Genomic DNA, 57,671 nt, shown 5'->3' on the forward strand with positions numbered 1-57,671 from the left:
CAGCATTGAGCTGATAGACCAGGGTCAGATACTTGTGGCCCTTGAAGACGGAAATCTCATCAACGCCGATCTCGGTGACGCCCTCAAGGCTCCGATGGGTGAGGCCGTAGTCGACGACAAACTGGACAGCCCGGAACACCGTATCCCAACTGGTCTCGAAGATGGCAGCCGTTTCCTTCCAGGACAACCGTTTCGCCCAGCGGGCCAGGTAGACCTGATACGAGAAAGTCATCCGCTCCTTGCCAAAGCCCCACGGCAGAGCCTCGACCTTGACGCCGTGCTCTGGGCAATTGACCCGGCGAGGAGCGTAACGAAAGTAGGCCTTGAACGACCAGACCGGCAGGTACTCGAATAATCGCTGAGGCTGCCGATCATACGTACTGCGTTTCTTGCCGCATTCCGGGCAAATCGGCCGACTGTTGCGCCGTGGTTCGATGTCAATGACCAGGGCTTCCACACCGTCAATGATCCTGACGGCAATGGAACCGTAAACGAACGACTTGAATCGTTCGACCTTGTTCAGTAGAGTCTTTATCAGCATTGCCTTTTGCGGTTTTGGGTTAGATAGTTTCGGCAAAAACCATCCTACCCGCCCGGAAAGGGCAATGCTCTAATTTTTACATCCGCCTACCCACAGATTCTGCGGAGGAGGCGAAAAAAGATGGTGTGTCCGTGGGTTATCAAGGTTTGCCTTTCGCTCTTTTTTAATTTTATTGGAGCTTTTTGAAAAGCAAGGTGTTGAGCCAATGATTTTGTTCCGTCCACCCGGCGATGCAAGTGAAGCTGGATATGCAGGTTTTGTAACAGATAGAGACTTGTTGGTTAAAGAATACTATTCTGAAGAGTTACCGAGAGTTATCGGCAACACCGTTTAACCCTTATCAGGCCCCCGGCCGTCAAGAGTAAAAAAGTCCGTTAACGTAGAAAAATAGCTCTTCCCATTCTTTGACAAGCGACTGATCTTCGAGAACCGCCGGTTTCCGGCTTGGGATTCTCTCGGGTTGCGGACTCAGTTTCGCTCCAAACACCTATCGAGGCTCTGAAATGCAGGGGCCGGTCTTTGCGACCTGGGTCACCCTGCCGCCTGGAATCACGCGCGTACCCTTGTGCCGGCCCATTCAAGACAGGCGGGATAAGAGAGGAAGGGGATGTGTGGCAGTTAGTATCGGGCTCGGGTAAGGGGCGGAACCGTTCCCCCTACGGGAAAGAAGAGTTTAGCTCTTTCTCGGCCAAGGTCGTCGTAACGGGTGTTGAAAAAATTGGCTGGGGTCTGGCAATGGGGCTGATTTTCCTGGGTGGGTTCTGGGTGTTGGTGGCTTGATGCCTTTTTCAGGAAGCCTCAGCCAAACAGGTACTATAAGCTCAGTTGGCTATGACTCCCCAGGCGGACGAGCTGAAGAGTTTGTTTGTCGGGCTTTCGATAGATCAGGACAAGATCCGGCTTGACGTGACAATCCCTATGGTCCACCACTCACCCGACAATGGATGGTCGCAGTATTTCTGCGGCAAAGGTCTGTCGGCCACGAGATATTGCAAGACCACACCTAGCTTATCAGCGATATCGTGATGCTTGGGTGTGGCCTTGACGTGCTTGTAGTCCTTTTTGAAGGCACCGGTGCGTTCAATCGTCCGCATCTAAATCCGCCATCAGGTCTTCGACAGAGTTAAAGGACTCGAGTTTTCCGTTGCGAGCTTCCCTCATTGCCGCAACAGTTTCGGCATTGGGCACTAAAGGCTCAAACGGAAGCGCACCCTCACGCGCAACCCTGGTAAGGAGCATGCGGATTGCGTCAGACGGAGTCAGTCCCATTGCCGCAAGAACGGCGGCAGAGTCAGACTTGACTTTCTTGTCAATGCGGGCAGTTACTAATGCATTGGTAGCCATGGTACAACCTCCAAACTTCATATTGTGATTAACATTGTGAATCACATGTAAGCAAAAAGCAAGTGCTTTGCGCAGAACCCTATCTCGTGAAGCGTCAGGCACCTATACGGTCTGATTCATTGGGCTGGGGACGCCGGGCATGGCGCACCTCGCCCGTAAAGACCTCTCGACAGTGATCAAGCTTCAGGTCACGTTCTTCATTTTGGACCTCACTTGGGATTAGCCGATCATTGACCATGTATAGAATATTGGTTATGATGAATACGAATTCAGGAGGTCCAATATGGCTCAGACAACAATGACAGTTCGGATCAGCGGCGAGTTAAGTGATTTTGTTGCGGCAAACGTGGGGGAAAAAGGCTCTTATGAGAACGTGAGTGAGTATATTCGCGATCTCATTCGCCGCGATAAGGAGCGTATGGAACAACAGGCCTTTGAGCGTCTTAAGGGAGAACTCTCTCTTGCTTTTGCTGCTCCGGAGAGTTCTTATGCCCCGTTAACTGCCCAGGAAGTGATCGATCGCAACAGGGCCGGACAGGACTGATGGCGCGTTATTTAATCCAGTCCGCCGCGTCACACCGGATTGATGAAATTTATCAATATACTTTGAGCCAATGGGGAGTAGCGCAGGCCGACAACTACATTATCGGCATGTTTGATACATTTTCAAAGATAGAGACACATGAGGTTCTTTCCCGTTCGATCCCTGCCGACTTTGGAGTGGATGGTTTTTTCTGCCGATATGAAAAACACTTTATTTATTGGCGATATCTTAGTAGCGGTGATATTGGTATCGTTACGATCCTTCGTGAGCGCATGCACCAAGTTGGACGATTGAAGGAAGATTTTGGAACCCTGTGATCGAGTTTTTAAACTCAGTCACGGGTTCTTGAATTATTTCAGGGGGGGCCTTGTCAGTGGATCAATGTCGATGGATGATATTGAGTTCTGGAGCGGTCCTCTGACCTGCTTGGATGTGTTGACGCAACGGGTGTGGCAGTCGGATGAAAACACCCGTAAACCTGTCCGACCCGGTTCTCAAAATCGATAACCGGAAAAAATATCCCTGTGCTATAGTGGCCCTGAATCAGTGAGTTTGTCACCGGCGAATAGCGCGAGTCATTGACCCGCCTGCGCTTCCCAAAAATCACCGGCGAACCTGTGGGTGCGCCTTACGATTTTTGGAAACCGCATTCAGGCCAAGCACTTACACTCTTCATCCGGCCCAAACCCACGGATTCAGGGTAGCGCCATCCCCGTTCTTCCGGAGGTTTCATGCAATTATTTATTTTCTGGCTTGTCTTTCCCGCCGCCGCGGCCTCGCTGGCCAAAAGCAAGGGCAAAAGTGTTCCCCTCTGGGTCGTGCTCGGCCTGCTGCTCGGTCCCTTCGCCATCCTGGCGGTGGCCCTGACCAAGTCAGGAGAGGGCGCCGACAAGAGCTATCAGTAACCTGAATCAGTGAGCTTGTCACCGGCGAATAGCGCAAGTCATTGACCTGCCTGCGCTTCCCAAAAATCACCGGCGAACCTATGGGTGCGCCTCAGATTTTTGGAAACCACATTCAGGCCAAGCACTTACACTCTTCATTCGGAACAAACCCACGGATTCAGGGTTGGCTGTTTTTTATCCCCCTCTCCCATCTCTCGGAAATTGATTATGGATACCAGACAGTTGCTGAAGCAGAATTTCCTCTTTGCCGGTGTCAGCGAAGAGGACCTGGACGAATTGCTGGCGATCTGCCGGCAAAAAAAACACACCCGCGGCGACCTGCTGTTTTCCGATGGTGATGAAGCCGAAGGATTCTTCATCGTCGGCAGCGGCAAGGTCAAGGTCTTCAAGCTCTCGCCGGAGGGCAAGGAGCGCATCCTGCACATTGTCCATCCCGGTTCCAGTTTCGCCGAGGCGGCCATTTTCGGCAACGGTCTCTATCCCGCCTATGCCGAACCGCTGGAAAAATCCCTCCTCCTCTTCTTTCCCCGCGACGAGTTTCTCGGTCTACTGCATCGTCGCAGCCAGCTTGCCATCAACATGATCGGCGGTCTCTCCCGCTTTCTGCGCCAGTTCGCCTCACAGATCGAGGAGTTGACCTTCAAGGATGTGCCGGCCCGCCTGGCGCGCTACCTGCTCGATCTGGCCGGGGATCAGTCATCCTTCGATCTGCCGATTTCCAAGACCCAGCTCGCCTCCAACCTCGGCACCGTCAGCGAAACCCTTTCGCGCACCCTGCGCAAGTGCTCCGATGAAGGCTGTATCAAGGTCGAAGGCAAAAAAATCACCATTCTCGACGCCGACCGGCTCGAAGACCTGGCGGAGAGTTACAAAGAATAGTCCCTCCTGATCCATCCACATTTAAGTTTCATCCGCATTCCGCCGAAGAGAGACTGAAACCTGAATCCGTGAGTCCCTTGTCGGCGGACAGCACACGTCATTGATCTGCCTGAGCTTCCCAAAAATCACCAGCGAACCTATGGGTGCGCTTCAGATTTTTGGAAACCTCATTCAGACCAGGCACTTGCACTCTCCATCCAACAGGAACCCACTGATTCAGGTGAAAGCTCTGTGACGTTTTTGTTCGTATGCCGTATCCCTGCGTCACCAGGGCAACCGGGAAAACTGGCTGGAGGTCGGGGTGCGAAACTGGATCAGGGCGCGTCTGCCGCGCAAAATCATCTTTTCTGTCACCGGCGCCGTCTGTCTGCTGATGGGGCTGTTCGCCGTGGTCATCGTCAGCGAACGGTCACGGGCGCTCGAAAAACTGATGTTCGACAAGGTCCGCACCGACGCCCTGGTCGGCGCCCGCGCGGCTCAGGACATCCTTGAAGGGCTGGTGACCGACGGTCAGCTGTCGATCGATGATCTTTTCGATACCGACTACCGGCACATTGAATCGGGACCGTTGGCCGGCAGCGCGATCCCCAAATACCACACCCGCTACGATACCCTGCTTGATTTACGCCTCCGCGCCCTTGAAGATTCCTTTCTCAACGATGCCAGTGTCGTTTTTGCCGTACTGGTTGATCGCAACGGTTACCTGCCGACCCACAACAGCACTTATTCCAGACCTCTGACCGGAGATGACGCGATTGACATCACCGGCAATCGCACCAAGCGGCTTTTCAACGACCCGGTCGGCCTGCGGGCGGCACGCTTCACCGGAGAGAATGGTGATGTCGTGCTTCGTCAGGTCTACCATCGTGATACCGGCGTCACCATGTGGGATGTCAGTGCCCCGGTTTTCGTCTTCGGCGAACACTGGGGCGGGTTCCGCATCGGCCTGTCGATGCAGAATGTTGAGGCGCAGGTGGCGGCCCTGGTCCGGTTCGTGGTCGGTTCCTTTTGTATCCTTTCCATTGTCGCCGCCCTGACCATCTGGTGGACGGTCAAGGGTGGGACAAAGCGGCTTGATCGCCTGACCCGGCAAATCGAGGCCTTTTCTCGTGATGGCAACTTCGGGCGATTGAAAATCACGGCTCCGGATGAAATCGGCACCCTGACGGCCGCTTTCAACCATATGCTCGACTCCCTTGACGCGGTTACCGTCAGTCGCGACTACCTCGACCGCATCCTCGATTCAATGAACGATTCGCTGATGGTGGTGGTTGCCGACGGCACCATCCGCAAGGCGAATCGCGCCAGCTGCAGGATGCTCGAGTATCAACCGGAGGAACTGCTCGGCATGAGCATTGAAAAGATTTTCGCCGAGCGCAGCGATACGGCGGATTCCTGGTTCGATCATTTCATCGACAGCCGCGACGGCGAACAGGTCGAACTCGAATACCGGACCCGTTCCGGCAACCTGGTTCCGGTCCTCTTTTCCAGCGCCCCTTTGACCGGAGAGGACGGAGAGGGCGATGCCCTGATCTGCCTCGCCCAGGATATCACCGAGCGCAAGATCGCCGAGGAGAAAATCCGCAGCGGCAAGCGTTTCCTGGAAACGGTACTCGACAGTCTTCAGGAAGAGATGATGATCCTTGACGCGAACAGCCTGACCATTCTCAAGGCCAATAAGGCCTTTGTGGAGTCCTGTGGGGAAAACTACGAGTCGGTTGTCGGACAACCCTGCTACAAGCTCACCCATGGTCTGGATCAGCCCTGTGACGGTATCGATCATCTCTGTCCGGTCATGGAGGTGTTTGAATTCGGCAAGGTCGAAATCTGTGAACATCTGCATCGCACCCCGGATGGAAATATCCAGTATGTCGAAATTCAGCTGACCCCGGTGATGGATGAAGCGGGTGAACCCCGCTACCTGATTCACATGGCCCGGGATATCACCCAGCGCAAGAGAGCCGAAATGGAGCTGCAGCATTTCGCTGCCGAACTGGAGAACAACAACCTGGCTCTGGCCGAGAAGACGGCCGCGCTGGAAGAGGCCCATTCCGAGTTGAAAGCCAGCCAGTCGCGTATCCTGCAGCAGGAGAAGATGGCCTCCATCGGCCAGCTCAGTGCCGGGGTTGCCCACGAGATCAACAACCCGATCGGTTTCATCAGCAGCAACCTGACCACCCTCGGCAAGTATGCCGGCCGCATCATTGGCTACCTCGATGAGCAGGAGCGATTGTGGCGTGAAAAGAGCAGGAATGAAATCGGTGATGAGCTGGCGGCGCTGCGGAAAAAGCTGAAAATCGACTATATCGTCCATGATCTGAAAGACCTGATCGACGAATCCCTGGAGGGGGCCGACCGGGTCAAGAAGATTGTCCTCGACCTCAAGGGGTTCTCGCGGGTCGATGATGCCGACTGCAAGGAAGTCGATCTGCATGAATGTCTCGAAAGTACCATCAATATCGCCTGGAACGAGATTAAGTACAAGGCGACGCTGAAAAAGGAATTCGGTGATATCCCACTGCTGCGCTGCTACCCGCAGCAGCTCAACCAGGTGTTCATGAACCTGCTGGTCAACGCCGCTCACGCGATTGAGGACCAGGGAGAAATAACGGTTCGGACCTGGCGGGATGGAGAGGGGATCCGGGTGGCGATTTCCGACACCGGCCGCGGTATTTCAGAGCAGGCCCGCGAGCGGATTTTCGAGCCTTTCTTCACCACCAAGGAGGTCGGCAAGGGAACCGGACTCGGGTTGTCGATCAGTTATGACATCATCAAGAAACACCATGGCGAAATCAGTGTTGAAAGCCGACTCGGGGAAGGAACGACCTTCACGATCTTCCTGCCTCTGCAGAGCAAGGAGGTGCTCGCATGCTGATACCACGAAGCCTGGGGGGGCGAAATTTTTGTTCAGCCATCAAAAGAGTATCTGCGAAAGCATCAAAGTCCGGTGAAGATGATTTTCCGACCCTTCACCGTCAGGCTGTCGTTGCGGGCCGGGGAGAGGAAATATGAATCTGCGGCATAAGACATCGTTGTTGTTGGGGGTTGTTGTCTCCCTGGCTTTGACAGTCAGCGGCTTCTGCATGCACTTCCTGTATGAAAAGGCCCTGCGCGCGTCGGTCTACAGCAGTGTTGACATGGTAGCCCAGAGCACCGCCGCCACCATCGCCAATTATCTCGCCAGCGGTTTCCGCGAGGCCCGGGCGATCGCCTTGACGCTGCCGCTTGACGCCCTGAAAAACAACCATATCGCAGTACTGGAAAAGCAGCTCCGGGTGATGGCCGACTCTTTTCCGAATTTCCGCAACGGTCTGTTTATTCTGAATGCTGAAGGCGATCTGCTGGTCGACTGGCCGCCTCATCCGAAAAAGCGCGGCCGTAATTTCTCTTTTCGTCCCTATTTCCAACGCACCCGCGAAGCCCGCCACGGAATCATCGGTGATCCCTATCGCTCCGCCCGTACCGGGCAGCCGGTGCTGACCTTCACCGCCTACCTTCAGGATCGTCAGGGCAATTTTCTCGGGGTCCTGGGCTGCTCGGCGCAACTGCTCGACCCCGCCGGACTCGGCGCACTGCGGCAGAAAAGACTCGGACAGTCCGGATATATCTACGTGTTCGATGTCTCGCGAAAAATCATCCTGCACCCGGATGAGAAAAGGATTCTGGTCAGCGATGTGCCCCTCGGCGCCAACCCGATGTTCGATCGGGCCATCGAGGGAGTTGACGGAGTCGGAGAAACCGTCAACTCCCGTGGTATTTCGATGCTGCTGGCACTGCGCAAGGTGGCTGGTTCGACCTGGATCGTGGGCGCCCAGGAACCGCGAATCGAGGCCCTGGGGTATATCCATCTTGCCGAATTGCAGATCGCTCTGGCCAGCCTCGCCTGCGCCCTGCTGGCGGCAGTTATCGGCTGGATCGCCGTCGGTCGGCTGATGCGGCCGCTGCATGAACTGGAGGATATTGTCGAGCAACTGCCGTTGCCCGACGCAGATGTAGCCAGCCGGCCAGGCAAGGGGAAAATCCTGGAGCGGCTGCTGCCGCTGCAGAAAAACCCTGAGGTCGGAGGGCTGGCGCGGGTTGTCTACGCTCTCTATGACAAGCTGTCTGAGGCGCTGGCTGATTCCCGGAAGGGTAATGCGGAACTGCAGTCGGCCCAGGATGACCTGACCCAAGCGCTGGATGCTTCCTGGCAGCTGACCGAACAGCTGGAATCGAATCACCGCATCCTGTCCGAACAGGCGGCTGCTCTCGAAGAAGCCAATCGTCAACTCAAGAACACCCAGTCACAGATGCTGCAGCAGGAAAAGATGGCCTCCATCGGTCAGCTGGCGGCCGGGGTGGCCCATGAGATCAACAACCCGATGGGGTTCATCACCAGCAACCTCAACACCCTGGGCAAGTATCTCGCCAAGCTGCGTGCCGCCGACAAGGAACAGACCACCCTGCTGACTGAGCTGATGGACGAAGAACAGGCCGAAGCCTACCGGCGACTGCGCCGCAAGTCCAAGGTCGATATTGTTTTCGAGGATATTCCCGAACTGCTCGATGAATCCCTCGACGGAGCGAAGCGGGTGCGCGATATCGTCCAGAACCTGAAGACCTTTTCGCGCGTTGACCAGGCTGAAGAGACTGAGGTCAACATCAACGATTGTCTCGACAGCACCCTGAAGATCGTCTGGAACGAACTCAAGTACAAGGCCGAGGTGAAAAAAGATTTCGGTGAACTGCCGCCGCTCAAATGTCATCCGCAGCAGCTCAATCAGGTGTTCATGAATATCCTCGTCAATGCCGCCAACGCCATCGAAGAACGCGGCGAAATCCGCATCCGCACCTGGTGTGAGCAGCGGCAGGTCAAGGTTGCCATTACCGACAATGGCTGCGGTATTCCCGACGAGGTGCGGGAACGGATCTTTGAACCCTTCTTCACCACCAAGGAGGTCGGCAAAGGGACCGGTCTCGGAATGAGTATTGCCTACGAAATTATCCAGAAGCACGGCGGGCGGATAGAGATCGACAGCCGGGTCGGTGAGGGAACAACCTTCACCATCATTCTTCCCCTTGATGAAACGGCGGTCGATGATGCTGCAGCGGATGATCAGCCTGCTGATCATGGACAGGGAGAGGTCAGGACATGGGAGAAGTTGTTGGAAGAATCACGGACTCAGGAGACCGGATGACCCTCGACTGGAAAACCCTGGCGCGGCTGAATGTGCCTCTGGTCGAGGTGACCGGGGATCACCGTATCGCCCGTTGCACGGCGCACATGGCTGAGATGCTCGGGAAGACACCGGACGAGCTGATCGGGCAGCCCTGCAACCGGTACTTTTGTCATGGGGCCGATGTCGGTGACGACTGTTTCTGTCTGCAGCCGCTGTCCGCGGAGGGGGAATTGCCGAGCAGGCGATTTGTTATTCGTAATCGCGACGGTCATTCCAGCCTGCTGTTCGGTCAGGCTCTGCCCCATGCCGAAGGCGCGTTTCTGATCCTGCAGGATATGACCGCGCAGCTACAGGTCCGGCGTCAGCTGCAGCACCATGAGCAGCAGAGCGAATTCCTGTCCCGCGTCTCCAACCGCATGATCACCCTGCCGGCGGATCGGGCCGACGATGGGATCAACTTCGCCCTGGAAGAACTCGGCCGGTTCCTCCAGGCGGACCGTTGTTACCTGTTTCGTTTCAACAGCGAACGGCAGACCATCAGCAATTGTCACGAATGGGTGTCGAATCGCTGCCGACCTGATTTGGAGAACCTGCAGGATATTCCGGTGGCCGAACTGCCCTGGTTCTGGGAGGCCATGGCCTCCCATCAGCCGCTGGTGGTGAATGATACCGCCGACCTTCCGCCGGAAGCGGGTGCTGAACAGCAGTACTGGCAGGAGAAACAAATCGGGGCCCTGCTGGTGGTGCCGCTGGTTGACAATGGTCAGATCTGCGGTTTTCTCGGTGTCGATGCGGTCGCGCAGTGTCGAAGATGGCAGAAATCGGATCATGAACTGCTGTCGCTGGTCGGCGACCTGGTGCGTGGCCTGGTTTCCAGGAAACAGGGTATCGAGGCACTGGAGAACAGTTCCCGTCGTTTTGCCACCCTGGCCGACGCGGTGCCGGCGTTGATCTGGGAAACCGGAGTGGATGGACGGCTCTGTTACGGCAACCGGCACTGGCAGCAGTTCACCGGCTGGACGGCTGAGCGGAGAGACCAGGGCTGGGATGCGTTCGTCCATGTCGATGACCTGGCAAAAATGGTGATCAAGACCGATGCCTGTCTGCAGAAAGGGCGTCTTTTCAGTCAGGAGTTGCGACTGAGACGAGCCGACGGTGAATACCGCTGGATGGAGATCAATGGCGCGCCGATAACGGCCGGCGACCGGATCTGCGGCATGATCGGTTCCGCCTTCGATATCACCGACCACAAGATGGTCGAGGAACAGTTGCTGGCCCTGAACGATTCGCTGGAACAGCGGGTTGAAGAACGGACCGCCGCGCTGCAGAAACTCAACAATGAAATGCGCACCCTGTCGCTGGCGGTGGAGCAGTCTCCCTGTTCGATTATCATTACTGACCTTGACGGCTGTATCGAATATGTCAATCCCAAGTTCAGTGAAGTGACCGGGTACACTGAGAAGGAGGCTCGGGAGAAGAATCTGCGGGTCCTCAAGGGGGAGGACGGCTGTTCTGACGACAGTCTACTTTGGAAGACCCTGACCGCCGGAGAGGAATGGCGCGGCGAATTTCACAATCAGCGCAAGAACGGTGAGTTTTTCTGGGAGATGGCCAGTATCTCGCCGATCGCCGACAGTGATGGCAATATCCGCCATTACCTGGCGGTGAAGGAGGACATCACCGAACGCAAAGAACTTGAACAGGCCGTTCTGCACGAGCGGGATGAGCTGCAGGAAGCCCAGCGGGAACTGCAGCGGGCCTACAACGAGCTGAAGGCGACCCAGTCGCAGATGCTGCAGCAGGAGAAGATGGCCTCCATCGGCCAGCTGGCGGCCGGAGTGGCGCATGAAATCAATAACCCGGTCGGATTCATCAAGAGCAACCTGGCGACCCTCGGCAAGTACGTCGACAAGCTGCGCCAGTTCATCGAGTTGCAGGCTGAGATCCTGGCGGAGCAGGTTCCCGCGGAGAAGCGCGAGGCGCTGAAGGCCGAGGAGAAGAAACTCAAGATCCGCTACCTGCTCGACGACATTCCCGACCTGATCGCCGAATCCCTCGACGGTGCCGAACGGGTCAAGACCATTGTCCAGAACCTGAAGAGCTTCTCCCGCGTCGACCAGAGTGAATACAGTGAGGCCGATATCAACGAATGCCTGGAAAGTACGATCAATATTGTCTGGAACGAGCTGAAGTACAAGGTCACGCTGGAGCGGGACCTGGCCGAACTGCCGCGCGTCAAATGCTACCCGCAGCAGCTCAACCAGGTGTTCATGAATATTCTCGTCAATGCTGCCCAGGCGATTGAAACCAAAGGGGAAATTGTCGTTCAGACGGCTGTCGAGGACGCCTCTGTCGTGGTCCGTATCAGCGACGACGGCTGCGGTATCCCGGAAGAAAACCTGACGCGGATTTTCGAACCTTTCTTTACCACCAAGGAGGTCGGCAAGGGCACCGGGCTGGGGATGAGCATCTCGTATGAAATCATCAAGAAACATGGTGGTGATATCGAGGTGGACAGTCGGGTCGGCGAGGGGACGACCTTCCGTATCAGCCTGCCGCTTGAGGGTGCTCCGGCGCCGGACACAGATGACGATCAGGTCAGCAACTGACTCGCAGAGAGGATCAGACCATGGAACAGCAGATCAATTTGCAGGAACAACAGGTTCGTATCCTTTGCGTTGACGATGAACGCAATGTCCTGCGGGCTCTGCAGCGGATATTTCTCGATGATGACTATGAGATCTTCACGGCCGAGTCGGCCGAAGAGGGATTGACAATTCTGGAGGAGGAAGAGGACTTTCAGCTGGTCATCTCCGATTACCGGATGCCGGGACAGAACGGAGTCGATTTTCTGCGCGAGGTTTGTCGCCGGCGTCCGGAAACGGTTCGTATCGTCCTCTCCGGTTACGCCGATGCCGGGGCGATCGTTTCGGCCATCAACGAGGGTCAGATCTACAAGTTCATTCCCAAGCCATGGAACGACGACGAACTGAAAAATACTCTCGACGCCGCCCTGCAGCTCTATTTTCTGCAGCAGCGGAACCGGCAGTTGATGACCGAACTGCAGGAGAGCAACGATAAATTGCAGGAGATGAATGAAAACCTTGAAGAACTGGTGGCTGAGCGAACCCAGAGTCTCGAATTCAAGAACCAGGCCCTCGGCATTTCCCAGAATATTCTCGACGCTCTGCCGGTCGCGGTGATCGGTTTCGATGTCGATGGCACCATCGTCAAGACCAACCAGGCGTTAAGTGAAATTCTCGACATGCCCGACCAGCACCTGGTGGGATTGCCGCGGGAAGATTTTCTGCCGGATTGTCTCAACCGGTTCGTCGATGAATCCGGTGATGAGGGGGCAGGCTGCCGAAGGATCGAGATCAGCGGCCGGAAACTTCTGGCCTGGGTTTCCCGTATGGCTTCGGGAGATCAGGAGGGGATCATACTGACCCTGGCGAACGGGGATTGCGGCAGTTGACGCGGAGTGAAAACCATGAGTGATGCGAATACCCCCGTAGAGATCAAGGTCCTGTTCGTCGATGACGAGAAGAATATCCTCTCTTCGTTGCGCCGGCTGACCATGGATGAGGATTTCGAAACCCTGGTCGCCGGTTCGGGCGCCGAAGGGCTGGAGATCCTGGCGCGGGAAGAGAATATCGGGCTGGTGGTTTCCGACCAGCGCATGCCGGAAATGACCGGTGCCGAGTTCCTCGCCCGAGCGCGGGAGCTGCATCCCGATATCCCCCGGATCGTGCTGACCGGCTACGCTGATGTCAGTGCCGCCATAGACGCCATCAACAAGGGCGGGGCCTGTCGTTACATCAAGAAGCCCTGGGAGGATCAGGAACTGCTGCAGATTATCCGCAGTGAAGTCGACCGTTTTCGCCTGCAGCAGGAGAATAAACGTCTGCAGGCGATTATCCGGGCCAAGAACGAGGAACTGGAAGACTGGAACCGGCGACTCAAGGGCCGGGTGCTGGAACAGACCGGCGAGATCCGCAAGAAAAACGAAAAACTCTATGCCCATAACACGAGACTCAAAAAGACCCTGCGCGGCATTATCGAGGCGCTGTCAAACCTGATTGAACTGCGCGACAAGTCGCTCAACAGCCATGCCGAAAATGTCGCGGCTCTGGCCCGGGAGATGGCGACCGGCATGAACCTTCCCGAGGCGGAAAGAGACTGCATCTATGAAGCCGCGCTGCTGCATGATATCGGCAAGATCGGCATTCCCGACGAATTGCTGCACGGCAGGATAGAAGATATGTCGGCTCCTGATGTCGAACGTTACATGCAGCACGCCATCCTCGGGCAGACGGCGATCGACGGCATCATCGATCTGCGTCCTGCCGGGGTGCTGATCCGGCATCACCATGAATGGTATGACGGCAGCGGTTATCCCGAGGGCCGCAAGGGGGATGATATCCCGCTCGGGGCGCGCATCATCGCCATGGCGGATTATGCCGACCGCCTGCTCGGCCCGAACCCGAGCCAGGCGGCGGTGAAGAAGGCCATCGGTTCGGTCCGGGAGTTGTGCCGCAGCCGTTTCGATCCCGGATTGCTGCCATATCTGGAAAAACCGCTGCTGGAACTTTACGGTCAGGTCGTCTATGCCGACGGCAAGATCGGCATGATTCTCGATCCCAATGAGCTGCGTCCAGGGATGCTGCTGGCCGAGGATCTCTACAGCGGAACCGGTCTGATGCTGCTGAAAAAAGGCACCAACCTGCAGGAGCCGCAGATCGAATCGATTCATCGTTACCACCTGCTCGACCCTTTCCCCGGAGGGGTGACGGTGCTGGTGGCAGAGGAACAGAAAGCCGAGGATGCGTGATCGAGTACGATGACATAGAGCGAAAGATGGTTCTCAAGCTGGTCTATTACGGGCCGGCCATGTCAGGAAAGACAACCAATCTGCTGCAGCTTCACGAGCAGTTGCAGCGGAATGGCCGTGGGGATCTGATGGTGCTCGACACCCGGGATGACCGCACCATCTTCTTTGACCTGCTGCCCTTCTTCCTGGTTGCGCCCAGCGGTCTGAAGATCAAGGTCAAGGTCTATACCGTGCCCGGCCAGGTCAAGCATGACGCCACCCGCAAGGCGGTGCTGCAGCGAGCCGACGGGGTCGCTTTCATCGCCGATTCACAGCATCGTGAACGGGCCAGCAACGTCAACAGTTTCAGTAACCTGGAGGACAATCTGGCGCTGGTCGGTCTCGATATCGACACCCTGCCGCTGGTGGTGCAGTATAACAAACGCGACCTTCCCGATATCGTCAGTGAAGAGGAGATTCACAACAGCTGGCAGTCGACCGGCATCCCGGTCTTCTGTGCTTCGGCCCTCAAGGGCTGGGGAGTGGTGGAGACTTTCCGCCGGCTGGTGGCCCTGACCTACGCGCGGTTGGACAGCCGTTTTCTCCTGGAGGAGAGACATGGTCTCGATCGGGACGCTTTTGTCGCCGGGCTGGTCAGGCCACGGGCTGCGACCGGTGTCGGCGAACGGGGAGGGGAGGTGTGAATGAGTGAACGGGAAAATATCGACTATGTCGTCGGCGAAGAGAAGCGGCTGATCGACCTGTTGACCGGTGACGATGTCATGCCGCTGCTGCAGGCCGCATGTCGGGCCGGAGCCAGCCGGGTTGAAGTCCGGGATGAGGCTCAGGGTATCTTGTGGGATCATGGTCTTTCGACAGGTTCTGTCGGCAGCGGTACGCTACCCGGGTTTGTCAGTGCCGCTGAGGAACTGATGGTCGAAGGTGAGCCGGTTGGAGACATCCGTCTGCTGGCACCCGAGAGTTGCGCCGGGGTTCTCAAAACTATTTTGGCATTGGTCGGCGGCGCGCTGAATACGGTGATCACCAGCAACCTTAAGCGGATGCTGACAACGGAAATTCATACCCGGGTCATCAACCAGAGTTACGATGAACTGCTGGCCATCAACGCCCGGCTGACTGAATCGGAACGAAACTATCGTGAGCTGGCGGAAAACCTTGAAACCAGGGTGCAGCAGCGGACCGCTGAACTGAAGCAGGCCTATGCCGGTCTGGTTGCTCAGCAGCAGATGGCCTCGGTAGGTCGGCTTGCCGCCGGCGTGGCCCATGAAATCAACAACCCGCTCGGTTTTGTTCACAGCAACCTGCACTCGTTGCAGACCTACCTGCAGCGCCTGGTCGAGATGCTGCAGTTCTACCGTGCTCGGCACTCCGCTGATGGTGAAGCGGCTGCCGAGGGCGATGCGCTGTGGCGGAAACTCAAGCTGGATTTCATCCTGGAGGATCTGGATGATCTTTTCCGGGAGAGCATCGACGGCGCCGAACGCGTCAAATCGATTGTCTCCGATCTGAAGAGTTTTTCGCATATCGACGCCCTCGGGACGGAAAAGATCGAACTGGATGTCGAAGTCGACCGGGCCCTTGGTCTGCTGGCTCACGAAACCCCGCCTGGAACCAGGATTGTCCGCGACTATAGGACTATTACCCCGGTCACCTGTGTCGGTGGGCAGTTGAGCCAGGTTCTGCTCAACCTGTTGCGCAACGCGCTGCAGAGTCGCAGTGAAGGCCTTCTGCTGGAAGTCGCCACCGGTTTTTCCGGCGATCAGGTCTGGTTGTCGATCGCCGATAACGGCAGCGGTATTCCGGAGGAGCTTCGGAGCCGGGTGTTCGAGCCTTTTTTCACCACCCGCGAGGTCGGCGGCGGCATCGGGCTGGGTTTGACGGTGGTCCACAATATTCTTGAACAGTGGGGGGGCCGGGTCGATATTGTCGGCCGCCCCGAAGGTGGAACCCGGGTCGAGGTTCGCTGGCCGCGGGGAGCTGATGATGGCTAGGTATGCCGGACTGTTCAACGGTACTCCGTTGTCGACCACCCTTCCTGTTGAAGATCAGGGACGTCGTTCTCCGCAGGAAACCGACTCCGCCCCCACAAACCGGGACGAGAAGGTCTTCAGGCTGCTGTTTGTCGATGACGAAGAGCCGGTTCTCAAGTCCCTGCAGCGTATCTTTCTTGATGAAAACTATCAGATTGTCACCGCGGCCAGTGCCGGGCAGGCTCTCGAACTGCTCGCTTCCCAGTCTTTTCAGCTGATCATTTCCGACCACCGCATGCCGGGAATGAACGGCGCCGACCTGCTCAAGGAGGTCAAGCGGCAGTGGCCCGAGATCATCCGCATCATGCTGACCGGACACGCCGATGTGCAGTCCATCATGGGAGCCGTCAACGAGGGGGCGGTCTACAAGTTCATCACCAAGCCCTGGAATGACGAGGATCTGCGGTTGACTGTCAGCCTGGCCCTGCAGCAGTACCTGCTGATCCAGGAAAATCGCAACCTGCGGCATGTCACCCGCGAACAAAAAGAGAAGCTGAAAAAGGTCACTCAGCTGCTGGGAGAAAATCATGCTTTCCTCGGCAACCTGCTGGTTCGCTCCGGCCTGATCGAGGAGGCCGATTTCCAGCGGGCGCTGCATGATCGCAGACCGGATGAATTTATCACCGAGACCCTGGCGCGTCTCGGCCTGGCGAGCGAGAACCGCATTTTCAGAACACTGCAGGAACGGCTTCACCTGGAAGGTCTCGACCTGCGGGAGGTCAGTCTCAGTCGCGAAGTGGTCTGCCTGCTGCCGCGGGAGCTGTGTGAAAAACACTGCATGCTGCCGATTCAGCTTGAAGGTCGGGAGATGGCGCTGGCGCTGGCCGATCCGAGCGATATCTACAAGCTTGACGACCTCTCGCGGATGACCGGATTTAAAATCAGACCGATCGTGGCGCGGGCCAGTGAAGTACGTCAGCAGCTGCTGGCGGTCTATGGCAGTGCTGACGAGCGTGGTGTTGATTTTGACGGCATTCCCGATCTGGAACCGATCGACGAGGTCGATATCGTCATCGAAGAGGAGGACTTCGACGAGAATGTCCAGGAGCTGCTCAACTCCTCCGAGGTTCCGCCGATCATTCGTATTGTCAACGCCATCATCTCCGAGGCGATCCGTTACCGGGCCAGCGACATTCATATCGAGCCGAAAACCAAGTACACGGTGGTGCGGATGCGCATTGACGGCATGCTGCATGACAAGATCAGAATTCCAGCCGACCTGCATCCGGCGACGGTTTCCCGGGTCAAGATCCTCGCCAGACTCGATATTTCAGAGCGCCGCGTCCCGCAGGACGGCAGGATTACCGTCAAGTCGGGGACGCGGATGGTCGATCTGCGGGTCTCGACCATGCCGTCGATCAACGGCGAAAAAGTGGTCATGCGCATCCTCGACAAAAGCTCGTCGGTGAAATCTCTCGATGAGCTGGGGCTGCTCGACAGCGATCTGAAAGATATCCGCGGGCTGACCCGCAAGCCGCAGGGCATCATCATTGCCACCGGCCCGACCGGCAGCGGCAAGACCACGCTGCTCTACTCGCTGCTCGGCGAGATGCTGGACCGCACGCGGAATTTTGAAACCATCGAGGATCCTGTCGAATATTTTCTCGAAGAGGCCAACCAGGTCTATGTCAGGGAAAAAACCGGTCTCAACTTCGCTTCGGTGCTGCGCGCCACCCTGCGCCAGGACCCCGATGTCATCCTGGTCGGCGAGGTTCGTGACCTGGAAACCGCTGATGTCGCCTTCAAGGCGGCCCTGACCGGGCACATGGTTCTCACCACGCTGCACACCAACAGCTCCATCGCCTCCATCACCCGGTTGATCGATATCGGCATCAAACCCTACCTGATCGGTTCCGCCCTCGAAGGCGTCATCGCTCAGCGGTTGGTCAGAACCCTCTGCCCCCACTGCCGGCGCCCCGGTGTCCCCGATCCGGAGGTCAGTGAGATGCTGAGGATTTCGGCGCAACTGTTTCCAAACGGCATCTGGACGGCGGAAGGATGCCGGCGTTGCAATGACACCGGTTATCTCGGGCGGACCGGGATCTATGAAATCTTCATGATGAATGATGATTACCGTCACCTGGTCAGTGAAGGCTGCCGTGAATCCCAGTTGCTCGAAATGGCGCGAACCAACGGTTTCAAAACCCTGCTCGAAGACGGATTGGAAAAGGTTCGGCGGGGGGTAACCACGCTGGAGGAACTGCTGCGGGTCGTCGGTCCGCAGGTGCGCCATGAACGAACCTGTGAAAACTGTCGGCGGGTGATCGATGTCAAATATCTCTATTGTCCCTATTGCGGTAATTTCAAGCACAACGTTTGTATGCAGTGCAGAATGCCTCTTGAAGACGATTGGAAGATCTGCGTCTCCTGTGGAGCGGAACGGACACTGTCACCCCTGCCGGTGAAGTCACAGCGAAAGGAAAAGTCATGAACGAAGACAGGATCCTGCTGGTCGATGACGAGCCCCATGTTCTCAAGGCCCTGACGCGCTGTCTGCTGGATGACGGTTACCGGATCGAAACGGCGCAGAGCGGTGATGCCGCCCTTGAGCTGGCCGCCCGCCGGACCTTCAAGGTCGTCATCTCCGACGAACGGATGCCGGGCATGTGCGGTTCCGAATTTCTCACCCTGCTCAGCCTGCGGGCGCCGCAGACGGTGCGTATCCTGCTGACCGGGCATGCCAGCATCGAGGCGGCGATGACCGCTGTCAACGATGGTCAGATCTACCGTTTCCTGGTCAAGCCCTGGGATGATCTCACTCTGCGGCTGGCGGTACGCAGTGGGATCGAAAAATTTGATCTTGAGATGGAAAACAGGCGATTGCTGGCGATTGTCCGCACTCAGGGCCGACAGCTGGTTGACCTGGAGGAGCGGCATCCCGGTGCCGTCCAGGTCGAACGGGGCCGGGACGGCAGTTACCGGGTGCCGGAGTTGAACGAGGATGAAATCGAGGAAATTCTGCGCGAGTGTGCCGTTGAGACGCGGGGACCGGGATCTGCCGGTTGACTTTGACGACAGATCATCGAAAATGATCAGAGCAGGTTCCCGAACAACCGCAGCGGAGGGGCACCCTTGGTTCAGGCGTTTCGTTTCATGCTGTTATTGTTTGTCGGCTGCGCTGTCGCGGGGCATGCCGGCACCGCCGCAGGCGAAATCATTTTCATCCCCGGCACCGGGGACTGTCAGAAACTGCTGCGTGATCTCGGGGAGCTCTACGGCGCGCAACATTCCGACCTGGTTATTATCCCGGAAAGCATCGGCAGCAGCGGAGGGATCAGGCAGGTGCTGCGCGGCAAGGCGGTTCTGGCGCGGGTGGCCCGCCGTCTGACCGATACTGAACGGGCCGCCGGTCTGCGCTGGAAACAGTTCGCTTTTTCACCGGTGGTCTTTGCCACCCATGTTGATCAGAAGGGTGTCAGTAACCTGACCACCGCCCAGGTGGAAGCGGTTTTTTCCGGTGCGATCAGAGACTGGAGCGAACTGGGAGGGGCTGCGGGCAAGATCTACCTTGCAGAAAGGGAAGCCGGCGACTCCTCCCGCCTGGTGCTGGCGGAATTTTCTCCGGTCTTCAACTTTGGACGTCCTCCCGTCGGTAAGATTCTCTATTCGACTTCGGAAATGATTCGTGTTCTCATCCGTCATCGACAGACGCTTGGTTACCTGCCCCTCTCAGCCACGCACGGCACATCCATCCGCAGCCTGTCATTGAATGGCGTGAAGCCCACCGACGAGAGCCTGCGGGATGGCAGCTACCCTCTCTGGCTGCCGCTGGCAGTGACCTGGAAGGGAGAGTTGAAAGGTCCGGCGCGTCGTTTTGTCGATTTCCTGTTCTCCCCCGCGGCACGCAGCCGGATCAAGGCTTTCGGGCTGGTGCCGGGGAGGCCGTGACCATGCTGGTCTCGATCCGATCCCGGATGATCGCCTCCCATTTCGGGATGATGCTGCTGGCGATGCTGATCCTCGGACCCTCCAGTTATGTGTTGATGAAATACTACCTGCAGCAGCAGCGCAGCGCCGACCTGCAGTTTATCGCCAGGCACGTGGCCGGGATGCTGGACCAGCGACTGCTCGACAGCGGCCAGCGTCTCCGGCAGATTGCCGAGGGGAGGGTGGTCAGAGAGTTCCCGGAAACGGCCCGCCTGGCCGCGGCCGGAGAATATTTCAGCCGCTTCCGGCAGCGTTTTCCGATGATCGCCTACCTCGACGAAAATGGTTGGGAAGAGGTCAAGGTTGTTGAGGGAAAACGTCTCCCCTATCTTGAGGATCAGTCGTCCAACCCGCTTTTCAAGCTGGCCAGAAAACACCCCAACCGGGCCTTGCTCGGACCGTTGGCACCGTCTCCTGAAAACGGGCAGCCGATGTTGACCCTGATTTACGGGATTCAGCGCTATTTCGGCGATGAATTCGTCGGTGCCCTGTTGGCCCGCATGCCGTTGAGTGAGCTTACCCGCATCCTGGATGACATTGAAGTCGGCAAGAGTGGTTACCTGGTGCTGATCGAGAACAGCGGCCGAATCCTTGCCTACCCCGATCCGCAACGTATTATGCAGCAGCTTCCCAAGACGGCGTTGAAGGAAAAAGCGGTTCGGTCGGCCCTGAACGGGGATGTCGGCGGCCGGGAAGGGACGGTTCTCGGCGTCCACGGTCTGGTGGCCTATGCTCCCCTGCGTCAGCTTGACGCCAGCCTGATGGTGGTTCTGCCCTACGGTGAGTTTATTGCCGGACCGGTTGAGGTTCGGAATACCATTTTTCTGATCCTGCTCGGCATCTCCCTGCTCGGGGTGCTGGTCGCTATCCTGCTCGCCAACCGGTTGACCCGTCCGATTCTTGATCTGACCGCGGCGGCCCTGCGTATTTCCCAGGGGGATTTTTCCGCCCGGCTCAAAGATGGCGGAGAAGGGGAAATCAGCGCCCTGGTCAAGGCCTTCAACCGCATGGTGCGGGAGTTGCGCAATTCGACCGTGTCGCGACAGTATTTCGATCGTATTGTCGGACATATGCAGCAGGGACTTCTGCTGGTTGGCCTCGACGGCAAGGTTCGCAATGTCAACCGCGCGGCCTGCCGCCTGTTCGGGAAGGAGGAGGATGACCTGCTCGGCGTGCCTTTGGAACAGCTGATCGCCGAACCGGGGGCCGACCGGACCGACTGGCTGCAGACCCTGCTGTCGAACCCCGGTGTCAGGGAGAGTGAAAAAGTTCTGCTGACCCCTGAAGGTCGGGTGCGCGTCAGGCTGAGCTGGACGGTTCTCGAGGATGGCTCGGGTACTGTCAGGGAAATTGCCTGTCTCTTCTCCCCCGAAGCGGGTCAACCCGCGAAAGGGAATTCCTGAATCAGTGAGCACCTTGTCGGCGGATAGCACAAGTCATTGATCTGCCTGAGTTTCCCAAAAATCACCAGTGAACCTATGGGTGCGCTTCAGATTTTTGGAAATCTCGTTCAGATCAAGCACTTGCACTCTCCATCCAACAGGTACTCACTGATTCAGGGAATTGACTTTCATCAAGGAGTATCGGTCGCGAGCCGGTTATGCTGCATGGTGCCGATGACTCTTCATTTGAGTTCATCACTGAACTGATTTTATGGGATCCGGATGATTCGAAATTGTCGAAGCCTGTTGTCTGTCGCCGTCGTTCTGCTGCTGAGTGCCGCCTGCACTACACCACTGCCGCCTCCGGAACTTCCGGCCGGCGTTGACCTGCGGCTCCTCGGCCGGTCGCCGGGGGCGATGCTGCTCCGCTGGTCTCCGGATGGTCGCCTGCTGGCTGTCGCTGGAAATGGACTCGATATCTATGAACCCGCCGGGTCCATTCGTCGGCACCTGCTGGACGAGCAGGTTTCCGCCATCGTCTGGACGTCCGACAGCAGAACATTGCTGGTCGCGGTCGGGACGGCGATGAACAGCCGTCTGGAAACCTGGAGCCGTGACGGCCGCAAACTGTCCGACCGCGACCTGGAAGGATACGCGGCCGACCTGTTGCGGACGAAGAATGGTCTGCTGCTGATCGAGGGACGGTTGAAAAACTATCGCTTCGGCAGCAATCTTCGGGTCGTGTTGATGGAGATTTCCGCCCGGGGGGAAGGACCGGCCCGGGTTCTCTACGAAAACACCCTGCCTCCCGATACGGCAACCTGGCTTGCGCAACATCCCCGGGCGTTGAGCGGAGCGGTTCTCAATCCGACCGGCGATATGATGGCCTATCTGCAGTTTCGTGACCCGCCGGCTTTTCCTCCCGCCCAGCAACTGATGGTTCGTCATCTGCCGAGCCGGCGGCAATGGAGCGTGGCGGCGCTGTCTCCACCGACCGGCAGGCCGGTGTTTACGCCTGATGGAGAACGCCTCCTGGTGGTTGATGGCAAAGGACGTCTGCTTTCGCTGGATATCTGGGACGGGCAGGCCGAGCCTGTTCCGAACGGACCGGGCAGGGCGGTTGCCATCGCCCGTACCGGCAATGCGTCGTTGCTGGCCGGCCGCCTGTCGGTGGCCGGGAACGCCACCGGGGTGGCGGCCAAGGTCGAGGTGGCCGCGTTTGATCCCGCCGGGCGACAGCTTGCCTGGCTGCGGTCTTCGCAACTGGAAGTCCTTGCCGTCGCGGCGGGAAAGGAGTCGCGGAGCGGGTTCGGGTTGCCGACCGAACGCCTTGAGTCCCTCCATGACTGGCGCGCCCGCGGCCTGATCGATGCCGATGACTACCGTACCCAGCGCCGGAGGATGATGAATCAATGAGAATACTGCTGACCCTGGCGCTGCTGTTGTCGGCGGTGCCGATTTTTGCCGCCGACCGGGACTGCCTCGACTGTCATCGCAAGGAAACCCCCGCGGCCGTGCGCCAATGGCAGCAGAGCGCCCACGCATCGTCCGGAGTCGGTTGCGCCGATTGCCATGGAAAGGACCATGACCTGATTCTGCGGGGCAAGGCCGTTGTCGGCGCCGAGGTCTGTGGTACCTGCCACCGGCAGGCGCTGGCGGAGCATCGGCGCAGTCGGCATGGCAAGGGACTCCATTCCGGGTGGGGCTGCACCCGCAACATGCCCGACCGCAACAGGACCGAGTGCGGTTTCTGCCACCAGGAGGGGAGCAGTCTGCCGGTCAGCACCGTTCACTGCGCCCGATTTCTTGAACAGAGCGGGGAGATGCGGCAGAACGGTTGCAACCGCTGTCACAGCGTCGAAAACAGCTGCGGCAGCTGCCATGGCAATCACCTGACCGATCTTGCCCTGGTGCGTGATCCGCAGGTCTGCGCCAAGTGTCACATGGGTCCCGATCATCCGCAGTGGGAGATGTGGACCACCAGCCAGCATGGTCAGATCAATAAAGTTCGCGGCCGCGTCGACGGACCCGATTGTCAGAGCTGTCACCTGGCCGCCGGGGGACACGATGTGTCGCGGGGGATTACCGTCTCACCGGGCGGGAAGCCGTATTCCGCGCAAGCGGTCAAGGCTGAGCGCAAGGCGATGCTCGCCGTCTGCGTCAGCTGTCACGCGCGCGGTTTTGCCATGCGGGAGCTGCAGCGCGGTGACCGCATTCGGGAACAGGCGCGGGCTCTCGTTGACCAGGCCCGGTCCATCATCGAGGATCTCAACGATCGCGGCCTGCTGCGGCCGGGACCGGAAGATCGTCCGGCCCATCCCCTGCGCGGCAGGACGCTGGTTCTGGATGGGCAGATGCTCTACGAGAACATCTCCCACATTGAACGATTGTTCTTCAAGATGCAGAAATATGATTTTGCCCGGACCTGGAAAGGGGCATATCATCAGAACCCCGACTACACCCACTGGTACGGCAACGCCGAACTGAAAATGGACCTGGTCGATATCCGCAGTGAGGCGGACCGCCTGTTGAATTTCGCGGTGACGAAAAGGGATTCGGCTGAATCGGCTGTCGGGCCGGTTCCGGGTGACCCGACGAAAGAACTGGAACGGCTCAGGAAACGTTTTGATCGCGGTGGTATGAGTGCAGAGGCGTATCGGGCCGAGAAACAACGCCTGCTTGACACCTGGAGCAGGAATCCGTGAATGTGTGCCGTCTCCGGGGTCTGGGATTTGATATGGGTCAAAGTCATGCCGGGTTGCGGGGTTGTATAGTGCCACTATGAATGCTGCTGCCGGTCAAACGACATCATTGAGCCGCCGGGAAATCAACGATCTGCTGGTCCTGGTCCGTTTCACCGAAGTCTATTGCGCCGCCAAACATGCTGAACAGCGGCAGCCGTTGCCGGCCGATCTCGAACTGCCCGGCATCGCCGACCTGCAGCGTTACCGGTTTTGTGCCGACTGCGGCGATTTTCTTCAGTACGCCATTGAACGCCGGCTGCGTTGTCCGCTTGATCCGAAACCGGCCTGCAAGCATTGCCAGGTTCACTGTTACAGGGCGGAGATGCGCGAGAAGGTTCGCGAGGTGATGCGGTTTTCCGGTCCCGCCCTGATCAAGCGCGGGCGGCTGGATCTGCTCTGGCATTATTTTTTCTGAACCCACAGTTTCAGTTTAACCCAGTTCAAGGAGTTTCTACGATGATTCGAGAAGTTGTGAAAATTGATGAAGAAAAATGCAACGGCTGTGGTGAATGCGTGCCCGCCTGCGCCGAGGGGGCCATCCAGATCATCGACGGCAAGGCGAAGCTGCTGGCCGACAATCTCTGTGACGGCCTCGGCGCCTGCCTCGGAGAGTGCCCGATGGACGCTATCAGCATCGAGCAGCGCGAAGCCGACGAGTTTGATGAGGAAGCCGTTGAGGCCCACCTTGGCAAGACCGCTCCCGAGGCCCACGCTCCGACCGGCGGTTGCTCGTCGGCGGCGGTGAAAAGTTTTGCGTCGTCCGCGGGGCAGGTGACCGCTGAGGCTCCGAGCCGTCCGTCACAGTTGCGCCAATGGCCGGTCGAACTGCAGCTGGTTCCGCCGACCGCGCCCTTCCTGCAGGGGGCGGATGTTCTGCTGGTCGCCGATTGCGTCCCTTTTGCCTACGCCGACTTTCACAAGGATTTTCTCGCCGGTAAAGCTCTGCTGGTGGCCTGCCCGAAGCTGGATGACACCGGTCCCTACCTCGACAAGCTGACCACCATGCTGCAGCAGAGCCATCTCCGCCGCCTGACGGTTATTCACATGGAGGTTCCCTGTTGCGGGGGCCTGGTTGCCCTGGCCCGCCAGGCGATTGCCGCGAGTGGTGTCGAGGTACCGTTCGAGACCATCAAAATCGGCATCCAGGGAGACCGTCTTGACTGAAACCTGATTCCGGTGAAAGGGTTGTGGTGATGAACCGGAATTTTCCGACCTGGAAAATCTCCGCTTCACGAAAGGGGCGCTGATCGGGTAATATTCTGAAGCGGTGAGTTCATCACTGCTTCAGAATATGGTCGCAGATGGAGAGAACATGGATCAGCTTGACCAGATCGCCGCCCTGATCGCCCTGACCATGGGCGCCGCCTGGGCCAGCGGCATCAACCTGTATGCCGCCATCCTGATGCTCGGCCTTCTCGGTTCATCCGGCAACCTGGCCCTGCCGCCCAATCTTGAAATTCTGACCAACCCGCTGGTGATTTTTGCCGCCGGCGCCATGTACCTGGTCGAGTTTTTCGCGGACAAGGTGCCCGGAGTCGACAACACCTGGGATGCCCTGCATACCTTTATCCGCATCCCCGCCGGGGCCGCCCTGGCGGCCGGCGCGGTCGGCAATCTCGATCCGGCGGTCGGTCTGGCCGCCGCTATCGTCGGAGGTGGACTGGCCGCGGGAACCCATGCGGCCAAGGCCGGAACCAGAGTGCTGATCAATACTTCGCCCGAGCCTTTTTCCAACTGGGCGGCTTCAATCGGTGAAGATGTCGTCGTGGTGACCGGTCTGTGGACGGCGCTGCATTATCCGTGGCTCTTTATCGGTCTGCTGATCGTTTTTATTCTGCTGCTGATCTGGCTGCTGCCGAAACTCTGGCTCGGCATCCGGATGGTTTTATCCCGGCTGGCCAGCCTGTTCCGGGGCGGTGACAGCAATCCGCCCGCTCCCGGTGCGGGCCCCCCGGTCACGCCTCCTCAATCGTCCTGAGATCATGTCGTTGCCTCTTTTTGACCCCGCCGTGGTGCCTCCTGGAGTGCCTGTTCGCGGCAACCGTTTTTCGCGCTGGCTCGGACGACTGCTGCTGCGTCTCGGCGGCTGGCGCATCGAGGGCCGTTTTCCCGACGCACCGAAAATGCAGATTATCGTCGTGCCGCATACCTCCAACTGGGATTTCGTTATCGGCATCCAGGCGGTTATCGCGCTCGGCATTGATGCCCACTGGCTGGCCAAGCACACCCTGTTCGAATCCTGTCTCGGCCCGGTGCTGCGCCGGCTCGGCGGTATCCCCGTCAATCGGCAGGCTCCCCGGGGGGCGGTTGAGCAGATCGTTGAGCGGTTCAACGCCCGCCCCGCCCTGATGCTGGCCATCACTCCCGAAGGAACACGTCGCAAGGTTCAGCACTGGAAGAGTGGTTTCTACCGCATTGCCTGGCAGGCCCGGGTGCCCCTGGTGCCGGTTTTCATCGATTATCGCCGCAAGGTCATCGGTATTCTGCCGCCCCATCCGCTCAGCGGGGACTACGATGCCGACCTTCCCGCTATCCGCAAGCTGTTCGCCGACGTCACCCCGAAACGCCCTTCCTGTTTTCAGAATCCGGGTTGATACCGTCATCCCGATAAAGCTTTCTCAGTCGGCCGCCGATAAGGTCTATACCTGAATCTGTGAGTACTTTGTCAGTGGATGGCACATGTTATTGTTCTGTCCGAGTTCTCCCGAAATCACCAGTGAACCTGTGGGTGTGCTTCAGATTTCTGGAATTTCGTTCAGATCAAGTATTTGCACTCTGTATCCAACAAAAACTCACTGATTCAGGCTATGCAGACCTGTCAGGGGGCATTATGGAGATTGTCAAGTGGCGCGCTGAGTACGCGACCCTGGTGGCGGAGTTTGATGAAGAGCACAAGCAGATCGTGCGCTTGATTAACGAGCTTTACAACGGCCTCAAACAGGAACAGGCAGAGGAGGTTGTGAAGGATGCTCTGCGGGAACTGGTCGAATACACGCATTTTCACTTTGATCATGAAGAGCGGCTGATGAGGCGTTTTCTCTATCCCGGCTATACAGAACAGAAACGTCAGCACGATTCCTTCCGCAGCACCATCAATGATATCAACGCCATGGTCGAGCAGGGGGTGACCGGGATGGGGCTTCCCCTGCTGCAGATGTTGCGTGAGTGGCTTGTGACGCACATCCTTGAAGTTGACAAGAAGTACGGAACCTTTTTTCGGGACAAGGGCTTCGGCTGAGTTCTGATGCGGGGCGGACTGATGGTTTCCAGAATTTATCCCGGGGACAGACCGTGAAGCAGCGCCAGCTGGTCATGCTGGTCGATGAAAGCCGATTTTTTATCGACGTCATGCGACAATTTCTGCGTTATTCACACGTCAAGGTTCTTCCCCTCGCGGATCCGCAGATGTTTCCCGAGGTGGTCGGCGAGAAGCGTCCGGACCTGATCTATCTGGACCGGGGAGCGCCCGGACTGGAAGGCATTCAACTCTGTGCGCGGATGAAGTCGAAGCGTGGACTGGCAGAGATTCCGCTGGTCATGCTCGCTGAAAACGGGAACGCGCGAGAACGGGATCTCTGTCTCAAGGCCGGCTGCGACGGCTTGTTGACCAAGCCCATCGACCGCAAGGCTTTTCTGGCCATGGGCCGACGCTTTCTGCCGGGGATCGAGCGCCGCCAGGAGCGGGTTCTGTGCCACACCACGGTCTTTTATCGGACCCTCAGTCATCAACATTACGGCCACACGGTCGACATCAGTACCGGCGGCATGTTTATCGAGAGTCCTGTCCTGCCGGCTGTCGATGAGCGGCTTCGACTCTCCTTCAATATTCCCGGCGTTGCCGATATGACAGTGGATTTTGAAGCCCGCGTGGTCTGGCTCAACCGCTCGGAAAAACCGGCCCGGATCAGTTTTCCGACCGGATTCGGGGTTGAATTCATCGATCCCAGCCCCCACGCCCGGAGTCTGATTCGTCAATTTGTCGAGGAACACAGTCCCCGCCAGACGCAGATCCGGGAAAATCAGTGGACTCAGTCCCGGCCGCATCTCCCGCCACGCGGGGAAACTCACCGATGCTGAAACCGGTTGATTCTCCTTTCCGGGTGCTGTTGCACGGTGCCCGCCGCGAACAATTCTGAAGCTTCGGGTCCATTGCGTCGGCCGTCTGCTCCGTCGCCTGTCCTTGCCCTTTCTCGCCGGCTGTCGGAAAAATTGACACTTTACGGCTGATCCTGTTTTTCCCGGAAAATCCCCCCGTTTCAACGTCGAAAAATTTTACAAGCCTGCCGTCCTTCTGCCCTGGTTTTAAAAAAATAACCTGAAAACAGCTAGTTGTGTCCTGGTATGACACTTGCTTTTTATTGTTGACAATAGGATGTAGCTCTATTTGCGTCTTGCCGTTTTTAAAGTGTTTTAGTTGCTCAACAGTGTAGTAAATACGCATAATTATTAATGTCTATTCTGATATTGGTTGATTATGCGTAACATAATTTATTGTAAAAAAAGACCCATAATGATCTTGTTGTGTTTGTAAAAATGACAAGTATTATGGGTCTTTGCGTCAAGTATTTATTGTGGTCTATAAAATACTCAATGTTGAGGTTGCATAATCGATATTAGTCGTTATAATTCAATTCCATTTGACATTAAAAGGTTTTGCGAAAAAGGTTTCCGGGATCAGAGTTCAACTTGAGTTTCTGGAATATTCAGTTCGGTTGTGGCGGCATTTGCCGTCGGGGTCAGACAGACTCCGTTTTCAATGATGGTTTGTCTGTATTTTCGGTTGTTGTGTCGGGTTGTAAAGAAGTTCAGGCCAGGTGAATTGCCGATCCCGGAGCACGTTGACTGATCGGTTGTTCCTACAGGTCCAAAGGGGGGAGCATGGCCTTTCGGAAACCTTTCATTTTGACGCTGGTGGTCTTTCTGCTGCTTGCCTGCGGGCAGCAGAGCAAGGAACAGTTGCTGCAGACCGGCGTTGCGCAGATGGCGCAGGGCAATGTGCGTGGTGCCATTGTTCTGTTCAGAAATGCTCTTGAAAAAGACGCCAACTTTTGTGCCGCCCGCTACCAGTTGGCTTCCGCCTACCTGAAAATCGGGAAATTCGATAAGGCCGAGAAGGAACTCGGCAAGGTTGACCGGCAAAATCCGAATTTTCCCGACCTGCCCCTCAAGTTCGCCAGTCTCTACAACCAGACCCGTCGGCCGAAACTTGCCATCAAGGCATTGAAGGATTTTCACGCCGACCATCCGCAGACGTCGGAAAGTCTCGACCTGCTCGGCCGCGCTCACGCGGTGGCGGGAGATTATACGCGCGCGGAAAACTATTTCCGCCAGGCTCTGACCCTTGATCCGAACAACAATTCAGCCGCTCTTCACCTCGCCGGAAGTTTATGGAAAATGCGGCAGCCGGAACGTGCCCGGCAGCTGTTGCAGGATCTTTCCGCCCGTTCTCCGGACTTCGAACCTGCCTGGCAGATGCTCGGCGACCTTGAAATCCGGACCGGCCATCCCGCCCGGGCCCTCGAGGTTTATCGCCAGTACGCAACCACCCTGAAAGCGGATGCCGGCAGCCTTTTCATGCTCGGCATCCTGGAACTGCAGGCGGGTGAACGGGGGGCGGCAAAAAAAGTGATCGGCGAATTGTCAAAACGGTTTTCCCGGGATTATCGTGCCCCGCTGCTGAACGGGTTGTTGCTCTACCGGCAGGAGAGGTACGGTGATGCCGCTCTCGATTTTTCCCGTTCACTACAACAACGAAAAACCCCGTTGGCCACCTGTTTTCTCGGACTCAGCCAGTTGCAGCAGGGCAAGCTTGAGCAGGCCGTCAGCAGCTTTCAGCAGGTTCTGAACCTGACACCGGAATCGCAGCAGGCCCGCATTCTTCTGGCCATGACGTTTCTGCGCCAGAAGCGGGTTGACGATGCGATCGATCAACTGCGTGCCACCCTTAAGAAATCTCCGGACAACGCCTGGGCCTACAATATCCTCGGCAGCGCGCTGATCGCCAGGGGAGAATTTCAGGCCGGGCTGGAGGCATTGGATGCTGCCCTGAGGATCGATCCGGAATTGGCCGAGGCTCATTTGAAAAAAGGTCTGTTCATGGTGGCCCGAGGTCAGGAAGACGAGGGTGGGGCAGAGCTTGTCAGGGCGGTTGCGGTGTCGCCCGATACCCTCGACAGTCGTCTGCTGCTGGGACAGTATTATCTGCGCCAGGAGAATTTTTCCGAGGCGGAAAAGGTTCTCGCTGCCGGCCTGCGGCAGAATCCCCGGGACGCGCTGATTTACAACGCGCTTTCCGCTGTGGCTTTCGCGCGCGGGGACAGTGGGCAGGGCGTAGACCTGCTGCGGAAGGCGATCGCCTCCAACCCTGACTTCACCACCCCCTATCTCAATCTGGCCCGCTACTATTTTTCCTCCCGCCTGAACGGAAAAGCCGAACAGGTTCTTCGTCGGCTGCTCGAAAAAGTTCCCCGGCAGCGCCAGGGGACCATGCAGCTCGGCCTGCTGCTGGAGATGCGCGGTGATGAAGAGGCGGCACGGGATCTTTATCAGACGGTTGCCGATGACGGTTGGCCGGAAGGATTTGTCGCCCTGGCGCAACTCCGTGTCGGTCACCGGGGCCGGGCCGGCGCGATCCGGATTCTTGCCAAGGCCCCCCTGCGGGGGCGTGCCGATCTTCCCGGGCAGGCGATGCTCGCGCGGCTCTACCTGGAGATCGGCCAACCCGATTCCGCGATTCAGGTGTTTCACGCGATGGAGGCCCTGGTTCCCGGAAGCGGTTATCCGCAGATTGTCAGGTTGTGGCTGGCGGATGGTCAGAAGGGGCGGGCGTTTGACCTCGCTGATCGGGTTGTTCGCGACAATCCTGACAGCCCCTACGGCTATGTTCTGAAAAGTCGCATCCATCTGTTCCTTGGTGACGCGAAGGCTGCCGGGCGGGATATTGCCGCCGGGCTGGAGGCTGTTCCCGGCAACCTGGTCTTGCGGATGAAGGCGGCGGAGATGCTTGGACGGGACGGGGATGAGCCCGCGGCATTTCGCGAATATGAGGCCCTCTGGAAACAGCAGCCCGATTTCATCCCGGCCGGATTTGCCGTCGCCTCCTACAACGATCAGCACGGCCGCAAGAAAAGCGCCCTGGAACTCTATCGTAAAATTCTGGAACGGTCTCCGAACTATACCCCTGTGCTCAATAACCTCGCCTACCTGCTGGTCAACAATTATGACAATGATCGCGAGGCGTTCGACCTGGTGCTGCGTGCTTATCGGAATGAGCCGCAGAACCCGGCGGTGCTGGACACGCTTGGTTACGTTCTGCTGAAAAAGGGGCAGGTGAAAGAGTCGATTGCCGTTCTTGAGAAAGCGTATCGCATCGATGCGGAGAACAAAACCATCGGTCTGCATCTGGCGGACGCCTACCGTACTGCCGGGAATTACGGTCAGGCACGAAATATTCTGCGGCCGCTGGCCGCGGATGAAAAATTCGCCGAGGTCGGCGAGGTGAGGAAAATGCTGGCGCAGCTTGAGAAGGCTCAATAATTCAATGAGGGTTATCAGCGCGGATTCCCGCGGTTGGCGGTGATATTCCGCGGCGGAAGGTACGGGGGCACTATGAAAAAGCCGAATCTTATTCTGGCAGGTGGAGATTTTCTTCTGGCGGCACTTATCCCGGCATTGGTGGGGATGTTTCTCGCCATGCTGTCCGGAAGAAGCATGCCGACTTCCTTTTCGCACGGCCTGGGACAGAGCCTGGTTTTCGGGCTGACGGTCGTTTTTTCCACCTACTTTGCCGAACTCTACCGGGGGGACCGTCGGTTCAGGTGGAAAGAGACCTGTGTCCGGATTCTGATCGCCGGTCTGATGGCGTTTCTGATCCTGCTGCTCTTCTATGCCGTGACTCCCCAGTCGCAGTGGCTGCCGGGGCAACTGGTCCTGGTGCTGGCCGGTGTCGGCCTGGCCCAGCTTCTGTGGCACTACCGGTACCCGATTCTTCTGCGTTTCCCCTGGATATCCCAGAACGTGATGGTTCTCGGAACCGGGGCCCGCGCCCGTGAAGTGGCCGGCCTGATCGACAGTGAGCAGAACCCGTTTGTTTTCAAGGGCTATATTCACCCGGAAAATGTTGTTGATGAGAGCACTGAAGAAAGTGTCTGCTGCAAGATGGAGAAGCTGAAGGAGCTGATTCGCCGCAACCAGGTGAAAAAGCTGGTTCTTGCCCTGACCGAAAGACGGGGCGTGCTGCCGGTCGGCGATATTCTCTGGTGTAAATTGCACGGCGTCGAGGTTATCGACTCGGTCACCTTCTATGAGAAGGTGACCGGTAAGTTGAAACTTGAGGATATCACCCCGAGCTGGTTCATCTTCTCCGACGGGTTTTGCGTCACCCGCTACGTGTTGTGGCAGAAACGCGTGTTTTCGATCCTGCTTTCAGGGGTCGGGATCCTGCTGGCACTGCCGATCTTCCCCCTGGTGGCGCTCCTGATCAAGCTCGAATCCCCGGGGCCGGTCTTCTTCTGCCAGGAGCGGGTCGGATTCGGCGGCAGGGTTTTCCGAACCTACAAGTTCCGCACCATGCGCCAGGATGCCGAACAGGAGACCGGAGCGGTCTGGGCGCAGAGCAATGACCCGAGAATTACCCGCGTCGGCCGCTTCCTGCGGAAATCCCGTATCGATGAAATTCCCCAGTTGTTCAATGTCTTCAAGGGGGACATGAGCTTTGTCGGGCCCCGTCCGGAGCGGCCCGAGTTCGTCGCCATGCTCACCCGCAAGATTCCCTACTATGGCAGCCGGCATGCCGTCAAACCGGGCCTGACCGGCTGGGCCCAGGTCAGGTATCCCTACGGGGCATCGGTCGAAGACGCCCTGGAAAAGCTTCGCTACGATCTTTATTACATCAAGAATTATTCGCCGTTTCTTGACATCGTCATCGTTCTGGAGACGGTCAAGGTGGTCCTTTTCGCCCGTGGGAGCCGATAATCATGAAACGATTCACATTCATATCCCGCATCTTGCTGACGTTCCTCGTCGTCGCCGCGCCGGCCTTTGCGGGAGACTACCTCATCGGCGACGGGGATGTGCTGTCCATCTCGGTCTGGGGAGTTGAAAACCTCAGCAGTGACGTGGTGGTGCGTCCGGACGGGAAAATATCGATTCCGGCCGCGGGTGATGTCGAAGCGACAGGGCTCTCTCCCCGCGAACTGGGAGAAAAACTGGAAAAGAAGCTTTCGGCACTGGTGAAGAAGCCGCTGGTGACGGTGACCGTCAACAAGGTGACCAACAACCGGATCTATGTTTCCGGAGGAGGGGTGCCGGCCGAGGTGGTCCAGCTTCCGGGACGGACCTCGCTCTTCAAGTTTCTCTGTCGTTTCGGCGATCTGACCGGCGCGGATCTGAAACGTGCCTGGCTGATGCGTGACGGAAAACGGGTGCCGGTGGCGATGGACGCTCTGTTTGTCGACGGGGATCTGTCCCAGGATCTGGTCCTGCAGCCCGAAGATATCCTGTTTATCCCTCCCAACGAGCGGAACAAGGTTTATGTCGTCGGCGCGGTCAAGGAGCCGAAGTTCATCATTTACCGGCCCGGACTCAAAGTGCTCGACGCCATCCTTGAGGCAGGTGGATTTTCGGACTATGCCGACCGCAGCAGGGTGGATGTGCTGCGCAGCAATTCGGCCCGACTGGGAGACAAGGCCAATGCCATCGAGGTCAATATCAAAGATCTTATCGACAACCGTCGTTTCGATCTGAACCTGGCCCTTAAACCGGGTGACTATGTCACGGTCAAGGAAAGCATGTTCTGAGCTATGAAAGAACTTTTTCGCTATCTTGAAATGATTTATGAACGCCGGACGCTGTTTGTCCTGACGACGATCCTCGCCACCGTTGTTTTCATCTGCGGCAGTTATCTTCTGCCCCGTAAGTACGAGGCAGACAGCACTGTTTTTATCGAGAAAAGTGTGATCAACAACCTGGTTAAGGGATTGGCGATCACGCCGGATATGGATGACCGGATCCGGGTCCTCAAATACGCGCTGCTGAGTCGCGGTCTGATCACCCGGGTCCTGAAAGACCTGGATATGGACACGCTCCATCCGGATGTCGAGGATTTTCAGGAACTGGTTTCAAATCTGCAGGGGCGGACCAAGATCGAGGTGAAGGGAAAAGACCTGTTTACCGTGTCACTGGTCGACCGGAACCCGAAATTCGCCCAGCAGTATGTCAATCGTCTTGTCAGCGCCTATGTCGAGGAGAACCTCTCGGGAAAACGAGAGGAAACCTACGGCGCCAACCGTTTTCTGCAGGATCAGCTGACCCATTTCAAGAAAAAACTGGATACCGCGGAGGACGCGATTATCGCCTTCCGGAAAAAACAGGGGATCTTTCTCTCCCAGGATGAAGCCGGCAGCCTTGCCGATCTCAAGGATTATCAGAAACAGATCGAGCAGATCGGCATTCAGCTCAATACTCTCAAGGCCAGGAAAACCAAACTGGGGGGACAGATGCGGAGCCTGGAGCCGACCATCGCGGTCTTCAGCGAAAAACAGCGGGATGACCGGATCAGTTTTCTGGAGGCACGGCTGCAGCAGCTGTTGTTGACCTATACCGAAAATTACCCGGATGTCGTGCGCTTGAAGGCGGAGATGGAAGATCTGAAAGCCCGGAACGCGAACGGGGTCGCCAGCAAACCGGTCAAGTCGGAAATGATGGTCAGCAACCCGGTCTACCAGGATGTTCAGCAGAAAATGCTGGCCATTGAGGCTGAAATCGGCGCCTTGACCAGCCATCGAAAAAGCCTGCGGAAGATTATCGCCGACCGCAAGGCCGCCCTGCAGAATGTCCCGGTGAGCAGGAAAAAACTGGCGGTCTTGACCCAGGAACGGGATTCCTACCGGAAAATCTACCAGGAGCTGCTGCTGCGGCTCGGCCAGGCCGAGGTTTCGAAGCAGATGGAAATCGGTGACAAGGCCACCACGTTCAGGATTGTCGATCCGGCCTATCTGCCGACCCGACCGATTTTCCCCAATCGGATCAAGATGATCTTTCTGGCGGTATGCGCCGCAATCGGCGTCGGTGCCGGGCTGGTGATTCTGCTTGAGAGCCTGAAAGGAGCGGTTCGCTCCGCCGATGAACTGACCCTCGCCGGGCTGTCGATCATCGGCGTGATCCCGGTCATTGTCGACAGTGAGTCGCAGGCGGCCCTGGTCCGCGGCAACAGGATGCTGGGCATGGTGGTCGTTCTTTATTCTGCCGGAATCGCGACCGTCCTGGCCTGTGAAATGTTTCTTCCCCGGGGTTGAAGAAAGGCACAGATGTATGAGTCGAATCGACAGGGCCATCGAGATTGCCGCCGACATCCAGGCACGCAGGGTTCCCGAGTCCGCCGGCAGCAGGGTCGCTGCGGAACGGACCGCGGATCGGGCGGGCTGCTATCCGGCGGTTGCTCCGATTCAGGTTGAATCCGAGTGGCTGGTCGCGCTGCATCAGCCGAACGGGGTCGTTGCCGAAGAATACAAGAAGTTGATGACCCAGATCCTGCAGACGATGAGCGAGGGAGCGTGCCGGAACAGCCTGCTGATCACCAGTTCCGTGACCGGCGAAGGGAAATCCCTGACCGCGGCCAACCTGGCGCTTTCCCTGGCGCGGCAACTCGATCACAGCGTGCTGCTGATTGATGCCGACCTGCGGCGGCCTCACCTGCATGAAGTCTTCGCTATCGGGCAGAGCCCGGGACTGGTGGAATGTCTCGCCGGGGAGGCCGATCTTGCCGAGGCTATGGTCCACACCGGGCTCGGCAAACTGGCCATTCTGCCGGCCGGTACCTCCTCCACCAATCCCCAGGAACTTATTTCCTCCCACCAGATGAGAGCATTCGTCGAAGATGTCAAACAGCGCTACCGGGACCGTTACGTGGTGTTCGACAGCCCGCCGGTGCTTCCCTTCGCCGACGCGACGATTCTCGGACCGCTGGTGGACGGCGTTCTCTACGTGGTGCGGGAGAAAGTGGCCAATATTGTCGAGGTTCGGGAGGGACTGGAGCAGCTGCGGGGGAGTTATGTCCTGGGAACGGTCTACAACTGCGCCGCAAGCCTGAAACGTCCTGGGTATGGAAGCTATGGCTATTGAAATGAAACCATCCGGTTGTCGATGGGACCTGTTTCTGGGCTGCCTGGTCACGGCTGTCATCGGCCTGTTGCCGGGCAGCGCGGCCGAGGCCCGCATGTCGGTGGCCTCCAGCATCACCCTGCGCGAGGAATACACCGACAATGTTTTTCTCGACCCCTTTCGTGAGCAGGATGATCTGATCAGCACCCTTGCCCCGTCTTTGATCCTGGGGCTGGACAATCGGTTGGTGACCGGGGAGCTGACCTATGGCCTCGAATTCCGGAAATATCTTGATCACGACGGCCTGGACGAGACCGACCTGAAGGATATTCAGCGCGGCCAGATGGACCTGACACTGTTGCCGACGGGAGATTTTTCCATCCTCGCCCATGGCATCATTGACCGGGTTGTGATCGACGACCGTCGTGAAATCTCCGACCGCACCAGCCTGGTGAACAAGACCAACCGTTCCCTGGTCAGGCTTCGGCCCCAGTATCGGCGCAACTTCACGCCGACCCTGACGGGGGAGCTGGCCTTCCCTTTCGACAAGACCAGGTATGAATCGTCCGTCGGGGACGATACGCAGGGATATGGTGTCGAGTTGCTGATCGAGAAGAGCCTGAGCCCGAGGCTGAACAGTGATCTGAAAGGGGCCTGGAGCCGGCAGAAGGCCGACCTGACCGAGGATTACAAACGCCTTGACCTGACGCTCGGCTGTCGCTGGAGTCCCAACCCGGTTTGGGGGCTGACCGCCCGCGGGGGCGCCATTCAGCTCGATTATGACCATCGTGACGCCGCCGTCTACGGTCTGGGAACGCTGGAGTTGACCTTTGGCGAGTCGAAACCATGGCAACTGGTCCTGCTCGGCAGCCAGGACTATCTGCAGACTGCCGATGACGGCCTGAAAAGAAGACGCAACGCTGAACTGAGGCTGGTGCGGGAGGCCCGGCTGAGCGGCGAGCTGGTTTTTTACCAGCTGCTCGACAATTTCCAGGCGGTCGACCGGGAAGACCGCTATTACGGCGGCCGGATGCAGGTCGGTTACCATTTCAGCCGAGCCCTGGAAGGCAGTCTCAGGGGACATTACCGGTACCAGAAATATCTGCCCGAAAATGAACGCGGTCATCGCTATGGCGGCGGCGGGGAACTTGCCTTTTCGGGGAAAATCTATCGCATCGCAGTCGGCTATACCTACACGGAGAACACGTCGTCAATTTCAACCAACAGTTACCGTGAAAACCTGGTTTACCTGGAAGGCAGCCTGACGTTCGGAACCCGCACCCCGGCCCGTGGAGAGAAATGATGTATGAGCAGTTTTTTCACCTGCAGTGCAAGCCCTTCGAACTGGTGCCCAATCCGGCTTTTTTCTATCTCAGCCGGACCCATCGCAAAGCGCTCAGCTATCTCGAATACGGCATTCGGGAACGGGCCGGTTTCGTGCTGTTGACGGGTGAAGTCGGTTCCGGCAAGACCACCCTGATTCACAATATTCTCAATCGGCTTGAGGGGGAAATCGTCACCGCGCGGGTGTTCAACACCCGTGTCGATCCGACCCAGTTGCTGAGCATGATCAACGAGGACTTCGGGCTGTCGGTTGAGAACCGGCAGAAAATCGACCTGTTGCGCGATCTCAACGAATTCCTGGTTTCTCAGTACGCTGAACGCCGGCAACCGGTGTTGATCATTGACGAGGCGCAGAATCTTTCTCCCGACAGTCTCGAAGAAATACGCCTGCTTTCCAACCTGGAGGCGGTCGACCGAAAATTGCTGCAGATCGTTCTGGTCGGCCAGCCTGAACTGAAGATCATCATCCGCCGCCCCGAACTCAGGCAATTACGCCAGCGGATCAACATCAGCTGTCACCTCGGACCGCTCAACGAAGAGGAAACGGAAGAATATTTTTTTCACCGGCTTGAGTGCGCCGGAAACGCCGCTGCGGTCACTCTGCCGAGCGGTGCCTTCAGCCGCATTCATCGACGCACCGAAGGGCTGCCGCGGCTGGTGAATATTGTCGGGGATTATCTGCTGCTGGCCGCCTTTACCGAGGGGGACGCCGACCTCAACATCGAACTGATCGACGAGGTTCTTGCCGACCTGGCGGACGGTGTGACCTTCGCCGGGCCCTGTGAGAGCGTGATGGGGACGGTTGATGCCGATGACTGTCATTCCCGACTGAACACCCTGGAAAACATGGTTGGAAGGCCGGCGGACGCAGACAGTGGACGGGGTTCGATTCAGGAACGATTGCTGAAACACGAAAATATCCTGCGTAAGGTCATCTCCGGGCAACGGGAACAACTGGCCGGGCTGCACACCGAGCTGGAAAAAGTCCGTCTGTGCATGGAAGGAATCGAGGACCGGCTTGATCGGGTGCTGAAACTCCAGGACCGGGAACGGGGCGCGCACAAGGACCGTGCCCGGACGTTGCTGGCCAAATTGAGCGGTTGAGCGGCGTCGGCAGGCGGAGGGAGCATGGCGAATTATCTGAGTATTGATGTCGAGGATTACTTCCAGGTGGCGGCCTTTGAAAAGGTGTCGCCGCCCGGATCCTGGCCGCAGCGGGAATTGCGTGTCCGGGAAAATACCGACAGGATTCTGCAGATGCTCGACCAGGCGGGGGTCAGGGCCACTTTTTTTGTCCTCGGCTGGATCGCCGAACGTTGCCGGGAACTGGTCGAAACGATTGCCGCCGAAGGGCATGAAGTGGCCAGCCACGGTTACTGGCATCAGCGCGTCGGCACCCGGGACCGGACGCTTTTTCGCCAGGATGTGGTCCGCAGCAAACATCTGCTGGAGGATATCACCGGGCGGCCGGTACTCGGCTACCGCGCGCCGAGCTACTCGATTTCACCGCAGACCGCCTGGGCTTTCGATGAGCTTTACCGGGCGGGGTATGGCTATGATTCCAGTATTTTTCCGGTGCGGCACGATCTTTACGGGTTTCGTGATTTTCCGCGCTTCGCCAGCCGGTTGACGCGCAGCCGGGAGGGTGTCTGGTCGGTCAGCGGTGACACGGAGGATGCCGATGACGGCGCGCTGCTGGAAATCCCCATCACCACCCTCCGCTATGCCGAACGCAACATCCCGATCGCCGGAGGTGGATATTTCCGGCTCCATCCCTATGCCTTCACCCGCTGGGGGTTGAACCATATCAACCGGGTTGAGCGCAAACCGTTCGTGTTCTACCTCCATCCCTGGGAACTCGACCCGGAACAGCCCCGGATCGGCGGAGCAGGATGGAAAAGTCATATCAGGCATTACCTGAACCTGGGAAAAACCGAAGGTCGTTTTCGTCGTCTGCTGCGGGATTTCACCTTTACACCGATGCGCGAAGCCCTGGTTCTCTGATCACCACCGGGGACCGCGCTCGCGGAAACGGGTCATTGAGGTCGCATGAAGTCATTGAGAATCGTCATCCTGGTCAGTGAAGACCGGTCCGACATCTACTTCGCCAACCGGTTGGCCGAACGTTTTCCGGTGGTGGGTATTTTTGTCGAAACCCAGTATGGAAACACGTCGCCGTCGTTGGCCGTGAGACTGAAGAAGGGGTTGGGATACGCGGTTTCTCCCGGCAGGTTGGCGGCCAGGTTCGCGGAACGAAAAATTCTCAGGAATTATGGTCAGCTCGCCCATGACGCCTGGCTTTCTACCTGCGGCAAGACGGAAACCCTGGAGACGATTCCGGAGAGCTGCCGCATCGTCCGCACCCGGGGTGTCAGGGATATCAACGATCCCCTCTACGTCCGGCAGATCAAATCCCTGCGGCCCGATCTTATCGCCGTCTGCGGTTGTTCGATCCTCGGACCGGAGATTCTCGCCATTCCCTGCCTGGGGGTGCTGAATCTGCACGGCGGCCTGTCGCAACACTATCGCGGCGTCTGGACCACGCTCTGGGCGGTCCATAACGAAGAACCGGAGTATGTCGGGGCGACGGTTCACTATGTCAGTTCCGGCATTGATGACGGCGACATCATTTTTCAGGGTCGGCCGGTGATCTGCCCGGGCGACAACCCGGAAACCCTGTACGCCAAGGTTGTCAGGCTGGGCGTGCGGATGATGAGCCGCGCCATCGCGGATGTCCGGGACGGGCGAGTCGTCCGTCACCCTCTGGAGCGCCGGGGAACCCTGTACTTCAATCGTCTGGTCACGCCGGCGGTGCTGAAATCCGCCCTGGACAAGATCGACCGCGGCCTTATCGATCACTATCTCGCCGAAAAGGCACAGCGTGACGAGCCGGTGATTCAAACCATGTACGGGCATTTTCAGTCCGATCCGAATCCTGGCCGGCCGCTATCGACGGTGTCATCGGTGGAGTGGGCGGCAGCGCGGAAGGGGACACGGCCATGCGTATCCGGGTAGCTCGAGAATCTGATCGCGAAGCCTGGGACAGCTATGTCCTGGCCCATCCCGAAGGGGTCGCCTATCACCGTTTCGCCTGGCAGGACGCGGTGCGGCGGGCCTACGGATTCCCCGCCCATTATCTGCTGGCAGAGGCGGAGGGGCAGGTGAGAGGGGTGTTGCCGCTGATCGCCTTCAAACAACCGTTCCGCAGTCCGCGCCTGGTTTCCCTGCCCTATTGTGATCTCGGGGGGGTGCTGGCCGATGGCCGTGAAACCGCGTCCGCCCTGGTCGACGCGGCTCTGCGGATTGCGGAACAAATCGGCGCCGACGGGGTCGAGATCAGGATGACGGACGAGCAGGGGCGGATGGAGACGCCTGCCGCGAAGGTACGCATGGTTCTGGAGCTGCCCGACAGCGCGGAGCGGTTGCTCGCCGGTTTCAAGGCCAAGCTTCGCAGCCAGGTGAAAAAGCCCGCGCGAGACGGGTTGCGGGCCGAACTCGGCGGGGTCGGGCTGCTGGCCCCCTTTTACCGGGTTTTCGCTGAAAACATGAGGGCTCTCGGCTCGCCGGTTCATAGCCGGGGCTGGCTGGACGCGGTCGTTGCCGGGTATGGCGCGCAGTGCCGGGTCGGCCTGGTGACCACCGCCGATGGAACGGTCGCGGCGGGCGGCATCATGCTGCTGCATGGACGAACCGTATCGATTCCCTGGGCTTCGACCCTGCGCCGCTACAACAGCTTGAATCCCAATATGCTGCTTTACTGGACCTTCCTCGCCTACGCCGCGGACCATGGTTTCCGCTGTTTTGATTTCGGTCGTTCAACCCCGGACTCGGGCACGTTCAGGTTCAAGCGGCAGTGGGGGGCGCGCCCGGTGCCGATCGCCCGGGTGCATTACGGCGTTGACGGCAAGAGCGTCCGGCAGACGACGCCCGGCGGGACCGCGCGGGGGGTGGCCGGGGCGCTCTGGCAGAAAATTCCGCGGCCGGTCTGTAATCGTCTTGGACCGGTGTTGAGACGCTGCATCAGCCTGTAGAGGGGCATGGAGATGAGAATCGGACGCACTTTGCCACCGGCTGCCGCACCGCTGAGGTGGAAAAATATTGCCGCCGGCTTGAACGGCTGGCGTCGGGGTGCGGATGAAGTGCGGCGTTTCGAGAATGAAATCCGTTCCTTTTTCGATGTGCCTTGCTGTTTTCTTTTGTCCTCCGGCAAGGCGGCGCTGACCCTCATCCTGGAAGCGTTGAAGGCGTTGCACGCGGAGAGGGACGAGGTGTTGATTCCGGCTTTCTGCTGTTACTCGGTCCCTTCGGCCATCGTCCGGGCAGGACTCAAGGTCAGGTTCTGCGACCTTGATCCTGAAACCCTGGATTTTGATTTTGCCTTGCTGGCGCCGAAGTTGAGCAACCCGCGACTGCTGGCGGTGGTTTCCGTCCATCAGTTCGGGGCTCCGGCCCGCGTCGCCGAACTGCTCAGTCTGGCGGCGGGAACGGGGGTCACCGTTATCGAAGATGCCGCCCAGGGTTTCGGCGGATACCGGCGGCAGCAGAAGCTCGGCACCCTGGCTCCGGTGGCCCTGTTCAGCCTGGGCCGCGGCAAGGCCCTGTCGACTGTTGAAGGAGGGGTCATTCTCACCCGCGACGCGTCTCTTGCCCGGGTGATCCGCCGTCGGGCGGCAACGCTTCCAGCCTATCGTGCGGGCGAACTGCTGCGGCTGCTTATCTACGCGGTGGCGCTGGTGTTCCTGTTGAAACCGTCCCGTTTCTGGCTGCCGCGTTCCCTGCCTTTCCTGAAGTTGGGTGAAACCCGTTTTGACCCGGATTTCAAGATCCGGAAGCTGTCCGCGTTTCAGGCCGGTCTCGTGCGCGGATGGCGGTCGCGCATTGCCCGGCTCCGCCGGGTCCGCGCGGTCAATTCCTGTCACTGGGCGGAGATCCTGGATGTTTCGGGAGGGCGTCATTTCGGTTCCATCCGGGTCGGTGACGTGCCCGATTTCCTCCGCTTTCCCTGGCAGATCGACGATCCCGACCAAAGGGTCGGGCTGCTGCGGCGCAGTTTTGAAAAGGGCCTGGGAATCGTCGCAACCTACCCGGCTCCGGTCACCGGCATCCCGGAACTGGTGACGGAAAACCAGGGTGAAAGCTGTCCGGTGGCAGAACGGCTCTGCCGGACGTTGGTCACCCTGCCGGTTCACAACCTGATGACGCCGCGGGATCTGGCGAACATTGAGAACAACATTGAACGGGTGACCGAAGGAGGTCGTCGGAGGTGGAGTCCCGAGTGGGAAACAGAACCAGAACAGCTATCCTCCTGATCCTTTTGGCGGCGGTGTTCTACCCGGTTTATCCGGAGTTGTTCTCCGCCTGGATCCATCAGGCCGACAGTTCTCACGGGCTGCTGGTGCCGTTGGTGTCGCTGTACTTTGTCTGGACCTGTCGTGAGCGTCTGCGGCAGGCTGAGGCCTCCAGTTCGCCTTCAGGGCTGGTGCTGCTGTCGGCGAGCCTGATCGTCTATCTGCTGGCCCTGGTGGGGGATATCGCGGTTGTCGCCCGGGCGATGATCGTCTTCTCCCTGGCGGGACTGGTGCTCTACCTGTACGGCGGAAAGATTTTCCGGATTCTCGCCTTTCCCCTGTTTTTTCTGCTGTTCATGGTGCCGGTTCCGGTTTCGGTCATCGGGCTGGTCGCCCTGCCGCTGCAGACGCTGGCGACGATGATCTCCTCGTCCCTGATCCAGTTGTGTTCAATCCCGGTTTTGCGGGAAGGGAACATGCTCTATTTCGTCCAGACCCAGCTGGAGGTGGCGGAGGCCTGCAGCGGCATCCGCTCAATCGTCGCGCTGATCATGCTGGGCTCCATTTTCGTCTACTTTTCGAAATTGGGGCTGACCCGAAAGATCATTCTTCTCTGTTCGGCGGTTCCTGTCGCCCTGGCCGCCAACATTCTGCGCATCAGCGGGACCGGCGTTCTCGCGCATTTTTATGGCGACCAGGTGGCGCGGGGATTCCTGCACGAGTTTTCCGGCCTGGCGGTGTTTATTTTCGGGCTGTTGGTGCTGGGGATGGAAAATGTTCTGCTCGGTAGGGGGCTCAGGTTCTGGCGGCCGAGGTTCATGGACGGTGGGGAAACATGAACAACAGAACGTTTACCGTCGCGGCGGCGGTGCTGCTGCTGGCCCTGGGGGGAGCCTTTCTCTCCACCACGCGGGGCAGCCCGGTGGTGACTCGCACCAACCTTGAACGGCTGCCGATGGAGATTGACGGTTACCGGGCGGTGGAAGATCGTTTTCCGCAGGTGGTCTACGACGAGTTGAACGCTGACAAGCATGTCTACCGCCACTACAGCGATGCGGCAGGCCACCTGGTGACCCTCTACATCGGTTATTACGGCACCGCCAAGGGAGGACGCACCGGGCACAATCCCTATGCCTGCCTGCCGGGGGTGGGCTGGGCCATTCTCGACACCGGAAAAGAATCACTGGAACAGCCGGGCGAGGATGTCAGCGGTCCGCGGCGGGTGCGGGTGAATTACATCCTGGCCGGCAAGGATGGGCGTTATGAAACGGTGCTGCACTGGTACCAGACCGACCGGGACAAGGTTCTGGCAACCGGTTTCGAACAGAACATCCAGCGGTTTCTGGGCCGGGTGCTGCGTAACCGCAATGACGGCGCTTTTGTGCGAGTTACTTCCTCCTGCGACGAAGCCGGTATCGCCGAGGCGCGGAAGCTGACCCGGAGATTCGCCGAAAAAATACTGGCGCTGCTCCCCGCTTACTGGCCGGAAGAAGGCTGATGACAAAGACACTTGATCTGCAGATCGTCTCTGACCGTGAAGAGTTGGATTCTCTCGGCCGCGAATGGAACGCCTGCCTGGCCGCGAGCGTCGGTGAGGTTCTTCACCTGCGGCACGAGTGGTTTCTCGCCGGCGTGGACTGTTTCAATGCCGACAGCGAACTGCATGTCATGCTGGTGCGGGACGGGGAGGGGGGCGTCACGGCGGTTGCGCCGCTGCTCATCGCCCGGAGACGCTATCGCTGGGTGCCGGTGAGAGTTCTCGGGTTCGCTGACAACGGCCAGACGCCGTTCAACGATTTCATTCTGCGCAAGGGGGCCGAACGTGAATCCCTGGCCGTGCTGCTGGCCGCTATCGCCGCCTTCAGTCACTGGGACCTGGTCGACCTGCGGAAAATACGCAAGGGCGGTCCGCTGGACAACGCCGTGACCGCGGGCGACATTCTGTCCGGTTTCCGGCGTGGCAGCAAAGAGAATATTGACAGCCCCTACGTCACCATCGACGGCGACTGGGAACGGTTTCTGGCCAACCGTTCCACCCGCTTCCGGAAAAATCTGCGCAACAAGTTCAACCGGGTTCGCCAGGTGGGCGATGTCTGCGTGCGGCACTGCCCGATCGACAGCGGCGACCACGATCTGCTCGACGAAATGTTCCGGGTTTCGGGACGCAGCTGGAAAAGGGAGGCCGGGACCGATCTGCTCAGCAACCCCGCGAGTCAGCAGTTTTATCGCCGTATCTGTCATTCTTTCGGCCCCGAAGACAGGGTGATGCTCTGGGTGCTGTTCAAGGGGGTGCAGGTGGTGGCGTTTGAATTTCATCTGCAGGACAACGGTGTCTGCTATCCGATTCGCGCCGATTACGATGCTTCGTTCGGGGACCTGTCGCCCGGCTCCGTCCTTGAATATCACATTCTGAAAAGTCTTTTCGAGGAGGGTGAGGTCCGGGAGTACAACTCCTGCGGCCACCATTATTCCTACCTGCTCAACTGGTCCAGGTCCACCAGGGAGCATGAGAATGCCGAAGTGTTCAGCCGGGCTCTGAAGATGCAGTTTCTCTACATCCTCGAATACCGGATTCTTCCGTTCCTCAGAAAACTGCGTGTGAACCGAGCCGTTCGGTCGGTCAAAAGGTGGATCAGTTATGCGGGTGCGTAAATTCATCAACGGCATCAGGGTGGTCGGCGGAGATTGCCGCGCGATCGTCAGTCGGGAGATCGGTTTCTACCGGGTTCGGCCGAAGATCGCCACCCTGTTTCTGACCTACCGCTGCGACTCGCGCTGTAAGACCTGCAGCCGCTGGCAGCTGCCTCAGGAACAGCTGGCGGAGCGGGAACTCGATTACGACGGCTGGAAGATCATCATCGACAAGTTGGCGGCGGCCGGTATCCGGGTGGTCGAGGTCTTCGGCGGCAATGTCCTGCTGAGAAAAGAGCTGCTGCTGCAGGTGCTGGCCGGACTGCATGAGAAAGGGATGGCGGTTCATCTGCCGACCAACCAGATCGGCCTCGATGACGAGCTGGCCGAGGCGATGGTCAGGTATGTTGACACCGTCTATGTCTCAACCGACGGCCTGCCCGAACAGCAGAATGAGATCCGCGGACTGGAAGACGCGTCGCGGAACGTCGTGCAGGCGGTCACCCGTCTCACCCGGGCGCGTGAAAGACAGGGCTCCTGCGCGCGCCCGGTGCGACTGGTCTGCAATTGCACCGTTTCCAGGTTCAATGCCGACTTCCTCGAAGAGCTGGCGGATTACGCGCTGCTGATGGGCTTTGACGAGATCCACTATGAATACGCCGGGGAATTCCTGCCCGAGGATGTCGCGCGGACCCGCCTCGACGGGGTGGTTCCCGATCCGCACTACATTCGGCGCGAACGGACCATTCTGGTCGACCCGGAGGCCGCGGCCGGGATCAAGGCCGCGATCCGGACCATCAAGAAGAAATTCAGGGACCGGCCGCTGCGCGTGGCGACCATCAATATCGACACCCGCTCCGAAGAGAGCCTCTCCAGCGGGCGGATTCCGCACCGGAAATGCTACGTGATGCGCAACGAGGTGACCGTCGACCCGGCGGGGCAGATCGTTCTCTGCCCCTTCATCACCAATGTTGAGTTGGGGGACCTTGTCACGGACGCGTTTGACACCATCTGGGACAATGCCCGCCACCGTCGACTGCGCGATCAGCACGACCGGGGGGGAATGCCGATGTGCGCGACCTGTATTCTCGGCGTGGAACGCAATCCCGGCATCAAGCAATCCCTGAAACGGGTTTATTTCACGCGCATTGAACCGGTGCTGAACAGGTGACCTGACCGATGATGAAACGACGACTCTTCCTTCGTTCCCTGCTGACGGCCTGCCTGGCGCTGGCCATGCCCTGGCGCTGGTCCGCCCGGGCCGGGTTGACGCGGGGGGATAAGGTCGTGAAAGCCGGGGTGCAAGCGGTGAGCCGGGTGCTGCGGGTCCATGATCCGGCGGCGTGTCGTTGGGGCTTCGGCCCCGGTGACTACACCACCGGCATCGATTCGGCCGCGGTCAGGCGGATGCTGGCGGCGGGACTGGTCGCCCTGACCGGCGCAGCGGATGTCGGGTCTGCCTGGCGGGCGCTCATCCCCTGGCGTCAGGGTGAGCGGATCGTGATCAAGCCGAACCTGGGCAATATTCACGTCGGCTACGGAGAGGTGATCATGACCTCGCCGCACCTGCTGACGGCTCTGGTCGCGAGCCTGCTGGAGGCCGGTTTTCCGGCCGAGTCGATCACCGTCTTTGATCTGACGGCGCCGGAAAATGACGTGATGCGGCAATGGTTCGGGCCCTTCGGTGTCCGCACCGTTTTCATGAAACGGTCGTCAAACCTGTTTGACAAGCTCTCCGCCAGGGTGTTCCCGGGACCCGCCGCGGCCGACAGCGGGGCGCCGGTCAGAATGCGGAACCCGGTTCGCGACAAGGACGGCGCGGAGGTGGAATGCTTCATGCCCGAAATTCTCACCGAGGCTGACCACCTGATCAACGTGCCGGTGTTGAAGGGACACCAGTACCTGCTGCAGTCGAGCGCGTTGAAGAACCATTTCGGCACCGTGCGCTTCAGCAACCGCAACGTCTACCCGGTGGTGCTGCATGGTGAGTATCTCGAATCGCATATCGTCGACCTCAACGACAACCCGCACATCCGCGACAAGACCCGGCTGTGCGTGGTCGACGCCCTGCTCGGGGCCGCCTGTTTCACCCGCGGCGATAATGATCGCCGTCCGTCTCCCTGGACATCCCCGGGGCTCGACAGAGTGCCGGGCAGCCTCTTTTTCTCCCGCGACCCGGTCGCCCTGGAATCGGTGGTCGGCGACCTGGTGGCGGCGGAACAGCGGGCGAACGGATTTGAGCCGTTTCCCCATCGTTACCTGCATGAAGCCGCGCAAAGGGGGCTGGGGGTGCATGAGCATCGGGACGGAAAGGGTGGCTATACCCGGATAGATTTTGCAGAGGTGATGATCTGACAGATGCCGCAGCCTGTACGCATCGCATTCAATGACAGGGGTCTTCATGTTCGTCTTCGTAAAAAAAATATTCTCGCTCCTCGATCGGCAGGAACGAAGACAGTTCTTCTGGCTGATGTTCGCAATCGTCATTGTGGGGTTGATCGATGTTGCCGGGGTTGCTTCGATCATGCCGTTCATGGCGGTGGTCTCCAGCCCGGAGATCGTTGAAAACAATCATTATCTCTTCTGGTGCTACCAGGTCCTCGGGTTCTCTTCGGTCAACAGTTTCCTGGTGTTTCTCGGATTCCTGGTTTTCTTCGTCCTGCTGCTGAGCAATGCCGTCAAGGCCCTGGTCCTGTTTCTTGAACTGCGGTTCGTTCATTTCCGGTTGTACAGTCTCTCCCGACGTCTTCTCTACAGGTACCTGGCCCGTCCCTATACCTTTTTCCTCAATCAGAACACCTCGGTGCTGGGGAAGAACATCCTGCAGGAAGTGTCCAAATTTACCCATGAGGTCCTCAGGCCCTGCACCCAGATCCTGACCAGGATCGTTTCCATCCTGTTCGTTCTGGGGCTGCTGATCGTGGTTGATCCGCTGCTGGCGATGATGATCATGTCCGTTCTCGGCGGCGCCTATGTCCTGCTCTACTGCCTGGTTCAGAAAAAACTGGCGCGGCTCGGCAAAGAGCGGTTCGAAGCCAACGCCATGCGCTTCAAGTCGGCCGGAGAAGCCTTCGGTGGTGTCAAGGAATTGAAGGTTCTCAAACGGCAGCGATATTTTTTCGATCAGTTTTCCGGTTATGCCTACCGGATAGAGAGAAATATGGCCATCAACGGCCTGGTTTCCAATCTCCCCAGCTACATCATGGAAGTCATGGCTTTCGGCGGTATCCTGATCATCGTGCTCTATTTTCTGGCGATCCGTCAGGGGGTCGGCAACACCCTGCCGATGATTTCCCTTTATGCCTTCGCCGGATATCGTCTGCTGCCGGCCCTGCAGGGGGTTTTTTCCGCCATGAGTACCCTGCGGTTCAACGTTGCCATCCTCGATGCTCTTCATCGTGACCTTGCCGGCATGACGGATGGCGCTGTGTCCTGGCGGTCGGAAGAGGTCGATGCCCTCCCGTTCCGGCAGTCGATCGCGTTTTCCGGCGTCACCTTCGGTTACCCCGGCAGCGGTACACCGGTAGTGCGCGATCTGAACCTGACCATCATGAAAAACAGCAGTGTCGGGCTGGTCGGCGCGACCGGTGCCGGAAAAACCACCGTTGTCGATCTTCTGCTCGGTCTGCTGACCCCCGACAAGGGCGCTCTGCTCGTCGATGACGTCCCGCTGGATGCGGAACGTCTTTCACGCTGGCAGGGGATGGTCGGCTATGTCCCGCAGGTCATTTTTCTCAGCGATGATTCCCTGATGAACAATATCGCCTTCGGGGTCCCGCCGGAAAAAATCGACAGAAATGCCGTCGAGAAAGCAGCCCGTATCGCCAATATTCATGAATTCGTTATGCAGTCTCTTCCGGAGGGCTACGAAACCCATGTCGGTGAGAAAGGGGTCCGTCTGAGCGGCGGCCAGCGGCAGCGTATCGGCATCGCCAGGGCTCTCTATCATGATCCGGAGGTTCTGATCATGGATGAAGCCACGAGCGCCCTGGACGGGATCACCGAAGAGGCGATTATTCAGGCCATTCATGATCTCGCCGGGAAAAAGACCATTGTCACCATCGCTCACCGTCTGACGACCCTGAAGGAGTGCGACGTCATCTATGTCATGGAGCAGGGACGGGTTGTCGAACAGGGGACTTACGACCAGCTCTCCGGTTCGTCCGTCAGGTTTCGGGCCATGGCGCGCACCGGTACAAGGTGAAAGAGATGCGTTTGCGGCAGTCTTCCATAGCGGTTGTTATCCCGGCCTGCAACGCGGAACAGACCATTGCCGCGGCGATTCGCAGCGTCCTTGCCCAGGTCGCACCACCGGAGGAGATCATCGTTGTTGACGATGGCTCGGTTGACGATACGGCCGGGGTGGTGACCGGGTTGTTCGATTCGGTGCGGCTGATAAGGCAGCCCAACCAGGGGGCCGCTGTCGCCCGGCAGACGGGGACCGCTGCGGCGACAACCGACTATATCGCCTATCTCGATGCGGATGACTGGTGGCCGGAGGGCAGTTTCGCCAACTGCCGGGAGGCTATTGAAAGGGAAAAGGTCGATTTCCTGCTGGCCGACCTGCAGCGGGCGCGTCCGGGCGACGGGGAAGATGCCTATTGGCCGCGGAACCGCACCTTCTTCCCTTGGGCGGACAAATATTTTTCCGGATGCCGGACGGATTCCGGGATGGACAAGCTTTACAAGCTGCCGCCGGAGCTGGGGTTGTCCCTGCTGCTGCACGGCTACCCGGTGTTTCCGAGTACGATGCTGGTCCGGCGTGAGGTGCTGGAAACCGTCGGCGGCTGGGATGCCCGGTTCCGTCGGTGCCAGGATTTTGATTTGGGCCTCCGCATCGCCCGTTATTTCCCATTGCACTACCTCGACGAAGTGCAGGCGATCCTCGGGTTGCACGAAGGCAATGAAAACGCCCGGGACTATTATCTCAAGCAGACGCGAGGGGATATACGGGTGCTGCTGGCTCATCTGGACGAAAGCCGGGATGACGCGACCTATCGACGCCAGGTGGCCGAGGCTCTCGGCCGCAAGTATTGCGGTCTCGGGTACAGCCACCGGGTCTCGGGAGAAGGTCGGTTGGCCAGAGAAAACTACTTGAAATCATTTCAGTGGCCCGGAAAACGGACACATGCCCTGATCCGCTGGTGCCTGTCCTTTGTCGGGTGAAGATTCTTTTTCATGGGGAGATGTCGATGAAAAAAAAGGGTGCAAACGGATTGGAAAAACGCGCAATCGTCACGATAGCGATCGGGACGAAGTTCCAGAAACTTGCCTCGTACACTCATCCGTTTCTGCGCAGCTATGCCGACAAGTGTGGCGCCGAGTTTATCGTCATCGATTCACCACGACTTTCCGACCGTCTGGGATTGGCGACGTACGAACGGTTTCAACTGCACGACCTTCTCGAAGACTATGACCGCATCATCTACATCGACAGCGACATCCTGGTTTCACCGGACTCTCCGGATCTCTTCGAGCTGGTCCCGGCAGGGGTCATGGGGGTGTCGTCCGAGGAAAAATACTCCATGTCCGGGCGCGACAAGAGGCTGACCATGGAAATTCTCGGCGAGGTCGCGTGGAAAAATCCCTACTTCAATGCCGGCATGATGGTCGTCGGGCGAGAACACAGGGAGTTGTTCGATGTGAATAATCCCGACCTGTTTTTGTGGGCAACCGGAGAATTCAGAAAAAAACATGTAAACCTGCTGAATGATCAGCCCTTTATCAACCATCGTGTCAACAAGCTCGGTTACGATGTGGTCGACCTGGGTTTTCGTTACAACCATACCCGGGTCATCACCCAGACCCACCTCAGGTTTCACAGTTATTTCATTCACTATGCCGGTCCCAGCGGTCACCGTTATGGCGAAAGGTCAGAACAGGTCAGAAAGGATGCCCTTGTGCTTGACTCGAGGTTCAGGCTGGGAATGTCCAGGAAATACCCATTTTACAGATGGGTTGCCGATCGTCTCGATGTCGGATTTGTAGCCTACTTGTTTCGAGAAAAATTGTTCAATTGAAACGTCAATGATTCAGCTTGCTTTGAATCATGTCGGTGAAAAACAACCTTATGGGCAAGAATAAAAAAAACATACTTCTGGTCGCCAATTACAAGTCGGACGTTGGATACGCCTGGTGGCTGATGGAAAACTTCTGGGCCACGATTGCCGGCAGTTTTGATGCTTGCGGCCGAAAAGCCGTCCTCTTGTACCCGGAGGTTAATGTTGTTCCTGAAAAAATCGTTAAAGCAAAAATAAAAGTTATTGAACATGACCTGTCGAACAGGAGTTTCAAATCGTTGTCCTGCTTATATCGCATTATCAACGAAAATGATATCGGCTATGTTTATTTGACAGACAGGCCTTATTGTGACTGGCTTTATTTGATACTGAGAGTGTTTGGCATTAAAAAAATCGTCAACCATGACCATCTGCCGGGAGAACGAAGTCATCTCAAAGCGATAAAAAATTTTATTAAATCGATATTGCACAGGTTTAAATTCATGTCATGTGATTACTATATCGGCGTTTCTGAGTTTATAAAAAAACGATTTGTCGAAGTTGCCGGAATCCCGGAGAAGAAGTGTGAATTTGTCCACAACGGCATCAGAATTTTCGACAACGAAAAAACCGATTACGTGAACCGGATGTTCGGCATTCCGGAAGGGGCGACCATCATTGTTTCAACCGGCAGGGCTGTCTTTTACAAGGGAATCGACACTTTGATCGATGTCGCCGGGGAGATGGCCCGGAAAAAGAACCGGGAGCATGTTTATTTTCTCTACGTCGGTGATGGCTCGGATATCGATACATTCAAGACCATGGTTGTTGAGAGGGGACTTTCGTCCCGCTTTATCTTTGCCGGTTACCGGAGAGATGTCAGCAGGATCCTTCCCTCCTGTGACATCGGTATCCAGGTGTCGCACGGGGAGGCTTTCTCTCTGTCGCTCATCGAGTATCTGTGTGCCGGGCTGGTCACCCTGGCGCCAAGACACTGCGGTAACGGCGAGGCGATAGACGACGGTCGCAACGGCCTGCTCTTCACGCCCGGTGATGTCGCTGAAATCGTCGAAAAAATCGCGTTTGTCCTTGATCACGAGGAGGAGGCGCGCCGTCTGGCCGGGGAAGCGCGGAGGACGGCCGTGGAAAAATTTTCCCTTGAGGCCTGCAATGAAAGATTTATTGCTCTGTTGCGGCAACAATTCATCTAGGCGGTGATGCGTGGGGTTTAAGCGATCGGTCAAATATCATGCTGCCGCCCTGTTCCATGAAACGGGCGTTCTGAAACGCCTTTGTCGTGCGGCTGCCGCGAACGGCGCCCTTGTTCTCGCCTATCACCGGGTTCTTCCCTCGCTGGCGGACGAGAAGCATTACGTCCAGCCCGGCATGCGTGTCAGCGTGGACAGTTTTGAAAAGCATCTCGACTGTTTGCGTACCCGGTTTAACGTGATTCCTCTTGCCGAACTGTTGAGACGTCTTTGCGACGGCAAGGATATTTCGGGGTGCTGCTGCCTGACCTTTGATGACGGCTGGCTGGATAATTACCGGTATGCCTTTGCGATCCTGGAGAAATACCACCTGCCGGCCACGGTTTTCCTGGCGACCGGGTTTGTCGGGAGCGAACGTCTTTTCTGGCCCGACGAGCTTGCCTTTTTTCTTGCCAGGGTGACCGTTGCGGAACTGGTGAGAAAAACGCCTGAGCTGGCGGAGCCCTTGAAGAGAAGCGGACACCGCCCCCACCGGACGGTACCGCTCGATGAGGTGATCGAGTTGCTGAAAACCTGGCCGCAGGACAACAGGGAGCGTTTTCTCGCGGTGTTGCGTCGGGATGGCGGGACGGCTTTTTCCGAGCGGCTGTTGATGTCCTGGGACGAAGCCCGGAGCATGCAGGCGAGCGGCCTGGTTGATTTCGGTTCTCATACCCAAAACCATGTGCTGCTCGATCAGGCTTCCGCTCCGGAGGTTGAGCGGGAACTTGAACAGTCCCGTCGTGATATTCATGACCAGCTCGGTGTCGAAACCGATCTGTTTGCCTATCCCAACGGCAATTACACACCGGCTCATCTGTCGGCATTGACTCGAGCCGGTTACCGGGCCGCGGTGACCACCCGCAAGGGGTGGGTGAGCTGTCGGGACAATCCTTACGAGATCTCACGGATCTGCATGCATGAGGATGTCAGCCATACCATTCCGCTGTTTTTGTCGCGACTTCATCTCCGGGGGTTTTAGATGCCGATGAAAGTGCTGGTTACAGATGGATCGAATCGTTCCGCGCTGGCTGCCGTGCGCTCTCTCGGTCGCCGCGGACACGACATCTTTGTTGCCGGCAGCAGCCCCCGGACCCTGGCCTCCTGCTCCCGATTCTGTCGCGCCGCCGTTCAGGTTCCCAATCCCCACTGGCGGGGAGAAGATTATGTCGACGAGATCAATACCTTTGTCCATAAAGAGGGAATTGATGTCATCCTGCCGATGACCGACCACTCGACCCAACTGCTCAGCGCCGCACGTGCCTGTTTCCCGGTGGGGGTCGTTGTCGCCTGTCCCGACCATGACAAGGTCCAGGCGGTTTCCGACAAGTACCGTTTGTTCGAGCTGGCCCGGGATCTTGAGGTTCCGATCCCGAAAACGATTTTCCTGCGGGGGGCGGATGGCCTGCGCGATGTCATCGATCAGATCGAAAGCTATCCGGTGGTGGTGAAGCCGGCCTTTTCCCGGAAAAAGGAGGGGCAGAGCTTTCTGGCGGCCAGTGTCAGTTATGCCGACAGCCGCGAGGAACTGGAATCTCTCTACGCCACCGAACGGGCGCTGCGCTATCCGTCATTGATCCAGGAGAAGATTGAAGGACCGGGGACCGGCCTGTTCACGCTCTTCGACCGGGACCGGCATCTCACCCTCTTTTCCCACCAGCGGCTGCGGGAAAAGCCACCGTCGGGGGGAGCAAGTGTCGTCTGCCGGAGTGTCCCCCTGGATGAAGAGATGGTTGAGGCCGCGCGCCGGCTGCTGTCCGCCGTCGAATGGCGGGGCGTGGCGATGGTGGAGTTCAAGCGTGACCTGCGCGATGGAAAAGCGAAGCTGATGGAAATCAACGGCCGTTTCTGGGGGTCGCTGCAGCTGGCGGTGACCTGCGGGGTGGATTTCCCGGGATTGCTGGTCGATTTCCTCAATGGAAAGCTCATGGACCATCAGCCTTGTGATTATCGTTGCGGTGTCAGGATGAAATGGTTTTTTGGAACCCTGGATCACCTGTTGATCCGACTCCGAAACAGTCGCGAACAGTTGCACCTTCCAGCTGCCGCGCCATCGAAGGCGGGGGCGGTCATGGACTTTCTGAAGATCTGGGAACAGGACTCCTCTTTTGATGTTTCCGACCCGCGGGACCTAGGACCGTTCAGGTTTGAGGCGGCCTGCTGGCTGCGTCATGCCGTGGGGAGAAGGCCGAAAATTGAAACCGTGTCATACCTGGACAAGAACAGGTGACGAGAGGAAACCGGGTGATTCTGCATCTGATAGAAACAGGTGGACCGGGGGGCGCCGAGCAGATGTTGCTGCGGCTGGCGGAGGAATACCGCCGGCGGGGAATCGAGCAGATAGTCTGCCTGCGCAAAGAGGGGTGGCTGGCCGGGGAGGTCCGGCGCCGCAATCTGCCCCTGGTCATCAGCCCTCTCGGGCGATTGCCCGATCTCGCCTGGTTGCGGCGGATGCGCGGGATTGCTCTTGAAAAAGGGGTCTCCGGGATTCACGCGCATGAATTCGCCATGAATGTCCGTGGCGGACTGTTGGCCTCCCGGTTGCGCGTCCCCTGCGTGGCAACGGTGCACGGCAGGGGTTATTTCGACGAGAAGTTGAGTCGCCGCCTGGCTTACCGGCTGACCAGCCGCACGACACGCCTGGTCGCGGTTTCGGAAGATATCCTCCGGCAACTGGTCTCGGCGGCGGGGGTTTCCCGGAAACGGGTCAGGGTGCTTGCCAACGGCGTCGATGTTGAACGGTTTGCTTTCGACCCGGAAAAACGCAGGCGGGTCCGGGCCGGGTTCGGATTTTCGGATCAGGATGTCCTGCTGGGAAGCGTCGGCAGTTATTACCCGGTCAAGGGGCATCGTCATCTCGTGGCCGCGATGAAGACGCTGGTCGAAACCTTCAGCCGGGTGCGGCTGGTGCTGGCGGGACAAGGGCCCCTGGCTGAAGACCTACGGAAACAGGCTGCGGCACTCGGGTTGGCGTCCCGGGTGCAGGTCACAGGCTATGTCGAAGATACCGGCGGGCTGTTGAGCGCCCTTGACCTGTTTGTCCTGCCGTCCCTTTCCGAAGGACAGCCTCTGGCGTTGCTGGAGGCGGGGGCCAACGGCCGCTGCATTGTCGCTTCCCGTGTCGGTGGGGTGCCGGAAATTCTCACTGATCGGGAGAACGCGCTGCTGGTCGAGCCCGGCAGCGCGGATCTGCTGGCGCAGGCACTGGCGCACCTGATCGCGAACAGGTCGGAGCGGGAACGCCTGGGCGCCAACGCGGAGCGTACCATCCGCTGTCACTGGTCGATCCGCTCGGTGGCGGATCGCTATCTCGAACTGCTGTTGCCGGATCCTGATTTGAAAAAAAGCGGTCTTGAGCAGGCCCGGGATTGAAACCCCGGCAAGGGCCGGTTTTGTGCGGCGAAAGGACGAAGATTGATACGTTCACAACCATTATCTGGGCCAGTTCTGAACAGGAACTCTGACACTCCGGCGGACTCCGGGCTTCTTTCCGGCGGAGACCCTCGGCGCGGCGTTGTGCCCGAACGGCAATCCCTTGCCGGTTCGCTGAAATTGATCTGCAGCGGATTCCGGCATCAGCATGCCGCTTTCATCCTGGCGTGTATTTACCTGATTTTTGAATACAACCGGCCGCAGCAGGTTTACCCGATGCTCAACTTTCTGCCCTGGGGGAAGGTGCTGCTGTTTCTCGGGGCGTTGTTCGCTTTTGCCGACAGGGAAACAGAGGCTCCCCCATCCGCGGCGGTGCGGCCCATGTCCGCTTTCGCGGTCTGCGTGCTGCTGTCGACCCTGTTCGCCTTTTCTCCGGGGACCGCCGTCAATGACTGGATGATGTTTTTCAGCTGGATGTTCGTGGTGCTGCTGCTCACCAGCGTGGTCAACAGCCGGTCGCGACTGTTCCTCTTTATGACGGTCTATTTTCTCGCCAACCTGAAAATGGCCCAGCACGGATTCCGCTCCTGGGCCATGGGTGGCTTCGGCTTCTCCGGTTGGGGGGTGACGGGGTCGCCGGGGTGGTTTCAGAATTCCGGTGAATTCAGCCTGCAGATGGTGGTCTTCCTGCCGCTGGTTTTTTCCTATATCGCGTTTTTCCGGCGGGGCTGGTCAGTTGGAGTACGGCTGTTTTTCTATCTTCTGGCCGTCATGGCGGCCGGGTCGGTCATTGCCGGCGGGTCGCGTGGGGCCATCCTGGGGCTGGCGATGGTCGGTCTCTGGTGCCTGCTCTTTTCCCGCCAGCGGCTCAAGGCCTTTATCCTGGTGGTCCTGCTTGGGGTCCTGATCAGCCTGGTGATGCCGGCCGGTTTCAAGGCCCGTTTTGACACCGCGGGTAAAGACAAGACGTCTCTTTCTCGGCTGGCTTACTGGCAGGTTGGAGTCAGTGCCGTGGAGAAGCATCCATGGACCGGGGTCGGTTTTCGCAACTGGACGGTCTGGATCCGTGACGAGCATCCGGAGTTGATGAAAAAGGTCGGGACTACTCTGCACGCGGAGGTCATCCACAACACCTACCTTGAGGCGGCGACCGAACTGGGTTTTCCTGGGTTGTTCATCTATCTGCTGCTGTTGCTGCAGGTGTTTTTCACCAATCTGAAGACCGCACGGGTGGCCCGTTTGCTGGATGATCGGTTTCTCGAATCCACGGCCAGGGGATTGAACGGCGGCCTGCTCGGGTTTCTTGCGCCCAGCTATTTCATGTCGGTGCTTTATTACCCCTATGTCTGGATGTTTCTGGTGCTGTCCGTCAGTTGTTCAGTTGTCTGTGGGCGGATGTCTCGCG

General features: G+C 58.3%; 49 protein-coding genes and 2 pseudogenes (1 of these 51 running past the window's edge). 48 read left to right on the forward strand and 3 right to left on the reverse strand.

The window, feature by feature from the left end; genetic code table 11:
* From C2E25_RS09665 to C2E25_RS09680, 3 genes and pseudogenes are all read right to left on the reverse strand, one after another.
* Positions 1-541, reverse strand: a 541-nt coding sequence (locus tag C2E25_RS09665; protein ID WP_146032938.1) for a transposase family protein, incomplete at its 3' end; no start/stop codon positions are given.
* An 813-nt stretch (positions 542-1,354) separates the two neighbouring features.
* Positions 1,355-1,635 (reverse strand): annotated as a pseudogene (locus C2E25_RS09675) (type II toxin-antitoxin system YafQ family toxin).
* Entirely contained in the window at positions 1,622-1,885 is a 264-nt protein-coding gene (locus tag C2E25_RS09680; protein ID WP_103115545.1) for a type II toxin-antitoxin system RelB/DinJ family antitoxin, read from the reverse strand. The pseudogene C2E25_RS09675 and the gene C2E25_RS09680 overlap by 14 nt, the downstream one beginning before the upstream one ends.
* Positions 1,886-2,168: 283 nt before the next feature.
* Between C2E25_RS09680 and C2E25_RS09685 the strand changes: the two genes are divergently transcribed.
* The 48 genes and pseudogenes from C2E25_RS09685 to C2E25_RS09910 all read left to right on the forward strand — a co-directional run.
* Positions 2,169-2,429, forward strand: coding sequence for a ribbon-helix-helix domain-containing protein (locus C2E25_RS09685; RefSeq protein ID WP_103115546.1), 261 nt, complete (start codon positions 2,169-2,171; stop codon positions 2,427-2,429).
* The gene (locus tag C2E25_RS09690) at positions 2,429-2,746 is read left to right on the forward strand and encodes a type II toxin-antitoxin system RelE/ParE family toxin (RefSeq protein WP_103115547.1); all 318 of its coding nucleotides are present in this window, start codon (positions 2,429-2,431) and stop codon (positions 2,744-2,746) included. Before C2E25_RS09685 ends, C2E25_RS09690 begins: the two co-directional genes overlap by 1 nt.
* A 414-nt stretch (positions 2,747-3,160) precedes the next feature.
* Positions 3,161-3,334 (forward strand): hypothetical protein, encoded by a 174-nt coding sequence (locus C2E25_RS17675; protein ID WP_199177401.1) that lies wholly within the window; start codon positions 3,161-3,163, stop codon positions 3,332-3,334.
* Between the two features lie 207 nt (positions 3,335-3,541).
* A complete protein-coding gene (locus tag C2E25_RS09695) occupies positions 3,542-4,213 on the forward strand; it encodes a Crp/Fnr family transcriptional regulator (RefSeq protein ID WP_103115548.1) in 672 nt (223 codons plus the stop codon).
* Between the two features lie 301 nt (positions 4,214-4,514).
* The gene (locus tag C2E25_RS09700; RefSeq protein ID WP_103115549.1) at positions 4,515-7,088 is read left to right on the forward strand and encodes a PAS domain S-box protein; all 2,574 of its coding nucleotides are present in this window, start codon (positions 4,515-4,517) and stop codon (positions 7,086-7,088) included.
* A gap of 262 nt (positions 7,089-7,350) precedes the next feature.
* Positions 7,351-8,013, forward strand: a pseudogene (locus tag C2E25_RS18115) (cache domain-containing protein); the annotation flags it as partial.
* A 657-nt stretch (positions 8,014-8,670) separates the two neighbouring features.
* Positions 8,671-9,390 carry a sensor histidine kinase gene (locus C2E25_RS18120; protein ID WP_420094626.1) on the forward strand — a complete coding sequence of 240 codons (720 nt, stop codon included), beginning with the start codon at positions 8,671-8,673 and terminating at the stop codon, positions 9,388-9,390.
* Positions 9,387-11,981 (forward strand): PAS domain S-box protein, encoded by a 2,595-nt coding sequence (locus C2E25_RS09710; RefSeq protein WP_158247207.1) that lies wholly within the window; start codon positions 9,387-9,389, stop codon positions 11,979-11,981. The genes C2E25_RS18120 and C2E25_RS09710 overlap by 4 nt, the downstream gene beginning before the upstream one ends.
* A 20-nt stretch (positions 11,982-12,001) precedes the next feature.
* Complete coding sequence (locus tag C2E25_RS09715) at positions 12,002-12,847, forward strand: response regulator (RefSeq protein ID WP_103115552.1); 846 nt, start codon at positions 12,002-12,004, stop codon at positions 12,845-12,847.
* 15 nt (positions 12,848-12,862) lie between these two features.
* Positions 12,863-14,203, forward strand: a complete 1,341-nt coding sequence (locus C2E25_RS09720) for an HD domain-containing phosphohydrolase (protein ID WP_103115553.1) — start codon at positions 12,863-12,865, stop codon at positions 14,201-14,203.
* Entirely contained in the window at positions 14,200-14,886 is a 687-nt protein-coding gene (locus C2E25_RS09725) for a GTP-binding protein (RefSeq protein ID WP_103115554.1), read from the forward strand. Before C2E25_RS09720 ends, C2E25_RS09725 begins: the two co-directional genes overlap by 4 nt.
* Positions 14,887-16,194 carry a sensor histidine kinase gene (locus tag C2E25_RS09730; protein ID WP_103115555.1) on the forward strand — a complete coding sequence of 436 codons (1,308 nt, stop codon included), beginning with the start codon at positions 14,887-14,889 and terminating at the stop codon, positions 16,192-16,194.
* On the forward strand, positions 16,187-18,664 hold the full coding sequence (locus C2E25_RS09735) for an ATPase, T2SS/T4P/T4SS family (protein ID WP_103115556.1): 2,478 nt from the start codon (positions 16,187-16,189) through the stop codon (positions 18,662-18,664). Before C2E25_RS09730 ends, C2E25_RS09735 begins: the two co-directional genes overlap by 8 nt.
* Positions 18,661-19,239: a response regulator gene (locus C2E25_RS09740; RefSeq protein WP_103115557.1), complete on the forward strand. Its 579-nt coding sequence runs from the start codon at positions 18,661-18,663 to the stop codon at positions 19,237-19,239. The genes C2E25_RS09735 and C2E25_RS09740 overlap by 4 nt, the downstream gene beginning before the upstream one ends.
* 87 nt (positions 19,240-19,326) lie before the next feature.
* Positions 19,327-20,121, forward strand: coding sequence for a substrate-binding domain-containing protein (locus C2E25_RS09745; protein ID WP_146032939.1), 795 nt, complete (start codon positions 19,327-19,329; stop codon positions 20,119-20,121).
* A 2-nt stretch (positions 20,122-20,123) separates the two neighbouring features.
* Positions 20,124-21,563, forward strand: a complete 1,440-nt coding sequence (locus tag C2E25_RS09750) for a HAMP domain-containing protein (protein WP_103115559.1) — start codon at positions 20,124-20,126, stop codon at positions 21,561-21,563.
* Positions 21,564-21,824: 261 nt separating this feature from the next.
* On the forward strand, positions 21,825-22,958 hold the full coding sequence (locus C2E25_RS09755) for a hypothetical protein (RefSeq protein ID WP_146032940.1): 1,134 nt from the start codon (positions 21,825-21,827) through the stop codon (positions 22,956-22,958).
* On the forward strand, positions 22,955-24,247 hold the full coding sequence (locus tag C2E25_RS09760) for a multiheme c-type cytochrome (RefSeq protein WP_103115561.1): 1,293 nt from the start codon (positions 22,955-22,957) through the stop codon (positions 24,245-24,247). The genes C2E25_RS09755 and C2E25_RS09760 overlap by 4 nt, the downstream gene beginning before the upstream one ends.
* A 76-nt stretch (positions 24,248-24,323) precedes the next feature.
* On the forward strand, positions 24,324-24,701 hold the full coding sequence (locus tag C2E25_RS09765) for a nitrous oxide-stimulated promoter family protein (protein WP_103115562.1): 378 nt from the start codon (positions 24,324-24,326) through the stop codon (positions 24,699-24,701).
* A 41-nt stretch (positions 24,702-24,742) separates the two neighbouring features.
* Positions 24,743-25,450: an ATP-binding protein gene (locus C2E25_RS09770; RefSeq protein WP_103115563.1), complete on the forward strand. Its 708-nt coding sequence runs from the start codon at positions 24,743-24,745 to the stop codon at positions 25,448-25,450.
* Between the two features lie 148 nt (positions 25,451-25,598).
* Entirely contained in the window at positions 25,599-26,264 is a 666-nt protein-coding gene (locus C2E25_RS09775) for a DUF4126 domain-containing protein (RefSeq protein ID WP_103115564.1), read from the forward strand.
* Positions 26,265-26,268: 4 nt separating this feature from the next.
* Positions 26,269-26,880, forward strand: coding sequence for a 1-acyl-sn-glycerol-3-phosphate acyltransferase (locus C2E25_RS09780; protein ID WP_103115565.1), 612 nt, complete (start codon positions 26,269-26,271; stop codon positions 26,878-26,880).
* 236 nt (positions 26,881-27,116) lie between these two features.
* The gene (locus C2E25_RS09785) at positions 27,117-27,524 is read left to right on the forward strand and encodes a bacteriohemerythrin (protein ID WP_103115566.1); all 408 of its coding nucleotides are present in this window, start codon (positions 27,117-27,119) and stop codon (positions 27,522-27,524) included.
* A 53-nt stretch (positions 27,525-27,577) separates the two neighbouring features.
* Positions 27,578-28,363: a PilZ domain-containing protein gene (locus tag C2E25_RS09790; protein ID WP_103115567.1), complete on the forward strand. Its 786-nt coding sequence runs from the start codon at positions 27,578-27,580 to the stop codon at positions 28,361-28,363.
* A gap of 801 nt (positions 28,364-29,164) precedes the next feature.
* Entirely contained in the window at positions 29,165-31,822 is a 2,658-nt protein-coding gene (gene prsT / locus C2E25_RS09795) for an XrtA/PEP-CTERM system TPR-repeat protein PrsT (RefSeq protein ID WP_103115568.1), read from the forward strand.
* A gap of 72 nt (positions 31,823-31,894) precedes the next feature.
* Positions 31,895-33,259: a TIGR03013 family XrtA/PEP-CTERM system glycosyltransferase gene (locus C2E25_RS09800; protein ID WP_103115569.1), complete on the forward strand. Its 1,365-nt coding sequence runs from the start codon at positions 31,895-31,897 to the stop codon at positions 33,257-33,259.
* Between the two features lie 2 nt (positions 33,260-33,261).
* A complete protein-coding gene (locus C2E25_RS09805) occupies positions 33,262-34,083 on the forward strand; it encodes a polysaccharide biosynthesis/export family protein (protein ID WP_103115570.1) in 822 nt (273 codons plus the stop codon).
* A gap of 3 nt (positions 34,084-34,086) precedes the next feature.
* Positions 34,087-35,580 carry an XrtA system polysaccharide chain length determinant gene (locus C2E25_RS09810; RefSeq protein ID WP_103115571.1) on the forward strand — a complete coding sequence of 498 codons (1,494 nt, stop codon included), beginning with the start codon at positions 34,087-34,089 and terminating at the stop codon, positions 35,578-35,580.
* Between the two features lie 16 nt (positions 35,581-35,596).
* Positions 35,597-36,406, forward strand: coding sequence for a polysaccharide biosynthesis tyrosine autokinase (locus tag C2E25_RS09815; RefSeq protein WP_103115572.1), 810 nt, complete (start codon positions 35,597-35,599; stop codon positions 36,404-36,406).
* Complete coding sequence (locus tag C2E25_RS09820; protein ID WP_146032941.1) at positions 36,396-37,688, forward strand: hypothetical protein; 1,293 nt, start codon at positions 36,396-36,398, stop codon at positions 37,686-37,688. Before C2E25_RS09815 ends, C2E25_RS09820 begins: the two co-directional genes overlap by 11 nt.
* Positions 37,688-38,833 (forward strand): XrtA/PEP-CTERM system-associated ATPase, encoded by a 1,146-nt coding sequence (locus tag C2E25_RS09825; RefSeq protein ID WP_158247208.1) that lies wholly within the window; start codon positions 37,688-37,690, stop codon positions 38,831-38,833. Before C2E25_RS09820 ends, C2E25_RS09825 begins: the two co-directional genes overlap by 1 nt.
* Before the next feature lie 24 nt (positions 38,834-38,857).
* Entirely contained in the window at positions 38,858-39,733 is an 876-nt protein-coding gene (locus C2E25_RS09830; protein ID WP_103115575.1) for an XrtA system polysaccharide deacetylase, read from the forward strand.
* Positions 39,734-39,778: 45 nt separating this feature from the next.
* Positions 39,779-40,744 carry a formyl transferase gene (locus C2E25_RS09835; RefSeq protein ID WP_103115576.1) on the forward strand — a complete coding sequence of 322 codons (966 nt, stop codon included), beginning with the start codon at positions 39,779-39,781 and terminating at the stop codon, positions 40,742-40,744.
* Positions 40,729-41,760, forward strand: coding sequence for a FemAB family XrtA/PEP-CTERM system-associated protein (locus C2E25_RS09840; RefSeq protein WP_103115577.1), 1,032 nt, complete (start codon positions 40,729-40,731; stop codon positions 41,758-41,760). The genes C2E25_RS09835 and C2E25_RS09840 overlap by 16 nt, the downstream gene beginning before the upstream one ends.
* Positions 41,761-41,772: 12 nt before the next feature.
* Positions 41,773-43,038, forward strand: a complete 1,266-nt coding sequence (locus C2E25_RS09845; RefSeq protein WP_103115578.1) for a DegT/DnrJ/EryC1/StrS family aminotransferase — start codon at positions 41,773-41,775, stop codon at positions 43,036-43,038.
* Positions 43,005-43,856 (forward strand): exosortase/archaeosortase family protein, encoded by an 852-nt coding sequence (locus tag C2E25_RS09850; protein WP_233189392.1) that lies wholly within the window; start codon positions 43,005-43,007, stop codon positions 43,854-43,856. Before C2E25_RS09845 ends, C2E25_RS09850 begins: the two co-directional genes overlap by 34 nt.
* A complete protein-coding gene (locus C2E25_RS09855) occupies positions 43,853-44,515 on the forward strand; it encodes an exosortase C-terminal domain/associated protein EpsI (RefSeq protein ID WP_103115580.1) in 663 nt (220 codons plus the stop codon). The genes C2E25_RS09850 and C2E25_RS09855 overlap by 4 nt, the downstream gene beginning before the upstream one ends.
* On the forward strand, positions 44,515-45,669 hold the full coding sequence (locus C2E25_RS09860; RefSeq protein ID WP_103115581.1) for a GNAT family N-acetyltransferase: 1,155 nt from the start codon (positions 44,515-44,517) through the stop codon (positions 45,667-45,669). Before C2E25_RS09855 ends, C2E25_RS09860 begins: the two co-directional genes overlap by 1 nt.
* Positions 45,656-46,819, forward strand: coding sequence for a radical SAM protein (locus C2E25_RS09865; protein ID WP_103115582.1), 1,164 nt, complete (start codon positions 45,656-45,658; stop codon positions 46,817-46,819). Before C2E25_RS09860 ends, C2E25_RS09865 begins: the two co-directional genes overlap by 14 nt.
* Positions 46,820-46,827: 8 nt before the next feature.
* On the forward strand, positions 46,828-48,003 hold the full coding sequence (locus C2E25_RS09870; RefSeq protein WP_103115583.1) for a DUF362 domain-containing protein: 1,176 nt from the start codon (positions 46,828-46,830) through the stop codon (positions 48,001-48,003).
* A 46-nt stretch (positions 48,004-48,049) separates the two neighbouring features.
* Positions 48,050-49,852 carry an ABC transporter ATP-binding protein gene (locus C2E25_RS09875; protein WP_103115584.1) on the forward strand — a complete coding sequence of 601 codons (1,803 nt, stop codon included), beginning with the start codon at positions 48,050-48,052 and terminating at the stop codon, positions 49,850-49,852.
* 5 nt (positions 49,853-49,857) lie between these two features.
* Entirely contained in the window at positions 49,858-50,814 is a 957-nt protein-coding gene (locus C2E25_RS09880) for a glycosyltransferase family 2 protein (RefSeq protein WP_103115585.1), read from the forward strand.
* Positions 50,815-50,840: 26 nt separating this feature from the next.
* Positions 50,841-51,668, forward strand: a complete 828-nt coding sequence (locus tag C2E25_RS09885) for a glycosyltransferase (protein ID WP_158247209.1) — start codon at positions 50,841-50,843, stop codon at positions 51,666-51,668.
* A 35-nt stretch (positions 51,669-51,703) separates the two neighbouring features.
* Entirely contained in the window at positions 51,704-52,858 is a 1,155-nt protein-coding gene (locus tag C2E25_RS09890; protein WP_158247210.1) for a glycosyltransferase family 4 protein, read from the forward strand.
* Positions 52,859-52,868: 10 nt separating this feature from the next.
* The gene (locus C2E25_RS09895) at positions 52,869-53,876 is read left to right on the forward strand and encodes a polysaccharide deacetylase family protein (RefSeq protein ID WP_103115588.1); all 1,008 of its coding nucleotides are present in this window, start codon (positions 52,869-52,871) and stop codon (positions 53,874-53,876) included.
* Entirely contained in the window at positions 53,877-55,124 is a 1,248-nt protein-coding gene (locus C2E25_RS09900) for an ATP-grasp domain-containing protein (protein WP_233189393.1), read from the forward strand. It begins immediately after the preceding gene.
* 14 nt (positions 55,125-55,138) lie between these two features.
* The gene (locus C2E25_RS09905) at positions 55,139-56,266 is read left to right on the forward strand and encodes a glycosyltransferase (RefSeq protein ID WP_103115589.1); all 1,128 of its coding nucleotides are present in this window, start codon (positions 55,139-55,141) and stop codon (positions 56,264-56,266) included.
* A 144-nt stretch (positions 56,267-56,410) separates the two neighbouring features.
* A protein-coding gene (locus C2E25_RS09910; protein ID WP_103115590.1) for an O-antigen ligase family protein crosses the window boundary here: on the forward strand, positions 56,411-57,671 show its 5' portion. It continues 68 nt past the right edge of the window; the window shows 1,261 of its 1,329 coding nt (coding positions 1-1,261); it begins with the start codon at positions 56,411-56,413; the stop codon falls past the right edge of the window.

This window comes from Geothermobacter hydrogeniphilus (assembly GCF_002898515.1).
Classification (GTDB): Bacteria; Desulfobacterota; Desulfuromonadia; order Desulfuromonadales; family Geothermobacteraceae; genus Geothermobacter_A.

Excerpts from the sequence above, each read along its gene's own strand:
- C2E25_RS18120 (WP_420094626.1), top strand. The coding sequence starts at position 8,671 with ATGGACGAAGAACAGGCCGAAGCCTACCGGCGACTGCGCCGCAAGTCC.
- C2E25_RS09760 (WP_103115561.1), top strand. The coding sequence starts at position 22,955 with ATGAGAATACTGCTGACCCTGGCGCTGCTGTTGTCGGCGGTGCCGATT.
- C2E25_RS09820 (WP_146032941.1), top strand. The coding sequence starts at position 36,396 with ATGGCTATTGAAATGAAACCATCCGGTTGTCGATGGGACCTGTTTCTG.
- C2E25_RS09710 (WP_158247207.1), top strand. The coding sequence starts at position 9,387 with ATGACCCTCGACTGGAAAACCCTGGCGCGGCTGAATGTGCCTCTGGTC.
- C2E25_RS09845 (WP_103115578.1), top strand. The coding sequence starts at position 41,773 with ATGAGAATCGGACGCACTTTGCCACCGGCTGCCGCACCGCTGAGGTGG.
- C2E25_RS09835 (WP_103115576.1), top strand. The coding sequence starts at position 39,779 with ATGAAGTCATTGAGAATCGTCATCCTGGTCAGTGAAGACCGGTCCGAC.
- C2E25_RS09730 (WP_103115555.1), top strand. The coding sequence starts at position 14,887 with ATGAGTGAACGGGAAAATATCGACTATGTCGTCGGCGAAGAGAAGCGG.
- C2E25_RS09885 (WP_158247209.1), top strand. The coding sequence starts at position 50,841 with ATGAAAAAAAAGGGTGCAAACGGATTGGAAAAACGCGCAATCGTCACG.
- C2E25_RS09825 (WP_158247208.1), top strand. The coding sequence starts at position 37,688 with ATGTATGAGCAGTTTTTTCACCTGCAGTGCAAGCCCTTCGAACTGGTG.
- C2E25_RS09810 (WP_103115571.1), top strand. The coding sequence starts at position 34,087 with ATGAAAGAACTTTTTCGCTATCTTGAAATGATTTATGAACGCCGGACG.
- C2E25_RS09745 (WP_146032939.1), top strand. The coding sequence starts at position 19,327 with ATGCTGTTATTGTTTGTCGGCTGCGCTGTCGCGGGGCATGCCGGCACC.
- C2E25_RS09830 (WP_103115575.1), top strand. The coding sequence starts at position 38,858 with ATGGCGAATTATCTGAGTATTGATGTCGAGGATTACTTCCAGGTGGCG.
- C2E25_RS09740 (WP_103115557.1), top strand. The coding sequence starts at position 18,661 with ATGAACGAAGACAGGATCCTGCTGGTCGATGACGAGCCCCATGTTCTC.
- C2E25_RS09775 (WP_103115564.1), top strand. The coding sequence starts at position 25,599 with ATGGATCAGCTTGACCAGATCGCCGCCCTGATCGCCCTGACCATGGGC.
- C2E25_RS09680 (WP_103115545.1), bottom strand. The coding sequence starts at position 1,885 with ATGGCTACCAATGCATTAGTAACTGCCCGCATTGACAAGAAAGTCAAG.
- C2E25_RS09735 (WP_103115556.1), top strand. The coding sequence starts at position 16,187 with ATGGCTAGGTATGCCGGACTGTTCAACGGTACTCCGTTGTCGACCACC.
- C2E25_RS09690 (WP_103115547.1), top strand. The coding sequence starts at position 2,429 with ATGGCGCGTTATTTAATCCAGTCCGCCGCGTCACACCGGATTGATGAA.
- C2E25_RS09695 (WP_103115548.1), top strand. The coding sequence starts at position 3,542 with ATGGATACCAGACAGTTGCTGAAGCAGAATTTCCTCTTTGCCGGTGTC.
- C2E25_RS09720 (WP_103115553.1), top strand. The coding sequence starts at position 12,863 with ATGAGTGATGCGAATACCCCCGTAGAGATCAAGGTCCTGTTCGTCGAT.
- C2E25_RS09815 (WP_103115572.1), top strand. The coding sequence starts at position 35,597 with ATGAGTCGAATCGACAGGGCCATCGAGATTGCCGCCGACATCCAGGCA.
- C2E25_RS09805 (WP_103115570.1), top strand. The coding sequence starts at position 33,262 with ATGAAACGATTCACATTCATATCCCGCATCTTGCTGACGTTCCTCGTC.
- C2E25_RS09785 (WP_103115566.1), top strand. The coding sequence starts at position 27,117 with ATGGAGATTGTCAAGTGGCGCGCTGAGTACGCGACCCTGGTGGCGGAG.
- C2E25_RS09765 (WP_103115562.1), top strand. The coding sequence starts at position 24,324 with ATGAATGCTGCTGCCGGTCAAACGACATCATTGAGCCGCCGGGAAATC.
- C2E25_RS09860 (WP_103115581.1), top strand. The coding sequence starts at position 44,515 with ATGACAAAGACACTTGATCTGCAGATCGTCTCTGACCGTGAAGAGTTG.
- C2E25_RS09780 (WP_103115565.1), top strand. The coding sequence starts at position 26,269 with ATGTCGTTGCCTCTTTTTGACCCCGCCGTGGTGCCTCCTGGAGTGCCT.
- C2E25_RS09685 (WP_103115546.1), top strand. The coding sequence starts at position 2,169 with ATGGCTCAGACAACAATGACAGTTCGGATCAGCGGCGAGTTAAGTGAT.
- C2E25_RS09870 (WP_103115583.1), top strand. The coding sequence starts at position 46,828 with ATGATGAAACGACGACTCTTCCTTCGTTCCCTGCTGACGGCCTGCCTG.
- C2E25_RS09800 (WP_103115569.1), top strand. The coding sequence starts at position 31,895 with ATGAAAAAGCCGAATCTTATTCTGGCAGGTGGAGATTTTCTTCTGGCG.
- C2E25_RS09900 (WP_233189393.1), top strand. The coding sequence starts at position 53,877 with ATGCCGATGAAAGTGCTGGTTACAGATGGATCGAATCGTTCCGCGCTG.
- C2E25_RS09715 (WP_103115552.1), top strand. The coding sequence starts at position 12,002 with ATGGAACAGCAGATCAATTTGCAGGAACAACAGGTTCGTATCCTTTGC.
- C2E25_RS09880 (WP_103115585.1), top strand. The coding sequence starts at position 49,858 with ATGCGTTTGCGGCAGTCTTCCATAGCGGTTGTTATCCCGGCCTGCAAC.
- C2E25_RS09750 (WP_103115559.1), top strand. The coding sequence starts at position 20,124 with ATGCTGGTCTCGATCCGATCCCGGATGATCGCCTCCCATTTCGGGATG.
- C2E25_RS09865 (WP_103115582.1), top strand. The coding sequence starts at position 45,656 with ATGCGGGTGCGTAAATTCATCAACGGCATCAGGGTGGTCGGCGGAGAT.
- C2E25_RS09755 (WP_146032940.1), top strand. The coding sequence starts at position 21,825 with ATGATTCGAAATTGTCGAAGCCTGTTGTCTGTCGCCGTCGTTCTGCTG.
- C2E25_RS09855 (WP_103115580.1), top strand. The coding sequence starts at position 43,853 with ATGAACAACAGAACGTTTACCGTCGCGGCGGCGGTGCTGCTGCTGGCC.
- C2E25_RS09770 (WP_103115563.1), top strand. The coding sequence starts at position 24,743 with ATGATTCGAGAAGTTGTGAAAATTGATGAAGAAAAATGCAACGGCTGT.
- C2E25_RS09840 (WP_103115577.1), top strand. The coding sequence starts at position 40,729 with ATGCGTATCCGGGTAGCTCGAGAATCTGATCGCGAAGCCTGGGACAGC.
- prsT (WP_103115568.1), top strand. The coding sequence starts at position 29,165 with ATGGCCTTTCGGAAACCTTTCATTTTGACGCTGGTGGTCTTTCTGCTG.
- C2E25_RS09875 (WP_103115584.1), top strand. The coding sequence starts at position 48,050 with ATGTTCGTCTTCGTAAAAAAAATATTCTCGCTCCTCGATCGGCAGGAA.
- C2E25_RS17675 (WP_199177401.1), top strand. The coding sequence starts at position 3,161 with ATGCAATTATTTATTTTCTGGCTTGTCTTTCCCGCCGCCGCGGCCTCG.